Origin of the sequence: Caballeronia sp. ATUFL_F2_KS9A, assembly GCF_023630765.1 — a bacterium.
In the GTDB taxonomy this organism is placed as follows: Bacteria; Pseudomonadota; Gammaproteobacteria; order Burkholderiales; family Burkholderiaceae; genus Caballeronia; species Caballeronia zhejiangensis.
This window is the reverse complement of the sequence record NZ_JALQEK010000046.1, coordinates 56,436-114,106: the sequence shown is the minus strand read 5'-3', so window position 1 is coordinate 114,106 and position 57,671 is coordinate 56,436. Positions and strand designations below refer to the sequence as shown.

Annotated in this window: 49 protein-coding genes, 1 tRNA gene and 2 pseudogenes (2 of these 52 cut by a window edge); 39 read left to right on the top strand and 13 right to left on the bottom strand. The window is 63.4% G+C overall.

Annotated elements, in window-relative coordinates:
• The 5 genes from tssF to NCS67_RS27380 form a co-directional block, all read left to right on the top strand.
• A protein-coding gene (gene tssF, locus NCS67_RS27400; RefSeq protein ID WP_250437449.1) for a type VI secretion system baseplate subunit TssF crosses the window boundary here: on the top strand, positions 1-1,754 show its 3' portion. The gene continues 106 nt to the left of window position 1, outside the view; 1,754 of the gene's 1,860 nt are visible here — the last part of the coding sequence; the start codon falls outside the window, past its left edge; its stop codon occupies positions 1,752-1,754.
• 99 nt (positions 1,755-1,853) lie between these two features.
• Positions 1,854-2,774 carry a LysR family transcriptional regulator gene (locus tag NCS67_RS27395; protein WP_008347062.1) on the top strand — a complete coding sequence of 307 codons (921 nt, stop codon included), beginning with the start codon at positions 1,854-1,856 and terminating at the stop codon, positions 2,772-2,774.
• A gap of 112 nt (positions 2,775-2,886) precedes the next feature.
• Complete coding sequence (locus tag NCS67_RS27390) at positions 2,887-3,990, top strand: tartrate dehydrogenase (RefSeq protein ID WP_008347060.1); 1,104 nt, start codon at positions 2,887-2,889, stop codon at positions 3,988-3,990.
• Positions 3,991-3,992: 2 nt separating this feature from the next.
• Entirely contained in the window at positions 3,993-5,441 is a 1,449-nt protein-coding gene (locus NCS67_RS27385) for an aldehyde dehydrogenase family protein (RefSeq protein ID WP_250437448.1), read from the top strand.
• Between the two features lie 23 nt (positions 5,442-5,464).
• Positions 5,465-6,331, top strand: a complete 867-nt coding sequence (locus tag NCS67_RS27380; RefSeq protein ID WP_250437447.1) for a Rossmann-like and DUF2520 domain-containing protein — start codon at positions 5,465-5,467, stop codon at positions 6,329-6,331.
• Here the strand turns inward: NCS67_RS27380 and NCS67_RS27375 are convergent.
• Positions 6,302-6,457: pseudogene (locus NCS67_RS27375) on the bottom strand (short-chain dehydrogenase/reductase); the annotation flags it as partial. The gene NCS67_RS27380 and the pseudogene NCS67_RS27375 overlap by 30 nt on opposite strands.
• Before the next feature lie 70 nt (positions 6,458-6,527).
• Here NCS67_RS27375 and NCS67_RS27370 point away from each other — a divergent pair.
• From NCS67_RS27370 to NCS67_RS27360, 3 genes are all read left to right on the top strand, one after another.
• Entirely contained in the window at positions 6,528-6,827 is a 300-nt protein-coding gene (locus tag NCS67_RS27370; RefSeq protein WP_250437446.1) for a type 2 periplasmic-binding domain-containing protein, read from the top strand.
• Positions 6,828-6,919: 92 nt separating this feature from the next.
• Complete coding sequence (locus tag NCS67_RS27365) at positions 6,920-7,285, top strand: BON domain-containing protein (protein WP_250437445.1); 366 nt, start codon at positions 6,920-6,922, stop codon at positions 7,283-7,285.
• Between the two features lie 33 nt (positions 7,286-7,318).
• On the top strand, positions 7,319-8,917 hold the full coding sequence (locus NCS67_RS27360) for an MFS transporter (protein WP_008347047.1): 1,599 nt from the start codon (positions 7,319-7,321) through the stop codon (positions 8,915-8,917).
• A 61-nt stretch (positions 8,918-8,978) separates the two neighbouring features.
• Here NCS67_RS27360 and NCS67_RS27355 read toward each other — a convergent pair whose 3' ends face one another.
• Positions 8,979-9,341: an NUDIX hydrolase gene (locus NCS67_RS27355; RefSeq protein WP_175981399.1), complete on the bottom strand. Its 363-nt coding sequence runs from the start codon at positions 9,339-9,341 to the stop codon at positions 8,979-8,981.
• A gap of 188 nt (positions 9,342-9,529) precedes the next feature.
• Between NCS67_RS27355 and NCS67_RS27350 the strand changes: the two genes are divergently transcribed.
• From NCS67_RS27350 to NCS67_RS27335, 4 genes are all read left to right on the top strand, one after another.
• Complete coding sequence (locus NCS67_RS27350; RefSeq protein ID WP_008347044.1) at positions 9,530-10,342, top strand: CHAD domain-containing protein; 813 nt, start codon at positions 9,530-9,532, stop codon at positions 10,340-10,342.
• A gap of 40 nt (positions 10,343-10,382) precedes the next feature.
• Entirely contained in the window at positions 10,383-11,132 is a 750-nt protein-coding gene (locus tag NCS67_RS27345) for a DUF2278 family protein (protein WP_250437444.1), read from the top strand.
• 141 nt (positions 11,133-11,273) lie between these two features.
• Positions 11,274-12,512: a multidrug effflux MFS transporter gene (locus NCS67_RS27340; protein WP_175981403.1), complete on the top strand. Its 1,239-nt coding sequence runs from the start codon at positions 11,274-11,276 to the stop codon at positions 12,510-12,512.
• Positions 12,513-12,616: 104 nt separating this feature from the next.
• Positions 12,617-12,826: a hypothetical protein gene (locus tag NCS67_RS27335; protein WP_008347038.1), complete on the top strand. Its 210-nt coding sequence runs from the start codon at positions 12,617-12,619 to the stop codon at positions 12,824-12,826.
• Positions 12,827-12,842: 16 nt separating this feature from the next.
• Here NCS67_RS27335 and NCS67_RS27330 read toward each other — a convergent pair whose 3' ends face one another.
• Positions 12,843-15,029, bottom strand: coding sequence for a hybrid sensor histidine kinase/response regulator family protein (locus tag NCS67_RS27330; RefSeq protein WP_250437443.1), 2,187 nt, complete (start codon positions 15,027-15,029; stop codon positions 12,843-12,845).
• A gap of 171 nt (positions 15,030-15,200) precedes the next feature.
• On the opposite strand from NCS67_RS27330, the gene NCS67_RS27325 reads away from it, so the two are divergent.
• Positions 15,201-15,467 carry a YlcI/YnfO family protein gene (locus NCS67_RS27325; RefSeq protein ID WP_033536447.1) on the top strand — a complete coding sequence of 89 codons (267 nt, stop codon included), beginning with the start codon at positions 15,201-15,203 and terminating at the stop codon, positions 15,465-15,467.
• 6 nt (positions 15,468-15,473) lie between these two features.
• On the top strand, positions 15,474-16,457 hold the full coding sequence (locus NCS67_RS27320) for an FkbO/Hyg5 family chorismatase (protein ID WP_175981693.1): 984 nt from the start codon (positions 15,474-15,476) through the stop codon (positions 16,455-16,457).
• On the opposite strand, the gene NCS67_RS27315 is transcribed toward NCS67_RS27320, so the two are convergent.
• Positions 16,449-17,318, bottom strand: a complete 870-nt coding sequence (locus tag NCS67_RS27315; RefSeq protein WP_008347029.1) for a LysR family transcriptional regulator — start codon at positions 17,316-17,318, stop codon at positions 16,449-16,451. The two genes, NCS67_RS27320 and NCS67_RS27315, sit on opposite strands and share 9 nt — an antisense overlap.
• Positions 17,319-17,474: 156 nt before the next feature.
• On the opposite strand from NCS67_RS27315, the gene NCS67_RS27310 reads away from it, so the two are divergent.
• The gene (locus NCS67_RS27310) at positions 17,475-18,323 is read left to right on the top strand and encodes a DMT family transporter (RefSeq protein ID WP_250437441.1); all 849 of its coding nucleotides are present in this window, start codon (positions 17,475-17,477) and stop codon (positions 18,321-18,323) included.
• 10 nt (positions 18,324-18,333) lie between these two features.
• Here the strand turns inward: NCS67_RS27310 and NCS67_RS27305 are convergent, their stop codons facing one another.
• A complete protein-coding gene (locus NCS67_RS27305; RefSeq protein ID WP_175981409.1) occupies positions 18,334-19,239 on the bottom strand; it encodes a LysR family transcriptional regulator in 906 nt (301 codons plus the stop codon).
• Positions 19,240-19,364: 125 nt separating this feature from the next.
• On the opposite strand from NCS67_RS27305, the gene NCS67_RS27300 reads away from it, so the two are divergent.
• The 5 genes from NCS67_RS27300 (at position 19,365) to NCS67_RS27280 (ending at position 27,296) form a co-directional block, all read left to right on the top strand.
• Positions 19,365-21,494 (top strand): 3-hydroxyacyl-CoA dehydrogenase NAD-binding domain-containing protein, encoded by a 2,130-nt coding sequence (locus NCS67_RS27300; protein ID WP_250437440.1) that lies wholly within the window; start codon positions 19,365-19,367, stop codon positions 21,492-21,494.
• Positions 21,495-21,529: 35 nt separating this feature from the next.
• Entirely contained in the window at positions 21,530-22,720 is a 1,191-nt protein-coding gene (locus NCS67_RS27295; RefSeq protein WP_250437439.1) for an acyl-CoA dehydrogenase family protein, read from the top strand.
• A 12-nt stretch (positions 22,721-22,732) separates the two neighbouring features.
• Positions 22,733-23,872 (top strand): acyl-CoA dehydrogenase family protein, encoded by a 1,140-nt coding sequence (locus tag NCS67_RS27290; RefSeq protein WP_250437437.1) that lies wholly within the window; start codon positions 22,733-22,735, stop codon positions 23,870-23,872.
• A gap of 120 nt (positions 23,873-23,992) precedes the next feature.
• The gene (locus NCS67_RS27285) at positions 23,993-25,516 is read left to right on the top strand and encodes a sensor domain-containing diguanylate cyclase (protein WP_250437435.1); all 1,524 of its coding nucleotides are present in this window, start codon (positions 23,993-23,995) and stop codon (positions 25,514-25,516) included.
• Positions 25,517-25,643: 127 nt separating this feature from the next.
• Positions 25,644-27,296, top strand: coding sequence for an ATP-binding protein (locus NCS67_RS27280; RefSeq protein WP_008347018.1), 1,653 nt, complete (start codon positions 25,644-25,646; stop codon positions 27,294-27,296).
• Positions 27,297-27,309: 13 nt separating this feature from the next.
• Here the strand turns inward: NCS67_RS27280 and NCS67_RS27275 are convergent, their stop codons facing one another.
• From NCS67_RS27275 to NCS67_RS27265, 3 genes are all read right to left on the bottom strand, one after another.
• Complete coding sequence (locus NCS67_RS27275) at positions 27,310-28,257, bottom strand: amino acid ABC transporter substrate-binding protein (RefSeq protein ID WP_008347016.1); 948 nt, start codon at positions 28,255-28,257, stop codon at positions 27,310-27,312.
• Positions 28,258-28,269: 12 nt separating this feature from the next.
• On the bottom strand, positions 28,270-29,574 hold the full coding sequence (locus NCS67_RS27270; RefSeq protein ID WP_250437433.1) for a dicarboxylate/amino acid:cation symporter: 1,305 nt from the start codon (positions 29,572-29,574) through the stop codon (positions 28,270-28,272).
• A 164-nt stretch (positions 29,575-29,738) separates the two neighbouring features.
• Positions 29,739-31,271: a complex I subunit 4 family protein gene (locus NCS67_RS27265; protein ID WP_033536446.1), complete on the bottom strand. Its 1,533-nt coding sequence runs from the start codon at positions 31,269-31,271 to the stop codon at positions 29,739-29,741.
• A gap of 349 nt (positions 31,272-31,620) precedes the next feature.
• On the opposite strand from NCS67_RS27265, the gene NCS67_RS27260 reads away from it, so the two are divergent.
• Positions 31,621-31,869, top strand: coding sequence for an adhesin (locus tag NCS67_RS27260; protein ID WP_175981421.1), 249 nt, complete (start codon positions 31,621-31,623; stop codon positions 31,867-31,869).
• A gap of 7 nt (positions 31,870-31,876) precedes the next feature.
• Here the strand turns inward: NCS67_RS27260 and NCS67_RS27255 are convergent, their stop codons facing one another.
• Complete coding sequence (locus NCS67_RS27255) at positions 31,877-33,229, bottom strand: NAD(P)/FAD-dependent oxidoreductase (RefSeq protein WP_250437431.1); 1,353 nt, start codon at positions 33,227-33,229, stop codon at positions 31,877-31,879.
• Positions 33,230-33,341: 112 nt separating this feature from the next.
• Here NCS67_RS27255 and NCS67_RS27250 point away from each other — a divergent pair.
• Positions 33,342-34,271 (top strand): annotated as a pseudogene (locus NCS67_RS27250) (LysR family transcriptional regulator); the annotation flags it as partial.
• A 50-nt stretch (positions 34,272-34,321) separates the two neighbouring features.
• Here NCS67_RS27250 and NCS67_RS27245 read toward each other — a convergent pair.
• Positions 34,322-34,406: transfer RNA gene (locus tag NCS67_RS27245), tRNA-Leu, on the bottom strand.
• Between the two features lie 152 nt (positions 34,407-34,558).
• On the opposite strand from NCS67_RS27245, the gene NCS67_RS27240 reads away from it, so the two are divergent.
• Positions 34,559-35,767, top strand: a complete 1,209-nt coding sequence (locus NCS67_RS27240) for a mechanosensitive ion channel family protein (RefSeq protein WP_250437429.1) — start codon at positions 34,559-34,561, stop codon at positions 35,765-35,767.
• On the opposite strand, the gene NCS67_RS27235 is transcribed toward NCS67_RS27240, so the two are convergent.
• Positions 35,756-36,730 carry a LysR family transcriptional regulator gene (locus NCS67_RS27235; protein WP_250437427.1) on the bottom strand — a complete coding sequence of 325 codons (975 nt, stop codon included), beginning with the start codon at positions 36,728-36,730 and terminating at the stop codon, positions 35,756-35,758. The genes NCS67_RS27240 and NCS67_RS27235 overlap by 12 nt on opposite strands.
• A gap of 96 nt (positions 36,731-36,826) precedes the next feature.
• Between NCS67_RS27235 and NCS67_RS27230 the strand changes: the two genes are divergently transcribed.
• Positions 36,827-38,854: an oxidoreductase gene (locus NCS67_RS27230; RefSeq protein WP_502801605.1), complete on the top strand. Its 2,028-nt coding sequence runs from the start codon at positions 36,827-36,829 to the stop codon at positions 38,852-38,854.
• A 51-nt stretch (positions 38,855-38,905) separates the two neighbouring features.
• Positions 38,906-40,483, top strand: coding sequence for an ABC transporter substrate-binding protein (locus NCS67_RS27225; protein WP_250437424.1), 1,578 nt, complete (start codon positions 38,906-38,908; stop codon positions 40,481-40,483).
• Positions 40,484-40,490: 7 nt separating this feature from the next.
• Here NCS67_RS27225 and NCS67_RS27220 read toward each other — a convergent pair whose 3' ends face one another.
• Complete coding sequence (locus NCS67_RS27220; RefSeq protein WP_250437423.1) at positions 40,491-41,363, bottom strand: GNAT family N-acetyltransferase; 873 nt, start codon at positions 41,361-41,363, stop codon at positions 40,491-40,493.
• Between the two features lie 244 nt (positions 41,364-41,607).
• Between NCS67_RS27220 and NCS67_RS27215 the strand changes: the two genes are divergently transcribed.
• The 11 genes from NCS67_RS27215 to NCS67_RS27165 all read left to right on the top strand — a co-directional run bounded on the left by NCS67_RS27215 (position 41,608) and on the right by NCS67_RS27165 (position 54,010).
• The gene (locus NCS67_RS27215) at positions 41,608-43,086 is read left to right on the top strand and encodes an aldehyde dehydrogenase family protein (RefSeq protein WP_250437421.1); all 1,479 of its coding nucleotides are present in this window, start codon (positions 41,608-41,610) and stop codon (positions 43,084-43,086) included.
• A gap of 176 nt (positions 43,087-43,262) precedes the next feature.
• A complete protein-coding gene (locus tag NCS67_RS27210; protein WP_008346995.1) occupies positions 43,263-43,931 on the top strand; it encodes a haloacid dehalogenase type II in 669 nt (222 codons plus the stop codon).
• Positions 43,932-43,959: 28 nt separating this feature from the next.
• Positions 43,960-45,234 (top strand): NAD(P)/FAD-dependent oxidoreductase, encoded by a 1,275-nt coding sequence (locus NCS67_RS27205; protein WP_250437420.1) that lies wholly within the window; start codon positions 43,960-43,962, stop codon positions 45,232-45,234.
• Positions 45,235-45,314: 80 nt separating this feature from the next.
• Entirely contained in the window at positions 45,315-46,937 is a 1,623-nt protein-coding gene (locus NCS67_RS27200) for an ABC transporter substrate-binding protein (protein ID WP_250437419.1), read from the top strand.
• Between the two features lie 80 nt (positions 46,938-47,017).
• Positions 47,018-47,974 carry an ABC transporter permease gene (locus NCS67_RS27195; RefSeq protein ID WP_250437417.1) on the top strand — a complete coding sequence of 319 codons (957 nt, stop codon included), beginning with the start codon at positions 47,018-47,020 and terminating at the stop codon, positions 47,972-47,974.
• Positions 47,971-48,903, top strand: a complete 933-nt coding sequence (locus NCS67_RS27190) for an ABC transporter permease (RefSeq protein WP_250437416.1) — start codon at positions 47,971-47,973, stop codon at positions 48,901-48,903. Before NCS67_RS27195 ends, NCS67_RS27190 begins: the two co-directional genes overlap by 4 nt.
• The gene (locus NCS67_RS27185; RefSeq protein WP_175981440.1) at positions 48,900-50,747 is read left to right on the top strand and encodes an ABC transporter ATP-binding protein; all 1,848 of its coding nucleotides are present in this window, start codon (positions 48,900-48,902) and stop codon (positions 50,745-50,747) included. Before NCS67_RS27190 ends, NCS67_RS27185 begins: the two co-directional genes overlap by 4 nt.
• The gene (locus tag NCS67_RS27180; RefSeq protein WP_008346985.1) at positions 50,744-51,058 is read left to right on the top strand and encodes a (2Fe-2S)-binding protein; all 315 of its coding nucleotides are present in this window, start codon (positions 50,744-50,746) and stop codon (positions 51,056-51,058) included. Before NCS67_RS27185 ends, NCS67_RS27180 begins: the two co-directional genes overlap by 4 nt.
• Positions 51,043-52,431, top strand: a complete 1,389-nt coding sequence (locus NCS67_RS27175) for an FAD/NAD(P)-dependent oxidoreductase (RefSeq protein ID WP_250437415.1) — start codon at positions 51,043-51,045, stop codon at positions 52,429-52,431. The genes NCS67_RS27180 and NCS67_RS27175 overlap by 16 nt, the downstream gene beginning before the upstream one ends.
• Positions 52,428-53,597, top strand: coding sequence for an NAD(P)/FAD-dependent oxidoreductase (locus tag NCS67_RS27170; protein ID WP_250437411.1), 1,170 nt, complete (start codon positions 52,428-52,430; stop codon positions 53,595-53,597). The genes NCS67_RS27175 and NCS67_RS27170 overlap by 4 nt, the downstream gene beginning before the upstream one ends.
• Complete coding sequence (locus NCS67_RS27165) at positions 53,594-54,010, top strand: helix-turn-helix domain-containing protein (protein WP_175981448.1); 417 nt, start codon at positions 53,594-53,596, stop codon at positions 54,008-54,010. Before NCS67_RS27170 ends, NCS67_RS27165 begins: the two co-directional genes overlap by 4 nt.
• On the opposite strand, the gene NCS67_RS27160 is transcribed toward NCS67_RS27165, so the two are convergent.
• Complete coding sequence (locus NCS67_RS27160) at positions 53,924-54,895, bottom strand: LysR family transcriptional regulator (RefSeq protein ID WP_008346980.1); 972 nt, start codon at positions 54,893-54,895, stop codon at positions 53,924-53,926. The genes NCS67_RS27165 and NCS67_RS27160 overlap by 87 nt on opposite strands.
• Before the next feature lie 100 nt (positions 54,896-54,995).
• Between NCS67_RS27160 and NCS67_RS27155 the strand changes: the two genes are divergently transcribed.
• From NCS67_RS27155 to NCS67_RS27145, 3 genes are all read left to right on the top strand, one after another.
• Positions 54,996-56,072 carry an ABC transporter ATP-binding protein gene (locus tag NCS67_RS27155; RefSeq protein ID WP_008346979.1) on the top strand — a complete coding sequence of 359 codons (1,077 nt, stop codon included), beginning with the start codon at positions 54,996-54,998 and terminating at the stop codon, positions 56,070-56,072.
• Between the two features lie 72 nt (positions 56,073-56,144).
• Entirely contained in the window at positions 56,145-56,858 is a 714-nt protein-coding gene (locus NCS67_RS27150; protein WP_175981452.1) for an HAD-IA family hydrolase, read from the top strand.
• A 2-nt stretch (positions 56,859-56,860) separates the two neighbouring features.
• A protein-coding gene (locus NCS67_RS27145) for an NAD(P)/FAD-dependent oxidoreductase (protein WP_250437409.1) crosses the window boundary here: on the top strand, positions 56,861-57,671 show its 5' portion. It continues 503 nt past the right edge of the window; only the first 811 of its 1,314 coding nucleotides appear in the window; it begins with the start codon at positions 56,861-56,863; the stop codon falls past the right edge of the window.

Here is a 57,671-nt window from a genome sequence, read left to right as displayed (position 1 = left end):
AAGCACATCCCGACGCCGCGCGTCGCCTGGACATGCGTTATGGCGACGTGGGCGACAGCGCGCGCGCGACCTTCGAAGGCTTTGCGCTGCTCGCGGCGCGTCTACGTATGAAGCTCGATGACGGCGCTCCGGAATTCACGGAAACGCTGATCGACAACCTGTACGAACATGCGGCGCGCGCGATTCCATCGCTGTCGATCATCGAATGCACGCCGATTGGTCGCGGAGTTGCTTCGGCAACGCAGATTCCCGCGGGGGCCGCCGTGCGGTCGACGCCTGTCGGTCCGGATCAGGTCAAGTGTCTCTATCGGACGACGCAGACGGTGAAGTTGTTGCCACTTTCGGTCGAAGATGCAGAGATCGCGGTCCGCGATGGCGGACGCACCGTGATTCGCCTTACGTTCCGGTTGTGGCTTGGCGAGCAACGCGAGGCGGTTGATTTGTCGCGCATCCGTCTTTACTTGCACGGCGACCGGCCTGCCGCCTCCGCGCTGTACGCGGCGCTGACGCGCCAAGTCGAATCGATCAGCCTGCGCCTGCCTACAGTGCGCGATGGCGAGTTGCAACCGCTCGAAGACGTGCGCTTCGAAGCGGCAGGCTTTGGTCCGTCCGCGCGGCTGTGGCCGGTCACGGAGCCCGAGCGTGACCGCGGGCTGGATCGCGAACACACGCTGTTGGAATACTTCGTGTTCCCGCAGAAATTCAACTTCGTCGATCTATGCGGCTTCGATGCGTCGATGCTGCCGATGGGTGAATCGCAAATGACCTTCGAGATCGAACTGAACGCTCGCGTGCCTGGCGACTATCCGGTCAGTCGCGACAGCTTTCGTCTCTTCTGCACGCCCGTGATCAATCTGTTCGAAGTGGACGCGTTGCCGCTGCGGCCGACAGACCGGCATGACCGCGAGCATCGCGTACGTCTGCAGCAGGATGTGGCGGGGCACGTCGAGCCGTATCACGTGCTCGCGGTGACGGCGGCCGATCCGGAAGACAGCGCGCGCCACGCCTACGGCGCATTCACGAGCTTCCGCCATCACGGCTGGACGCTGCGCTACGAGAAGCCCGAGCGGTATTTCCATACCTCGATGCGCTTTGGCGTAACCGGCCGCGAACTCTGGGTGACGCTTTCCGGTTCGCTCTGGGAGCGCTTCCATGCGGATGCCCGACACGATGAGAATCGTCCAAAGCCGGACGGCTACCTGACGGTTCGCGCGCTCGCGAACAACGGACGCCTGCCGCGCATGGCGCTGTCCGAGGCGACGATCAACGAGACCGTGTCGGGTTTTACCGGCATCGCTTCCGTGCGCAATCTGACAGCGCCGACTTTGCCGCTCTATCCTCCGCGCTATCACCCGGAGTACGACTGGCGCGTGCTCGGGCACTACACGGCAGGCGGCGCGAATGAGTTGAACATGATCGGGATGGGCGGCGTGGTGGTGCTCCGTGAGGCGCTGGAGCTCTACGACTGGTCACACGACGAAAGCATCGCGCGACGCATCGATGCGATTCGAGACGTGCGGCTGTCCGAGCATGAAAGCGTGGGAAAGGGGCATATGCGCTTCGAGATTCGCGTTCACGTTCGGCTCGATGCGAGTGCGTTTGACGGACCCGGCGATGCGACGCTCTTCGGCGATGTGCTGAGCCGCTTCGTTGGCCGCTATGCAAGCTTCCATCACGCGACGCGGCTCGTGCTGAATATCGACGGCAAGGACACGCTTTTTCCGCTCATGGAATTCGAGGGTGCGCCTTTCTAATAGCCGCATCGCTCAGGGTTTTCCTGTATCCCTCCACGCCACAGCAACCCCAACCCAATGCCATACTCCCCGGAATAAACTTCCACGGAGCATCCGGTTTTGTTCGATCTCACGTCGCTGGCTCTCTTTCTGCGCGCCGTCGAAATGGGCAGCCTGTCCAAGGCGGCGCAGCAATCGCATATGTCGCTATCGACGGCGAGCCGGCGCATCGCGCTGCTCGAACATCACTTTCGCGTGGGGCTTCTGAATCGCACGTCGGCGGGTGTCGAGCCCACGCCGGCCGGCGAAGCGCTCGCGCGTCACGCCACGGAACTGCTGCTCAGGACCGACGCGATCTATAGCGAGCTATCCGATTACACGAAAGGCTCCGTCGGCCGCGTGCGCGTGTTCGCCAATATCTCCGCGATCAGCCAGGACTTGCCCGATCATCTGCGTGCGTTCTCCCAGCGCTATCAGGACATCAAGCTGCATATCAGCGAATTGCGCAGCATGGACATTCTTCAGGCGCTGCGCGAAGGGCGCGCGGATGTCGGCGTGGTGACGTCGCAGAGCGGCATGGAAGGCATTCGCCTCGCGCCATATTGCACGGATCGCATCAGCGTCGTCGTGCCCGAAGATCACGTTCTGCAAGGCGATCAGATCGATTTCGCCGCGCTGCTCGAGCACGATATCGTCGGTCTGGACGATAAGGCCGAAGTCACGCGCATGCTCGTCAAGGAAGCCGCGCTCGCGGGCCGCGCGATCCGCTTTCGCGTACAGGTGCAAAGCTTCGAAGGCATGTGCAGGCTGATCGCGGCGGGGCAGGGCATCGGCGTGTTGCCCGAAGGCGCGGTGCGGCTCTTTCGCGAACCCATGCGTCTGCGCTTCATTCGCCTGACGAATCCGTGGGCCGAGCGCGTGATGTCGGTCGGCATACGCGTGGGCGCGGCGCCTTTGCCCGCGCGCAGGCTCTTCGATTATCTGAGCGGACTCGCGCCCGCATCGCTCGTCGCGCCCGGCGGGGAACGCGCCGCAAGCTGAGCCCTTGCGGATATTCGAAGACTCCCGTTTCCGGATTCGCACTTCCGCAGCAACAACGCCTCCGCTAGATTTCCCCTCAGATCAAACGTCGAAAACGAGGAGACAGAGCGCAATGGCAACGACACATCACATCGCCGTCATTCCGGGCGATGGCATCGGCAAGGAAGTCATGGTCGAAGGGCTGCGCGTGCTGAAGGCCGCCGCCGCGCGCTACGACATCGCGCTCGATTTCGACGAGTTCGCATCATGGTGCACCGAGCATTACGTCCAGCACGGCACGATGATGCCCGCCGACTGGGACAAGCAGATCGGCAAGCACGACGCGATCTTCTTCGGCGCGGTCGGCACGCCCGACATCGTGCCGGACCATACGGCGGTGTGGGAATCGATCATCAGGATTCGCCGCGAGTTCGATCAATACGTGAACCTGCGTCCCGTGCGGCTGATGCCCGGCGTGCCTTCGCCGCTCGCCAATCGCAAGCCCGGCGACATCGACTTTCTGGTCGTGCGCGAGAACACCGAAGGCGAGTATTCGTCGGTCGGCGGACGCATGTTCGAAGGCACCGAGCGCGAGTTCGCGACGCAGCAGGCGGTCTTCACGCGCACGGGCGTCGATCGCATTCTCGACTTCGCGTTCAAGCTCGCGCAGAGCCGTCCGAAGAAGCAGCTCACCGCCGCGACCAAATCGAACGGCATTTCCATCACGATGCCGTACTGGGACGAGCGCCTTGCCGAAGCGGCGAAGCGCTATCCGGACATCGCGACGAACAAGTTTCACATCGACATTCTGTGCGCCCATTTCGTGCAGCATCCTGACCGTTTCGATGTCGTGGTCGCGTCGAATCTCTTCGGCGACATTCTTTCCGATCTCGGTCCCGCATGCACGGGCACCATCGGCATCGCGCCTTCGGCGAACCTGAATCCCGAGCGGCGCTTTCCATCGCTCTTCGAGCCGGTACATGGATCGGCACCCGATATCGCGGGCAAGGGCATCGCCAATCCGATCGGGCAGATCTGGTCGGCCGCGCTGATGCTCCAGCATCTCGGACGCGGCGACGCGCGCTACGAAGCGGCGGCGAAGACCATCCTGTCGGCCATCGAAAGCGTGCTCGAAAACGGCCCGCGCACGCCCGACATGGGCGGCACGGCGAACACCATCGAAGTCGGCAAGGCGATCGCCGAAGCCGTCACCGAACATGCACTGATCACGGAGTAAGCATGGATTACCGTCACTTCATCGGCAACGCGTGGAAAGCGGGCGACAACGGCGAATCGCTCGATGTCATCGATCCGAGCACCGGCGAGCCGTTCGCGGCGATTGCACGCGGCAACGCCGCCGATATCGCCACGGCTGTCCACGCAGCGCGCAGCGCAATGGGCGATGCGCTCGACGGTCCGTGGGCGAAGCTCTCGCCTGTCGAGCGCTCGAACCTGCTGTTCGCCTATGCGAACGCCGTTCTCGAACACGCCGACGAACTCGCGCAACTCGAAGCGCGCGACACCGGCAAGGCGCTCAAGACCGCGCGCACCGATGCGGCCGTGCTCGCGCGCTATCTGCAGTATTACGCGGGTTGCGTCGACAAGCTGCACGGCGAAACGCTGCCCTATACGACCGGCTTTACCGTGCTGACGGTACGCGAGCCGATCGGCGTGACGGGCCACATCATTCCGTGGAATTACCCGATGCAGATCTACGGCCGCAGCGTCGGCGCGTCGCTCGCGGCGGGCAATGCGTGCGTCGTGAAGCCCGCGGAGGACGCGAGTCTGTCGATCCTGCGGCTCGCAGAAATCGCCGCCGACGTCGGCTTTCCGGCTGGCGCGATCAACGTCGTCACCGGACTCGGCAGCGAGGCGGGCGCGGCGCTGTCGGCGAACGAAGGCATCGGTCATGTCTCGTTCACCGGCTCGACCGCGACGGGCGCGCTCGTCGGACGCACGGCGGCGGAACGTCATTGCCCGAGCGTGCTCGAACTCGGCGGCAAGTCACCGCAACTCGTTTTCGACGATGCCGATCTCGACGAAGCCTTGCCCGTGATCCAGAACGCGATCGTGCAGAACGCCGGACAAACGTGTTCGGCGGGCAGCCGTCTGCTGGTTCAGCGCGGCATCTACGAAACCGTGATCGAACGTCTCGCGCAGCGTTTCGAAGCGCTGCGTTCCGGGCCGCCCGCGATGGACCTCGACATGGGCCCGCTCGTCAACGCGAAGCAACATGCGCGTGTGCGCAGCATCGTCGAGCAGGCGGAAGGCGAAGGCATACGCGTCGCGGCGCGCGGCAAGATCGTCGTGGAAGCGTCGCGCAATGGCTTCTTCCAGGAAGCGGTGCTGTTTCGCGACGTGCCGCCGCAAAGCCGGCTCGCGCAGGAGGAAGTCTTCGGCCCGGTGCTCGCGGTAATGCCCTTCGACGACGAAGCCGAAGCCGTGAAGCTCGCCAATGGCACGAACTACGGTCTCGTCGCGGGCGTGTGGACGCGCGACGGTTCGCGCGGCCTGCGACTCGCGCGCAAGCTGCAGGCGGGTCAGGTGTTCATCAACAACTATGGCGCGGGCGGCGGCGTCGAGTTGCCGTTCGGCGGCGTGAAGGCGAGCGGGCATGGACGCGAGAAGGGCTTCGAAGCGCTGTACGGCTTCACGAGCCTGAAGACCATCGCGATCAGGCACGGCTGAGTCTCGCGCGGGTTCACATCATCATGGCGACTCTCAACATCATCGGCGCGGGGCGGGTCGGCGCGACGCTCGGCAATCTGATCGTCGCGAACCGCGTGCTCGATATCGGCGATGTATGCGACAGCGATCTCGCGCATGCGCATGAAGCGGTCGATTTCATCGGCGCGGGCCGCGCGCTCGACGACATCGCCGCGATGCATCCCGCGGATATCTGGCTGCTCTCGGTGCCCGATGCACGCATCGCGGACGTGGCGCAAGCGCTTGCGGCGCATCGCAAGCATGATGCGCCGACGATTGCCGTGCATTGCAGCGGCGCGCTCGACGCCGACACGCTCGCGCCCTTGCGCGCGCTCGGCTGGAGCGTGGCGAGCGCGCATCCGATGCTGAGCTTCGCGAAGCCCGGCACGGCCGTGTTCCAGTTCGAAGGCACGCCATGCGGACTCGAAGGCGATCGCGCCGCCCGCGATGCATGGAGCGAGATTCTCGCGGCCATCGGCGCGCGCTGCTTCGATATCGAGCCGGGCAGCAAGGCGCTTTATCACGCGGCGGCGGTCGTCGCATCGAACTTTCTGCCGATACTCGCGGCGATGTCCGTCGAGATGTGGCAGGCGGCCGGCATTCCGCAAGCGCTCATCGAAGACATGATGCACACGCTCACGCGCAATGCCGCCACCAACGTCGTTTCGCTCGGGCCGAAGGATGCGTTGACCGGTCCGGCGGCGCGCGGCGATCGCGCGGTCGTGGAAGTGCAATCGCAGGCGATCGGCGCGTGGGACACGGTATCGCGCGATGCCTACGACGCGCTCTCGACGCTCGCCACGCGCCTCGCGCTGACGGGCAAGGTGCGAGGGTTGGCGCGATCAAACAGCGAAATCCGTCGAACTCGATGACTCACGCCACGCGTCCGTTTCGGCTTCGACATGCGCGTTCTTCTCCGCGATGGCCTTCAGCGTGTCGGTGACGAGCGCGAGGCGCAGCGGCGGCGTTTGCGCATCGGCGAGCGTGATGAGCGGCGTGCGGTCATTGATCAGGGGATATCGCCGCAAGCCACAGCGCCTGTTGCAGAGCGTCGAACCGGCGCTTGCGATGCTCACGTCTGCCATCGCGGATGCGAAGAATGCGAAGGAAGAGATCGCCGGGCCGTTGCGCATCAGCGCGCCGAAAGCGCTCGGTAGTTTTTTCGCCGTCGCGCATATCCGCGAAGGACGTCTCGTACCCTTGCTCACGCGTCAAATGACGCAGCGCGAATCGATCTACATCTACTATCGGCATCGAACGGAGCGGCCGCTTCGCGTGCGAACGTTCATTGACTTCATGATCGCAACGCTCGCGGAAAACGCCGAGTTATCCCTTACGCCGACGCGATTGCGCGCGCTAGCGAAATGAGCGGCCCGATTCCCTGCGATATCGCGAAGCGCCGATTAGAATCCATCTTGCCTTTGCATCCTCCATTTCACGCAAGCTACCGGAGCCACGCAATGAAGATGATCAATGCGCTCAGATTTGCCGCCGTTGCATCAGCGATAGCCTTTTCCGTCAACGTATGGTCGCAGACCAGCGATGCGGGATCGACCCAGTCCGCGACGCCTTCGGCGAGCGCGGGAAGCTCCAAATCGACGGCGCGCAAAGCCAACCGCGCGCTCAGCAAGAAGGTGTCTCAGGCATTGCAAAAAGGCGGTATCGACACGAACGGCATGAATGTGATCGCCAAGAACGGCGCGATCACGCTCGCCGGTCACGCAGCCGATGGCGAGCAGATCGACCAGGCGGCGTCGATCGCGAAAGGCGTGGACGGCGTGAAGTCGGTGAAGAATGTTCTGACGATTCAGGAAGGCGGGCAGTAACGCACTGCTTCTGAGCGCGCGCTCGCGCATGTCATGAACTCGTTCCTGGATGTCGGCGATCGCGAACGGCAACGCCTGCCGTTTCGCGAATCGCTGCTCGCGATGCTCGGCATCGCGTTCGTCACGATGCTCGTCGCGCTCGATCAGACCATCGTCGGGACCGCGATGCCGCGCATCGTCGCCGAACTCAAGGGCTTCGATCTGTACGCGTGGGTCGCGACGTCGTACATGCTCGCGTCCGTCATCACGATTCCGATCTTCGGGCGGCTCGGCGACCTTTACGGACGAAAGCCGTTTCTGCTCGCGGCGATCGTGCTGTTCACGCTGGCGTCGGTGCTGTGCGGATTCGCCGACAGCATGCTGTTCCTGGTAATTGCGCGCGGCGTGCAGGGCATCGGCGGCGGCATTCTGCTCGGCACGGTGTTCGCCGCCGTCGCCGATCTCTTTCCCGATCCGAAGCTGCGTCTGCGCTGGCTCGTGCTCGTCACGTCGACGTTCGGCGTCGCCAACGTGATCGGCCCGACGCTCGGCGGCATGCTCACGCAGATGCGCGGCTGGCGGCTCGTGTTTTTCGTCAACGTGCCAATCGGCATCGTCTCGCTAATGTTCGTGCTGATGTTCGTGCCGAACCTGCATCATGCGAAGACGCGTGGACGGATTCAGCTCGACTGGCTCGGCGCGTGCGTCGTCGCGGTGACGCTCGGCGCATTGCAACTGCTGATCGAACTGCTGCCGAAAGAAGGCGTCTCGCGCACGACGATCGTGCTTGCGCTCGTCACGCTCCTGTTCGGCGCGACACTGTACTTCTGGGAAAAGCGCATGGGCTATCCCGTCGTGCCCGTCGACGTGCTGATGGACCGCAAGCTCGCCGCGCTTTTCGCGATCTCCGTGCTCGGCGGCTTCGCGCTCTTCTCGATGGCCTTCTACATTCCGCTGCTGTTTCAGGGCGGCTATGGCATGTCGCCGCACGATTCGGGCATGCTCATCACGCCGCTGCTGCTCGGCACGACCGTCGGCAGCATGATCAACAACCGCATCGTCACGCGCATCCCGCGTGCGAACGTGCTGATGTATGCGGGCTTCGCGCTTTCCGTGGCCGGCTGTCTCGCGCTCGTCTCGCTCGATGGTCACGAACCGCATGCCGTCTGGATGGCGTGCATGGGCGCGAGCGGACTCGGCCTCGGGCTCGTCGCGACGAATCTCACCATCTGCTCGCAACAGATCGTCGCGCGCGAGCAGATCGGCGCGGTCACGGCGTTGCTGCAATCGCTGCGCATTTTCGGCGGCATGCTGGGCACCGCGATCACCGGCGCGCTGCTCGGGCATCTCTATGCGCAAAACGTGCATCGTCCGCTCGATTCGTATCAGGCGACGCAGTGGCTCAAATCGTTCGCGAGCCCGGACCTGCTGATCGACCGTGCGGAACAGTCTGCGCTGATCGAACGCCTCGTCGCGGCGGGCCAAGCGGCCGATGCGATGACGATGATGCACTCGGCGCGCATGGCGCTCGTCGCGTCGATTCACGTCGGGCTCGTGGTCGCCGCGATGGCGGCGTTCGTCGGCCTCTGTCTCGCGTGGTTCGTGCCTGCGGTGCGCGTCGATTATGGCGATGCGAAAGGACAAAGCGCGTGACGTTTGCCGAACGACCATGCGAGAGTCCGATTATGACAAGAGGATGTCGGGCCAAACGGTGTCAGCGTTTGCCGCCGAGCGCCTTCACAATGTGTCTCGTCGGCTCGCTGGTCGCGAGTCGTGAAATTTCCGACATATGAACCCAGCGGCAGCGAGAGATTTCATTGCTCGCGCGCGGCTTTGCGTTCTTCGGCACATCGCAGAAGAAGACGTGATGATGCTTCTGCCTTCCACGATGCTGAAACAGGAATTTCGCCGACTTGCCCGCGAGACGCGTTTCTTCCTTGAGTTCGCGAAGCGCGGCGTCCGAAAGATGCTCGCCTCGCTTGAGCATGCCGCCGGGCAGCGCCCACTTGGTGCGACGTCGCGCCACCAGAAGTATCCGGTTGCCCTTCCGACAAATGACGGTGGCTCGCTTCCTCAAACCGACTCCGTTATCTATAAGCTATGTCCTGTCAACGGACTCAGTGTACCCAACCGCTTTTTTTATTGTGGAGCATCCGATGACAGCGGCATTTTCCGTATTGCGCATGAAGCAAGACATGTTCCGCTGGCCCCGCGCAGCGGGTATGCATGTTGCGTAACCGGGTCATTCGGTAACAGGGAGCGATCATGGACGATCGAACGCGCATCACGGCCGAAGCCAGATTCGGCGATCTCGCGTCGCCGCTGATCGACGAGGCGATGCAGCACGCTGCCACGCTCGACGGAAACACGGACCCGGAAGTGCTTCACAAGCTGCGTGTTGCGTTGCGCAGGCTGCGCACTTTGTTCTGGGCATACCGGCCTTTGCTGGACGAAGAATTCGATACGCGTCAGCGCGCGCTGTTCAGGTATCTCGCGACATCGGCGGGCAGCGCGCGGGACTGGGACATTCTGATCGAATTGCTGCATGAACTCGATGTCGAAGGATTCGACGAAACGGTGAAGGCGCATCGGGCTAACGTGCTCGCGACGAGCATCGAAAATCTCGCCAACGCGGACATGAAGCATGTGCTGCTGAGCGGATTGAAGGAAGCGAATCATCAGCTCAACACGGGACCGCAACGCGTGCCGGTCGAACGGTTCGCGAAGAAGCGCATCGGCGCGGCGCGCAGTCAGCTGAAGAAGCGCATCAAGCGGGCGTTGCGCGCGAAACAGTCGGACTATGCTGCGTATCACGAAGTGCGCAAGGCGGGAAAGAAGGTGCGTTATCTGATCGAGTTTTTCGAGCCGGATATCCCGGCGAAACTGCGCGCCGAGGTGAAGAGCCTCAAGCGGCTTCAAAAGCGCTTCGGCGCGTTGAACGATGTCGTTGCGAGCCGCGATTTGCTTTCGAATTCACGAGGCGAATTCGCCGACGATGCCAGCGAAAAGCACGCGTTACGTGCGCTGAAGGCGGAGCAGAAACATCGCTTCAAAGCTGCGAGAAAAGCGATTCGTTGATATCGTCGTGATCGCATATCGGCGAAAGGATGTTGTCATCATGGCGCGCAACGAATACGTTGTCTTCAAGGGCACGGTCAAGCTCGGCGTCCCCTTTCTTCAGGGCTATAAGGGCGATCCGCATTACGTGATCGTCAGCGAGGACGCGAACGGCAAGCCATTCGACATCGTCACCAACGTGAAATCCGATAGCTCGCTGACGGGGCCAGCGGGTTATCTCGTGCTGTATGTCTGGAATCGATACTTCGATCATCCGATGACGGCCGATCTCGACAAGCTGTCGGCGGGTGTGTCGACAGCGAACTTCCCGAAGCTCGATTACGTGCACGATTCGCGACTCGTCGATCTCGACGCGATGCGCCCGATCCCGCTCGACACCAAGGACGAGAAGAACGATATCAATGCGCTTCTCAACGAGATGCTGCAACTGGACATGTCGGCGAACGGCGTCGATTACGTCTATGAAACGCCGAGCTATAGCGACGATCGCCTCGGATGGAATCCGACGAAAGACGTGACCGTCTATGGCTTTGGCTTCCTGTTCGAGCCGGGGAAGGACGGGCTGCACGAGACGCATATGAATCAGGGCAACCCGAAGCCGGGCAAGGGCACGCATGTCAAGGACCACTCGAACGAGAACGGCGTGTTTCAGGACGGCGCGGTCATGATCGAATTGGACGGCAAGTTTCAGGCGCTGTTCGTCGCGTTCCAGACGCAGCTCGTGCCGACCGACAGCCGTGGCCGCCCGATACCGGGCCAGTCGCATCCCATTCTGCATGGCAAGACGTGATCGATCGCGCGGGAAACGCGCAGGTTGACGTACGCGCGACGAGGGCTTTGAGCCGATTCGCGCGATGACAGGCACAATACGATGAATCCCCATCCGGATTGGCCCGCAGAGGCCGCCGGCCTTCGCTCATTCGTCGTTGTCATGAACCACGCTCATCCTTCGAAGAATTCCCCGCAATTCCTGCTGTTTCTGGTTTGCCTGTTCGCGTCGGCGGGGCAGCTCGCCATCGATATCTACGTGCCCGCGTTGCCCGCGATGGCGCGTTACTTCGCCACGTCGCCCCAGGCGATCCAGTCGAGCGTCTCCGGCTACATGGCGGCGTATGCGATCGGTCAACTGGTCTTCGGCCCCATCGCCGATGCGTACGGGCGCAAAAAAGTGCTGGCGTTCGGGCTCGTCGTCTTCACGCTCGGCTGCTTACTGTCGCTCGCGGCGACGAACCTCGAAACCTTCCTGCTCGCGCGGTGCCTGCAAGGCTTCGGCATCGCGGCGACCAACCTGCTCGCGAAGGCGATCATCACCGATTCGTTCAAGGGCCTGGCGCTGCTGCACGCGTTCACCTACATGTCGATCGCGTGGGGGCTCGCGCCGATCGTGGCGCCCGTGATCGGCGCGCACTTGCAGGAATGGTTCGGCTGGAAGTCGTGCCTCGTCTTTCTGCTCATCTATTCGATCGTGATGTGGACGCTCATATGGCGCTATCGCGAGACCTTGCAGAAGCCGGTGCATCTCGCGCCGCGCACGCTGTTCACGAATGCGGGCAAGGTGTTGTCGAGCCGCGTTTTCCAGAGCTGTTTTCTCGCGCAAGGGCTGTGCTACAGCATCCTGCTCGTATTCAACATCGTCGGCCCCTTCATGGTGCAGAACACGCTGCACAAGCCGCCGACGTACTTCGGCTATCTCGCGCTCGCCATCGGCATGATGTATTTCCTCGGCGGGCTGTCGAACCGCGTGCATGGCGCGCGTCTGCCGAGCGCGGAGCAACGGCTGCGCATCGGCGCGCGCGTGATGGCGGGCGCATCGGTCGTCATGCTGCTGCTCTCGCTGACGGTCGGCCTCACCGTATGGACGTTGTCCGCGCCGGTGCTCGTGATGGGCTTCTGCGCCGGCGCGATGTACCCGACGCTGATGGCAAAGGGCAATTCGCTCTTTCCGCATATCGCGGGCCTTACCGCGGCGATTCTCGGCTGCTCGCTCTTGCTCGTGTCGTCGGTGATGATGGGTCTCGCGGGCTTCGTGTCGGTGCAGATTCTCACGCCCCTCGCGGCGTTCTTCGTGATTCTCGCGTTCACCGTCGTCGCGATGGTGACGTTGCTGCTGCGCCATCTGGAGCAGTCGCAGGCCACGGGTACCGTGCGGGAAGGCGTCGACGCAGCCTGATGCGCCAAAGCGGTGCGGCCTGCAATGCATTGCAGAAAAGCTTGTTTGTCCAAGTCTTTTTGAAGGCTTAGATTCGAGCTGTTCATGCATCGAGGAGGCGAGCCATGCCGCACTTCCTGACTCACTACTGGCAGGCGCTTTCGGGCCCTTCGCAGCGTGCGCGTGAGCGTTCGGCCAACGACGCGCACGCCGCGAGCGAAACCACGCGCGCCGAGCAGCTCGAGCACATTTCCGTCTACGCGCGCGCGGGATATTTCAACATGGGCTATACCGTGGATGCGTTTCAGTTGCCCGGAGAATCGCCGCTGCACTGAAGCGCACGAACGAGACTCACCGCGCGGCGCGCATCGACAGGCCGTTCAGCAGCCGTTGCAACTCGTCGATATTGAAAGGCTTCGCGAGTATGGTGAAGCCGGTGCGGCGCGCCTCGTCGAGCTGATCGGCGTAACCCGTCATCAGCGTGACCGGCTGATTCGGGCGCGTCGACTTGATCCATTCCGCGAGCTTGATGCCGTCGTAACTACCGGGCATCTGGATGTCGGAAAGCACGAGATCGAATTCATCGCCGGCTTCGAGCATCTGTCTCGCGGCATCGCCTGACGATGCGTGGCGCGCTTGCCAGCCGAGCACGTCGATCACGGCGCACAGGCCCGCCGCGACTTCCTCGTTGTCTTCGACGATCAGCACGGTGGACGATGGCGCTTCGCGATCGACGGTCTCCACAGGCGGCGCATCCGCAGGCGCATCGACTTCGCCGGTCCAGTGCGGCAGATAGATGTCGACTGTCGTGCCGAAGCCCCATGCAGAATTCACGCGCGCCGTGCCGCCCGCCTGCTCGGACATCGCGAGCACTTGCGCGAGTCCGAGCCCAGTCCCGGCGCCCGCGCCCTTGGTGGTGAAAAGCGGTTCGAACGCTTGTTTTGCGACGTCGGTGCGCATGCCGACGCCGCTGTCCTTGCACGAGATCACGACGTATTCGCCGGCGCCGAGACCTTCATGCGTCGACGTATAACGCACGTTGTTGCACTCGATGCGAAAGTCGCCGCCGTGAGGCATCGCGTCCTTCGCATTCACGGCGATGTTGATGAGCGCCGAGGTCAGCTCCGTCGCATCGACGCGCACGGTCCACGTCGATGGCGGCACGCGCGAGCCGAACGTGACCTTGTCGCCCACCGACGCGCGCACGAGCGGCTCGGAGTCCATCATCCAGCGATCGAGGCGGATGACCTGCATCTGAAGCGGCTGACGTCGCGCGACGCTCAGCAGGCGGCGTGCGAGCGATTGCGCATTCTTCGATGCGCGCTCCACCGCCGCGACTTCCTTTTCGAGGCCGTTGAAGCCCTTGCGCCGTGCCAGTTCCATGTTCGACGTGACGACCATCAGCAGGTTATTGAAGTCGTGCGCGACGCTCGCGACGAGATTGCCGAGCGCGCCCATGCGTTGAAGCCGCCGCGTGGCCGCGACGGCCGAGCGGCGCAGCGCAAGTTCGCCGCGCCAGTTGTGCCATGCCGCTTCTTCCGCTTTGAGGCGTCGCAGCGAGAAGCCGATCAGCACCCACAGCGCGATGCACGGAATCAGTGCGATCGACGCGATCGATACATCGCGCCGCCACCATGCGAGGCGCACGTCATGAATCGAAAAGCCCGCCGCCGCGTAGACGGGATAGTCGCCGACACGCCGCCACGCCGCGAGCTTTTCATCGTTGTCGAGCGGCGATATGTAACGCATCAGACCCGTGGGCTTGCCTTGCGCGAATGCGCTCGCCAGCACCGAATGGCGATCGGGCGCATTGGGCGCGGACGCCGGCGGAAAACGCGCGAGCACGACGCCGTCGTCGCGATGTAGCGCGAGCGTGAGCGCGGGATCGCTCACGATGAGTTCGCGATAGAAATCGAACAGATAGTCGCGCCGCACGGCAATCGCGATTTCGCCGAGAAAGCGGCCGTCTTTCGCATAGCGTGCGCCCAGCGTGTTGACGATGTCCGTGTTCTTCACGCGCCCGCGCTCGGGCATGGAAACATGAAAGCTCGAATGCGTATCGCGCGTCGCGATGAAATCCGCACGATCGCTGACGGACACATCGGGCGCGGGAAAAAAGCGGCTGCTGAGCACGAGCCTGCCGCGACTGTCGAGCACGGAGAGCGCCGCGATCTGTTCATGAGCCGCGGCGAGACGCGCGAGCTTGTCGTGCAGCTCCGACTGGCTGCGCGCGATGAAATCCGCGTCGCCGCTGCCGAGCATCTCGTCGATGCGCGAGATCAGTTCGCGGTTGATGCTGAAAACGGTGTTGGCCTTTTCGTCGACGATACGCACGAGCCGTTCGAGCGACTCGCCGGTTTCGGCGAATGTGCGTCCGTAAGTGTAGTAACCGTACAGGCAGAAAAATGCGAAGGGAATGACGATCGACGCAACGAGTGCAGCGAAGAGCCGTCTGCGCGCCGCGCGAAAGTCGAGCGGTGGCAGAGAGGGCAGGGTCTCTGCGGTGCCTGAAGCGGAGTGTTCTTCAGATTCATTCATGGCGCGTTGCAAGGCGTGCGCGAGCGCCGAAACGCTCGTTTCGATGGTAGCACGCAGGTCTGTCATCGCCATGCATGAGTGCGCATCGGTCGTCGCGCAATCAGGCTGTGGTATAAGCACCGCATGCGCGCGCCCGCTCGCGGCGCGCAACGAACGTAACAGGAGCATGCAGTGAGAAGGACCGCCGAAAACAAGCTAAAGGTGGTCGCAGTGCGGGTCGATCCACAATTCGAACAACGGCTGCGACTTCTGGCGGAAGTGACGGGGCGCAAGCAATCGTTCTTCCTCCAGCAGATGATCGAGAACGGCATCGGCGCAATGGAAGAAACCTGGCTGCCGCCGGACGTGCTCGAACAAGTGAGGAGCGGTGCGTTGCCGCCGTTGCAGCAGGATCGCGTCTCGACCGCGGACCTCTTCGGCGATCAGGCCGATGAATGATCGATGATGGCGACGCCCCGATCGCGCTTCATCGCGCATGACGCGACATGCGAAGACGATGTGCTCGCGCGCATCGTCTTCGGTGCGGCGAGCGGCGGGCCGTGCATCGAAAGCGGTGTGCCGACGCTGCGCCTCGCGATGTGCGACGACTCTCACGACGGCTTCGCCGAAATCTGGACAGGCAACGGGCCGATCCGCAGCGGACGCTTCAACGATCTCGTCTTCGCGCACGACGACGAGTTTCTCTTTTGCGCGGGCTTCATCGCGTCGTCCGGCCGCTATACCGAAGCCACGCGACAAGCGTATGGCGATGCGTTCGCGCTCGTCGGCGAGCTGGACTTCCCGAAGATTTTCCGCATGTGGAACTTCATCCCGCACATCAACGGGGCGAATCGGGAGGGGCTCGAGGTGTATCGCGATTTCTGCCGTGGACGCGCCATCGCGTTCGAGCAGGATTACACGGGCGCATCGGGTATGCCGGCGGCGACCGGCATCGGCACGTCGGGCGATGGCGTCGGCTTCTATTTTCTGGCGTGCCGCGCAAATTCGCCGCGGCATATCGAGAACTCGCGACAGACGCCCGCGTATGAATATCCGCAGCGATACGGTCCGAAGTCGCCGAGCTTCGCGCGCGGCACCTTGTTGGACGATACGTTGTACGTCTCGGGCACGGCGAGCATTCTCGGACACGAGACCGTGCACGAAGGCGATCTCGACAAGCAATGGCATGTCGCGATCGGCAATATCGCGCATCTGATCGGCATCGAGAATCTCGAAGCGCAGAACGTGAGCGGCGGCTATACGCTGCGCGACCTCGATCAGATCAAGGTGTATTACCGTCATGCGGCGGACTTGCCGCGCGTGATGGAACTCGCGCAGACCGCGTTTCATGCGGATGCGAACATCCGCTATGTCAAGGCCGATATCTGCCGCGCCGATCTGCTCGTCGAGATCGAGGGCATTGCTTCATATCGTCGTCGATCAGACTGACGCCGATTGCCTGAGCGTCTTCACGAGGAGGCTATACAGGCCGTCCACCGCTTTGGAGCCGCGCGAATCGCGACTGCGATAGACAGCGACTTCCATCGGTTCGAGCGGACCCAGGCCTTCATCGTTGCCCAGAATGCGGAGATGGTCCGGCGCGCTGCATTGCGTCAGCACCGCGACCGCGAGACCGCTTTCGACGGCGGCAATCTGCCCGGCCAGACTCGAACTGTTGTAGACCACCTTGTAGCGGCGGCCTTGCTGCGCGAGCGAATGAATCGCGCTGCGCCGCGCGAGGCTCGCGCTTTCATAGACGGCGATCGGCAACGGATCGCGTCTCCATAATTCGAATTGCGCCGCGCCGACCCAGACCATCGGCTCATGGAACAGCAGCGTGCCGCGCCGGCCGTGATCGCGCGATACGAGTGCGATATCGAGCTCGCTATTCGCGATGCGCGGAATCAGCGATGTCGATTGCTCGCAGATCAACTCGATCTCGACGCCGCTGTGCCGCGGCGCAAAGCGCTTCAGCACGGGTGTCAGATATTTGGCCGCGTAGTCGTCGGGCACGCCGAGGCGCACGCGGCCGGTGAGTTGCTCGCCCTGAAGCGCGACCTGCGCCTCGGCATGCAGATCGAGAATGCGCCGTGCATAGCCGAGCAGCGTTTGCCCGTCGTGAGTCAGTTCGAGCGCGCGCGAGCCGCGTTCGATGAGCCGCAATCCGAGCGCGCTTTCGAGCTTCTTCAATTGCATGCTCACCGCCGATTGCGAACGATGCACTTCGCCCGCCGCGCTCGACAGCGAACCCGCATCGACGACGGCGACGAAGCACTTGAGCCAGTCCATCTGCAAATCGTGTTGTTTCATGGGTCTGATCGGCGATTTCGAAAATCGAATGGATGATCTTCGAATTATGCGCTTTTCGTTCTATCGATCGCGGCACACACTTGGGGCATGAACACGAACGCGTCATCCTCTTCCCGTACAACCGCGCGCAGTGAAGCACGATCTGCGGCAGGCGCGTTGCCCTTTATCGTCGGCTGCGCGCTGCTCGGCACGATCGGTGTTTTCCTGCACGAAGCGAATGCCGATCCGCTGACCGCGACATGGTTTCGCTGCGCTTTCGGGCTTCTGGGCATGAGCGCGTGGCTCATCTCGCGCGGACAGACCCGCTTTCTGCGCCTCACGCGCAGCAACGTTCTTTGGGTGCTCGCGGCGAGCCTGCTGATGGTGTCGAGCTGGGCGCTCTTCTTCAGCGCGGTCGAGCGCATATCGGCGGGCGTCGCCATCGTTCTGTTTCATGTGCAGCCGATGTGGGTGCTGCTATTCGCATCGTTGTGGCTCAAAGAGACGATCGGCGGGCAGCGCGTCATGGCCGTGGCAGTCGCGATGTGCGGACTCGTGCTCGCGACGGGCATCGCCGGACACGCGTCGGACGGCTCTTTGCAGCCCGCGTACTGGACGGGCGTGGCCGCATGTCTGGCCGGTTCGCTGTGCATGGCGGGCGTGACGATCACCGCGCGACGGCTGCGCGATCTGCCTGCGGGCGTGCTCGCGTGGTGGCAGTGCGCCATCGGCACCCTGTTGTTATGGATCTGGCCGATGCAGCACGGGTGGCCCGCATGGGGCATGTCGTGGGCGTGGCTCGCGGGCCTCGGGCTGATTCACACGGGCTTTGCGTACACACTGATGTATGTCGGCATGGCGCGGCTCGACACCGCGCGCGTCGCCGTGCTTCAGTTCATCTATCCGGCGGTGGCCATCGTCATCGACTGGCTGGTTTTCGATCAGCGTTTGAGCGGCGCGCAGATGACGGGCATTGCGTTGATGTCGGTGGCGATAGGCTTTGCGGAGCGCGTCCGCAAGGCGTGACGCAGATGCTTCAATGACGCCCGCGCCCCGCCATTCGCGCGCGGTCGAGCATGAACTCGATGAACGCCAGCGTCGCGCGCGTGTGATGCCGGTTCGGCATGTAGAGCATGTACATGTGCGTGCCGAAGATGCTGAGCCGCCATTCGTCGAGCGCGGTGACGATCGCGCCGCGCCGCATGTCTTCCGACACGACGTAATCCGGCACGATGCCGACGCCGAGACCCGCGAGGATCGCATCGCGCAAAAACAGGAAGTTCTCGGAGATGAGGCTCGGTTCGAGGAGCACTTCGTGACGTTCATCGTCGAGATAGGCGGCGACGCGCGTCTGCTTGCCGACGACCGTCGCGGTGATCACCGGCACGACGCCCAGTTGCTCGAGCCGCGTGGGCATGCCGTGCGTTTCGGCATACGCGGACGATGCACACGCGACGTACCGCACCGGCCCCATGTCGCGCGCAACGAGACTCGGCGGCGGCTCGGGCATCACGCGCACGGCGATATCGACTTCGTCGCGCAGCAGGTCTTCGACGCGGTTTTCGAACATCACGTCGAGCACGATATCCGGGTACTCGCGCTTGAACGCGATCAGCCATTCCGACATCACGAGCTGTCCATAACCGCTCGGCACCGATAACCTCACGCGCCCCTGCAATCCTTGCCCGAGCGTCGATACCGATTCCTGCGCCGCGAAAAGCGCGTTGCGGATCGAACGGCCGTGCTCATAGAGCTTGAGGCCGAGCTCGGTCGGCTCGACGCGTCGCGTGGTTCGCCGCACGAGCTGCAGGCCGACGGACTTTTCGAGCTGATTCAGGTGATAGCTGACATTCGCGCGCGTCATCTTGAGGCGGCGCGCCGCTTCGCTCAGATTGCCCGCATCGAGGATTTCGACCAGCAGCGTCAGTTCGTTGACGTCCACGGTATGGTTCGATTGTCAAAAGAGATTTGACAGTCTGTCAATCGAGCCTGTGATTGTCAAGGATGCCTGTCCCCGCGAGAATGCTTCCACGTAAAACAGGAACATCGACTCAGGAGACTTCATCCATGACGCTTTCGAGCGCGCCCGAAACCGCATCCGCGGTTCAACACGAATTACGCGGCAGCGTCCTTGTCGTGACGATCGATCATGCGCCCGTCAACGCACTCAACGCTGCCGTGCGGCGCGGTCTCATCGATGCAATCGAAGCCGCCGATGCAGATGCCTCCGTGCGCGCGGTGCTGATCGTCGGCGCGGGCCGGAACTTCATCGCGGGCGCGGACATTCGCGAGTTCGGCAAGCCCGCCGTGCCGCCGTCGTTGCCGGAGGTGTGCAACCGCATCGAGCGTTGCGAGAAGCCCGTCGTCGCGGCGATACACGGCGCGGCGCTTGGCGGCGGACTCGAAGTCGCGCTGGCGTCGCATTACCGGATCGCGGTCGCCGGCGCGAAGCTCGGCCTGCCCGAAGTGCAACTGGGACTCTTGCCGGGCGCGGGCGGCACGCAGCGCTCGGCGCGTCTGATCGGCGCACAGGCCGCGTTGTCGATGATGTTGAGTGGCCGTCACATCGGCGCGGAGGAAGCGCTGCGTCTGGGTCTCGTCGACCGCGTCGGCCAGAGCGACGACGTGTTCGCCGAAGGCCTTGCTTTCGCGCACGAACTCATCGCGACGAAGGCCGCGCCGCGCCGCACGAAGAACGCGCGCGGACTCGCGGACAAGGAAGCGAGCGTGGCAGCGATCGCCGCCGCGCGCGCCGAGACGCAGAAGAAGTCGCGCGGATTGCTGTCGCCGCTGAAGATCGTCGATTGCGTGGAAGCGGCGTTGAATCTGCCCTTCGACGAAGGCTTGCGCTTCGAACGCGAGCAATTCCTCGAATGCCGCGAGAGCCCGCAACGCGCGGGTCTCGTGCATGCGTTCTTCGTCGAACGCGAAACTCAGAAGTCGCCCGAAACGCGCGACGCACAGCCGCGCGCGCTCGATCGCATCGGTGTGATTGGCGGCGGCACGATGGGTGCGGGCATCGCCGTCGCGCTGCTCGACGCGGGTCTCGCGGTGACGATGATCGAGCGCGACGAAGCCTCGCTCGAACGCGGAAGCGCGCATGTCGAGAAGGTGTACGACGCGCTGATCGCGAAGGGCCGCCTGACACACGAATCGAAAACGCGCGCGCTGCAACGCTTTCACGGCGACACGAAATACGACGCGCTCGCCGATGCCGATCTCGTCATCGAAGCCGTGTTCGAGGACATGGCCGCGAAGAAGGCCGTGTTCGCGCAACTCGATCGCGTGTGCAAGCCGGGCGCGGTGCTCGCGACGAACACGTCGTATCTCGACATCGACGAGATCGCGGCGAGCATCTCGCGTCCGCAGGACGTGCTCGGGCTGCACTTCTTTTCGCCCGCGAACATCATGAAGCTGCTCGAAGTGGTCGTGCCCGCGCGCGTGAGCGCCGATGTCGTTGCGACCGGTTTCGAACTCGCGAAGAAGCTGAAGAAGGTGGCGGTGCGTGCGGGCGTGTGCGATGGATTCATCGGCAATCGCATGCTCGCGGTGTATCGCGCGGCGGCGGATCATCTGATGGAAGACGGCGCGTCGCCGTATCAGATCGATCGGGCCGTGCGCGACTTCGGCTTTCCGATGGGACCGTATCAGGTCATCGATCTGGCTGGCGGCGATATCGGCTGGGCCGCGAGAAAGCGCCGCGCCGCGACGCGCGATTCGAACGCGCGTTACGTGCGTATCGGCGATGAACTGTGCGAGCGCGGCTGGTTCGGCCAGAAAACGGGACGCGGTTTCTATCGTTACGAAGACGGTGCGCGCACGGGCACGCCGGATGCGGAAGTCGAGTCGATCATCGATGCCGAGCGCGAGCGTGCGGGCGTCAAGCCGCGACCATTCACCGATGAGCAGATCGTGCGCCGCTACCTGGCCGCGATGATCAACGAGGGCGCGAATATCGTGCACGAAGGCATTGCGCAACGTCCGCTCGATGTCGATGCCACGTTGATGCACGGCTTCGGTTTCCCGCGCTATCGCGGTGGCCCGATGCATTATGCCGATACCGTGGGTCTCGACAACGTGCTCGCAGATATCCGCGCATTCGCGCAGGAAGATCCGCTCTTCTGGCGCGCGTCGCCGTTGATCGTCGATCTCGTGGCGCGCGGGAGGAATTTCGCGAGCCTGAATCAGACGGCCTGACGCGTGGCCTTTCAATCACTCATGGAATCGCAGTCATGGACCTGACATTCAACGCAGACGAAGAAGCCTTTCGCGCCGAAGTCCTAGCGTTTCTGCGCACATCGCTGCCAGAGCATGTTGCGCAGAAGGCGCGCACGGGCGAGCGCCTGACGCGCGACGACATGGCGCAATGGCACGCCACGCTCAACGCAAAAGGCTGGCTCGCGAATCACTGGCCGAAGGAGTATGGCGGCCCGGGCTGGACCGCGGTGCAGAAGTTCATCTTCGAGAACGAATGTGCGATTGCGGGCGCGCCGCGCATCGTGCCTTTCGGTGTGAACATGCTCGGGCCGGTGCTCATCAAATACGGGAGCGAGGCGCAGAAGCGTCACTGGCTGCCGCGTATTCTCGATGGCTCGGACTGGTGGTGTCAGGGCTATTCGGAGCCGGGCGCGGGTTCCGATCTCGCATCGGTGCGTACGACAGCCGTTCGCACGATGGAGAACGGCAGCGAGTATTACATCGTCAACGGACAAAAGACGTGGACCACGCTCGCGCACTTCGCGAACATGATCTTCTGTCTCGTACGGACGTCGCAGGATGCGCGCAAGCAGGAAGGCATCAGCTTTCTGCTCATCGACATGAATACGCCGGGCGTCGACGTGCGTCCGATCATCACGCTCGACGGCGAGCACGAAGTCAACGAAGTGTTCTTCACGGACGTGCGCGTGCCCGTTGCGCATCTCGTCGGAGAGGAGAACAAGGGCTGGACGTATGCGAAGTATCTGCTGACCTACGAGCGCACGAACATCGCGGGCGTGGGCTTTTCAGTGGCCGCGCTGAACCGGCTGAAGGCTGTTGCGGGCAAGGTGCAATGCAACGGCCGCGCGCTCATCGACGATCCTTTGTTCGCCGCGCGTCTCGCGCGTGTCGAGATCGATCTGGAGAACATGAAGACGACGAATCTGCGCGTGATCGCGGCGGTCGCGGGCGGCGGCGCGCCAGGCGCGGAAAGCTCGATGCTGAAGATTCGCGGAACGGAGATTCGCCAGGAAATCTCTTCGCTGATGCGTCGCGCGATGGGTCCGTACGCGCAGCCGTTGATAGACGAAGCATTCGAAGATGACAAGGATGCCGAAACATTGGATGCGGCGTCGGAGTACTTCAACAATCGCAAGCTGTCGATCTTCGGCGGCTCAAACGAAATACAGAAGAACATCATCTCGAAGATGATCCTCGGTCTTTAAAGGACGCGCACGATGAATTTCCAGCACACGGAAGACCGGCGTATGCTCGCGGATTCGCTGAACCGCTTCATCGCCGAGCAATATGGCTTCGATGTGCGCGACAGGATCGCGCGTTCGCAAGAGGGCTTCAGCCGCGATATGTGGCGACGGTTTTGCGAGCTTGGCATCGTCGGCGCGTTCTTCGATGAATCGATCGGCGGCTTCGGCGGCGACGGGTTCGATGTGTCCGTCGTGTTCGAAGCGCTCGGTCGCGGGCTCGTCGTCGAACCGTTTCTCGATACGTTGATCGTCGGGCGCGCACTTGCCTTCGCGGGCGATGAGCGGCAGCGCGAGATCGTTGCGAGCATGATCGACGGGACGGCGATCGCAGCATTCGCGCATGACGAACCCGGCTCGCACTACGAGCTTGCACGCGCGAACACGCGCGCGACCCGGCATGGCGATGGATGGATGCTCAACGGCGCGAAGGGCGTCGTGCAGCAGGGCGAACATGCGGACGTGCTGCTCGTGTCGGCGCGCACGTCGGGCAACGAGTACGACGAAGCGGGCATTTCGCTCTTTATCGTGCCGCGCGATGTGCAGGGCGTGAAGATGCGCGGCTATCGCAAGATCGATGGCGGACGCGTGGCGGAAGTATCGCTCGAAAACGTGACGCTCGATGCCAATGCGCTCGTCGGCAATGAAGGCGATGCCTACGCGACGCTCGCGCATGCGATCGGATATGGTCTCGTCGCGCTCGTGTCGGAAGCGGTCGGCGCGATGGATGTCGCGAAGGAGCACACGCGCGAATATTTGCGCACGCGTAGGCAGTTCGGCGTGCCGATCGGCGCGTTTCAGGCGTTGCAGCATCGCATGGCCGATGTGCTGCTCGAGATCGAGCAGGCGCGTTCCGCTGCGATCAATGCGGCGGCGGCGGTCGGCGCATCGGGTGTTGCGCGCGAGCGAGCGTTGTCGGCGGCGAAGCATTCGGTCGGGCGCATCGGCACGCTCGTCGCGGAAGAGTCCATTCAGATGCATGGCGGCATCGGCATGACGTGGGAGCTGCCGCTTGCTCATTACGCGAAGCGGCTCGTGATGATCGATCATCAATTGGGCGATGAGGATCATCATCTCGCGCGGTATATCGCGCTCGGGCGGGGGGCGCTTCGCTGAAGCTTCACTACTTCAAGCCGGGATCATGCAAATAGGAGACAATGACGCCCTAGCTCGCAACCCAAGGACCATGCAGAGCAACAGATAAACTCGCGAGCCAGGTTCCCGGACCTCCAGACAGTGGCAACCGAAGATATCTACAACCCGCGTCTCAACGCACCCGCCCCGGCACGCGCGCGAAGCTCGACGCCGAACGTCATCGTGCTGTGCGGCACGCTCATCGCGCTTCTCATGGTGGCGCTTTGCGCGCTGGTCCTGTATCAGGGCCGGGTCGATGCGCTCGATCGCGCGCGCGACACGTCCCGCAATCTCGCGTTGCTCGCCGAGCGCGACATCGAGCGCAATTTCGAACTCTACGAACTGTCGCTGCAAGCGGTCGTCGAAGGCGTCGAACGCGACGACGTAATGAGCCTTCCGCCCCGCCTGCGCAACGACGTGCTGTTCGACCGGGCGGCCACAGCGCGCGATCTCGGGTCGATCCTCGTGCTCGACGAGAACGGCAAGATCATCATCGATTCGGGCAGCCTCGTGCCCCGGCCGGGCGATTTCGCGGATCGCGGCTATTTCACGGTCCAACGCGACCGGCCAGACGCCGGGCTTTACATCAGCGGCCCGTATGCGTCGCGATTGCGCGGCGGCGCGCCCAGCATCGCGTTGAGCCGCAGACTCTCGCGTCCCGACGGGTCCTTCGCGGGCGTCGCGATGCTCGCCATCAACCTCGAATACTTCCGCAATCTTTTCGCGGGGCTTTCGCTCGGGCCGCACGGCGCGGTGTCGCTCATCAATCACGACGGCCTGATGATCATGCGTCAGCCGTTCGATCCGCGCGTGATCGGCCGCGACATCAGCCAGGCCGATACCTTCAAGAAATTTCGGGCGGCGGAGCAGGGCAGCTTCAGCGAAACATCGTCGATCGACGGGAGGCGCCGCCTCTACTACTTCCGCAACTTCCCGAATCTGCCGCTCATCATCATGGTGGCCGAAGGAGAAGAGGACATCTACGCGGCATGGCGGCGGCGCGCGATCATCATCGGCTCGTCGATGGGCGTGCTCGCTATCGGCTTCATCGCGTTGTCGTTCGTGCTCGCCGCGCAATTCAGGCGGCGCATGCGCGCGGAGTCGGAGCTACAGTTGCTCGCGCGCACCGATGGACTCACCGGGCTGCACAATCGCCGCACGCTGGGCGAGATTCTCGATCAGGAATGGCGCAGGGCGCGCCGCACGCGCAGTCTCTTTTCGCTGCTGTTCGTCGATATCGACCGCTTCAAGGCCTTCAACGATGCCTACGGCCATCAGGCCGGCGACGACGCGCTCGCGGCCGTCGCACGCTGCATCGGCGACAACATACGGCGGCCCGTCGATACCGCCGCGCGCTACGGCGGCGAGGAGTTCGTCGTCGTATTGCCCGACACGCCCGCCGACGGCGCCGCGAAAATCGCCGAGAAGATTCGCGCGGCCATCAGCGATCTGTCGATCGAGCACGCGGGCAGCGAGTTCGGCCGCGTCACGGCGAGCATCGGTCTCGCGAGCTGGCGGCCGGAACGCGACGACGACGTAAGCGCGCTCATTCGCGCGGCCGACGAGGCGCTCTACGATGCCAAAGCGCGCGGGCGCAACCGCGTCATGCAGGCAAGTTTCGTCTGAGACGGTGGACGAAAGTTCGTCGCGCAACGGCCGGGCATGTGCATGCACGCAAAATGCTTGTTTTGCCGTAAGCTCTCGACGCCGCGCGGGCCGCCCGCCCACGACGCGACCGACCCGAACCCTTCCGATGACCCAAACGCCCGATCCCGAAGCCCGCCGCCTCGCCACGCTGGCGCGCTACCACACGCTCTTCAACGCGATCGATGACGGCTTTTGCATCATCGAATTCATCGATGGCCCGCACGGACCGCTCAGCGATTATCTGCACGTCGAAGCCAATCCGGGATACGAGCGGCACTCGGGCATTCGCGACATCGTCGGCAAGACCTTGCGCGAGATCGATCCGACCGATGCCGACGGCTGGGTCGAAATCTACGGCGACGTTCTGCGCACCGGCGCGACCGCGCGTTTCGAGCGCTACTTTCTGTCGGCGGGGCGGCATATCGAGGTGTCGGCGTCGCGCGTCGAACCGCCCAGCCTGCGGCAAGTGTCGATCCTCTTTCGCGACATCTCCGCGCGCAAGAAAGCGGAGGAAGAACGCGATCGCGCGATCGCGTCGCTGCGCGCGTTCAACGAAACGCTGGAGCAGCGCGTCGCCGAGCGCACGGCGGAATTGATGCGCGCGGAAGAACAACTCCGTCAGGCGCAGAAGATGGAAGCGGTCGGTCAGTTGACGGGCGGCCTCGCGCACGACTTCAACAATCTGCTGGCGGGCGTGTCGGGCTCGCTGCAGTTGCTCGGCATTCGGCTGAGCCAAGGACGGATCGCGGAGGTCGACAAATACGTCGTCGCGGCGCAAGGCGCGGTGCGGCGCGCGGCGGCGCTGACGCATCGGCTGCTGGCGTTTTCGCGGCGGCAAACGCTCGATCCGCGTCCCACGGACGTCAACGCGCTCGTCAACGGCATGACCGAACTGATCCAGCGCACGGTCGGCCCGGGCATCAAGGTGGAGTCTGTCGGCGCGACGGGCCTGTGGCCCGCGCTCGTCGATTCGGGACAACTGGAAAACGCGCTGCTCAACCTGTGCATCAATGCACGAGACGCGATGCCCGATGGCGGGCGCATCACCATCGAAACGGCCAACAAGTGGATCGACCACCGCGCGGCCCAAAGCCACGACATGCCCGAAGGCCAGTTCCTGTCGCTGTGCGTGACGGATACCGGCACCGGCATGACGCCCGATGTCATCGCGAATGCGTTCGATCCGTTCTTCACGACCAAGCCGATCGGCATGGGCACGGGCCTCGGTCTATCGATGATCTACGGCTTCGCGAAGCAATCGGGCGGCCAGGTTCGGATCTATTCCGAAGTCGGGCAGGGCACGACGGTCTGCATCTATCTGCCGCGCTTCTATGGCGGTGTCGATGACGATGCCGCCGATCAATCCGCATCGCCGATCTCCGGCGCGGAGTCGGGCGAAACCGTGCTCGTCGTCGACGATGAACCGAGCGTTCGCATGCTTATCGTCGATGTGCTGGAAGAGGCCGGCTACGCGGTGATCGAAGCCGCCGACAGCATCGCGGGCCTCAAGCTGTTGCAGTCGAATGTGCGGATCGATCTGCTCATCAGCGATGTCGGCTTGCCCGGCGGCATGAACGGACGCCAGATGGCCGATGCGGCGCGCGAGGCGCGTCCCGATCTGAAAGTGCTCTTCATCACCGGCTATGCGGAGAATTCGGTGATCGGCAATGGACGCCTGGAGCCCGGCATGCAAGTGCTGACCAAGCCGTTCGCGATCGAAACGCTGGCCGCGCGCGTGCGCCAGCTCGTCGACGAGTAAGGACGCCCGCGCGCTACTGCGCCTCGCCGCCCGCCATCGACTCGATGATGCTCTCGAGTTGCGCGCTCATCGGCATGTCGAGGCTTTTTCCCGACGGCAGACGTTGCAGGAACCAGCGCTTGTATTGACGCTCGATTTCGCCATCGGCGGCGAGGTTCTGGAACGTATCCTTCACGACTTGCGCAAGCTGGGGATCGTCCCTGCGATACATGATGCCGTACGGGTCATACGACAGATAATCGCCGATCACCTGATACGCGCCGCCCTTCGCCGCGTTCTCCGCGATGAGGCCGTAGAGCAGCACGTCGTCGGTGGCGAAGGCATCGGCCTCGCCGTTCGCGACGCGCGCGAAGCCTTCCGCGTGATCCGGCACGATCTGCAACTGCAGGCCGAGCGCGAACTTCCGGTCGAGATCGCGCAGCGCCTTCTCGTTCGTCGTGCCTGCCGTCACCGCGACCTTCTTGCCCGCGAGATCGCGAAACGAGCGGATCGGCGACCCTTTCCTGACCATCACCTTGGTGCCGGCCACGAAGAAGATCGGCGAAAAGGCCACGCGTTTCTGCCGCTCGACGTTGCTCGTGGTCGAGCCGCATTCGAGATCGACACGGCCATCGACGACCGCTTCGATGCGATTCTCCGGCGTCACGGGCACCCACCGGATGTTCAGGTTCTTGTGCACCGCATTGCCGATCGCGGCGACGATCGACTTGCAGAGTTCGATCGAATAGCCGATCGGCTCCTTGCGCGCGTTCAGATACGAGAACGGCACTGAGGCATCGCGATAGCCGATCGCGATCGTGCCCGTGTCGCGCGCCTTGGCGAGCGTGCCGGTCAGCGTCGCGGGCGCGTAGGCGTCGTTGTCGGGCGGCGGTGTCTGCACGTCGTCGGCCGCGCGCGCGTTCGGAGCGATCGCGATCAGGCTGGCCGCAGCCAGCGCCGACCAGAAGCGCTGCGTCTTCATGGCTCGTCTCCGTCAGACCTGCGCGGGATGCGCGAGCGACGCGTCCTGTTCGGCCTCGATGCGCGCCGCATTCTTCGCCGCCTCCGATTCCGTCAGCAGCTCGCCTTCCCACTTCGCGACGACCGCGCTCGCGATCGAATTGCCGACGGCGTTGGTCGCCGAGCGCCCCATGTCGAGGAAGGTATCGACGCCGAGAATCAGCAGCAGTCCCGCCTCGGGAATGTTGAAGTGATTGAGCGTGGCCGCGATCACGACCAGCGACGCGCGCGGCACGCCGGCCATGCCTTTCGATGTCAGCATGAGGATCAGCAGCATCGTGATCTGCGTGCTGATCGGCAGATGAATGCCGTACGCCTGCGCGATGAAGAGCGTCGCGAACGTGCAATACATCATCGAGCCGTCGAGGTTGAAGGAGTAGCCCATCGGCATCACGAAGCTGGAGATCTTGCGCTTCACGCCGAAACGATCGAGCGCGTCGAGGATCTTCGGATACGCGGCCTCCGAGCTCGCGGTCGCGAACGAAAGCATGAACGCTTCCTTGATGAGCGACAGCAGCTTGAACACGCGCCGCCGCAGAAACAGGAAGCCCGCGAGCACGAGCAGGCCCCACAGCAGAAAGAGGCTGATATAGAAGTCGGCCATGAAGACCGCGAACTTCAGAAGGATCGTCAGCCCGTTGACCGCGACGGTCGCGGCCATCGCGGCGAGCACGGCGAGCGGCGCGAGCTTCATCACGTAGCCGGTGATCTTGAGCATGACGTGCGACAGCTGATCGATCGCGGCGAGCAGGATCTTGCCGCGTTCGCCGAGCGCGGCGAGCGCGACGCCGAAGAACATCGAGAACACGACGATCTGCAGGATCTCGTTGTTGGTCATCGCTTCGGCAAACGAGCGCGGCACCATGTGACTGACGAAGTCTTTCAGCGTGAACTTCGATGTCGCGAGATTCGCCGATGCGCCGATGTCGGGAAGCGGCAAGCCGAGGTTATCGCCGGGCTTGAGCAAGTTCGACATCACGAGGCCGAGCAGCAGCGAAATGAGCGACGCGGTGAGGAACCAGCCGAGCGCCTTGGCGAACACGCGTCCGACCGAGGCGGCGTCGCCCATGTGCGCGATGCCGACGACCAGTGTGGAGAACACGAGCGGCCCGATCAGCATCTTGATGAGGCGCAGGAACACGTCGGACCCGAGGGAGATGTAGCCGGCGATCTCCGTGGCGGTCTTCTTGTCGGGAAAGCTCGTGAAGATCATGTAGCCAACCACTATGCCGATGACCATCGCGCCGAGAATCCAGATGGCTGCGGAGTTCTTCTTCATGTCCAGGCCTCCATTGACTGCATATCGAACGAATGCAATGGCGAATTTCGGATGGATCAGGCGATGCAAAAACGAACGCGGCGCCGCTCAGTATAGAGCGGCGCCGCGGCGTGTGTCCGCGAACACTCGAAATGTTAGCGGCGTAGTTCCATCTTTGCCGGAACTCAGCCCGGCGTGCGCTCCGAAACCGCTTCGCGGCGCGCGTTGTAGGACGGCGCGCTGCCGTCGTCGGGCAGCGTCGAGCTTTGCGCCGCCGCGAGCAGTCTTTCGACGGACGGGCCCATCGCGTCCGTGAAGGTCTTCGGATGCACGCCGATACCCAGCACCAGCACGGCCATCGCGCCGAACAGCACGAGTTCGCGCTTGCCGAGATCGCGCAGACCGGCGACGCGCTCGTTCTTCACCGCGCCGAAAATCACACGCTTGACCATCCACAGCGTATAGGCCGCGCTCAGGATCAGCGACGTGGCCGCAGCCGCGCCGATCCAGAAGTTGAGGCGGATCGCGCCCATCAACACTAGAAACTCGCCGACGAAACCCGAGGTGCCCGGCAGGCCGACATTGGCCATCGCGAACAGCATCGCGCAGACCGCGAAGCGGGGCATCGTGTTGGCGACGCCGCCGTAGGCATCGATCGAGCCATTTTTCGTGCGCTCGACGAGCACGCCGGTGCACAGCAGCATCGCGCCGGACACGATGCCGTACGACAGCATCTGCACGACCGCGCCTTCGGTGCCGAGGCGGTCGAAGGTGAAGAGGCCGAGCGTCACGAGACCCATGTGCGCGACTGCCGAGTAGGCAAGCAGCTTGCGCATGTCCGTCTGCGCGAGCGCGACGAGGCTGCCGTAGATCACCGCGACGAGCGACAGCGCGATCATCGCCGGGGCGAAGAAGTGCGATGCGTCGGGCACGATCGGCAACACGTAGCGCAACATGCCGTAGCCGCCGATCTTCAGCATGCCGAGCAGCACCGCCGCGCCCGTCGGACCTTCCGAGTTCACGTCGGGCAGCCAGGTGTGGACCGGCCACATCGGCACCTTGACCGAAAACGCCGCGAGGAAGCAGACGAAGACGACGATCTGCGGCGTGAAGCCGAGCTTCAGGTTGCGCCATGCGTCGATATCGAAGGTATGCGCCTGCGTCCACAGATAAACGAGCGCGGCCAGCATTGCAAGCGAGCCGAGCAGCGAGAAAAAGAAGAAGCGAATCGCCGCGTACACGCGCCGCTCGCCGCCCCACGTGCCGATCAGCAGATACAGCGGAATCAGCGAAGCCTCGAAGAACACGAAGAACAGCATGCCATCCAGCGACGCGAACACGCCCTGCATGCAGCCCGACAGCACGAGGAACGCGCCGTAGTATTGCGCGACCTGCTTCGTGACCGAGCGCCACGACGCGACGAAGATGATGAGCGTGGTGACGGCCGTCAGCACCGTGAACCACAGCGAAATGCCGTCGACGCCCAGATGGTACGAAATGCCGAACTGCGGCAGCCACTCGACGCGCTCGACGAACTGCATCGCGCTGGACGACGCGTCGAAGCGGGAGAGCAGCGGCACGACGGGCAACAGGCTGAGAATCGCGCCGAACAGGGCGACGGCGCGCGAGAGCGTCGCGGATGCGCTGAACGTCAGCACGAAGATGCCCGACACCACTGGAATCCAGATAAGAAAACTGAGAACTGACGGCAGATGCATAGCTCGGTCGAAATCGGGCGCAAAGCACGGCCAGCACGCGAAGAAACGTGCTCGCTGGGAAGGCGCTGACAGTGGAATGTAAGGCAGGACGAGTGCGCGGAGGCTTGAATCCGGCGCGCAGCCCGAATGACTTAGGCGTATTCCTAAGGGTTAACGAGGATAACTCAAAAGAATAGTTTTTTGTGCATTGCGGCGTATCAAATTCATTGCGCCGAACGACCTTGACTTTTTTACCGATTCCGGCTCGGCGGCACGTCGACGTGAATGAATCGTTCGTTCGCTTCGGGCTTGCCCTGATTTGCCGGAAGCCGCGTGGCCCTTAGCCTAGAACGCAAGGAAGGAGACAAGCATGAAGAAAACATTCAAGGCCGTCGTCTTTGCGCTCGTCGCGTATCTCGTCGCCGATCGCGCCATGCTCCACGCGCAGGGACGCGACCTGGCCGCGTCGTCGTGCGCGCAGAGCGCGGCGCAGATCGAATTCGACGCCCTGAGCAAGGGCTTCAGCCACGCCGCCGCGAGCAGCCAGCGCGACGCGTTCCGGTCCCAATGCCTCGTGTCGGGCCGCGCCGAGTCCGGCACGGCTGTCGCAATGCGCTGAAACGGCGTCAGTTCAGCTTCACGGTAGGCCGCACGCGCTCGCGCAGCCATTGGCTCGCGGCGTACATCAGCGCCCGCTTGACGCCCGTCAGCCCCATGATGTGCCGGCGATACAGATGCCGGTAGCACGACGCCGCGAACCATCCGTCGATGAACAGCGGCCGGCGCAGCAACTCGCTCATCAGCGCGCCCGCCGCGCCTGCGCGTCCGAAGGAGACGAGCGTGCCCTGATCGCGGTACGCGAAGAGCGGCACGGCGCGTTCGTCGAGGCGGCGCGCGAGGGCATCGGCGAGATAGACGGCCTGCTGAAACGCGGCCTGCGCGCGCGGCGGCACGAGCGCGTCGCCTTTCGCTGCGGCGCACGCGGCGCAGTCGCCCATCGCGTAGATGCCTGAGCCGGGTTCGACCTGCAAGGTTGCATCGACGATCACCTGTCCCAGCCGGTTCAGCGGCAATCCTTCCAGCGTGCGCAACACCGGCGCGCCTTCCACGCCCGCGGCCCAGATCGTGATGTCGCTTGTGAGCGTTTCGCCATCCGCGGTCGATACGGCCTGCTCGTCCACCGAACGCACGCGGCAACCCAGCCGCACTTCCACGCCGAGCTTGGCGAGCACGTCCTGAGCGCGCGTCGAAATGCGTTCGGGCAGCGCGGGCAGCACGCGCGGCGCGCCTTCCAGCAGACGAATGCGGATGTCGCTGGCCGGGTCGATCGACGCGAGGTGATACTCGCGCAGCATTTCCGCCGATCCGCGCAGCGCGGCGGCCAGTTCGACGCCCGTCGCGCCGCCGCCGATCACCGTCACCGAAACCGGCGTGCGCGCCGCGCCGGGCGTCGCCTGCCGCGCATGACTCGAACGCAGAAGGCTCGACAACAGACGCCGCCGGAACGTTTCCGCCTGCTCCACCGTTTCGAGCGTCAGCGCATGCTGCGCCGCGCCGGGAATCGAGAAGAAGTTCGTCACGCTGCCGAGCGCGAGCACGAGCGAATCGAAGGCGAGCGTTCGCTTCGGCAGGAGCGGACGTCCGTCGATATCGGTCGTCTCGTCGATGACGATCTCGCGGCGTCCACGATCGATGTTCGCGAGCGCGCCCTGCTCGAAGCGAAAGTGATTCCACTTCGCGTGCGCGGCGTAATCGATCTGATGACTCGATGCATCGATCTGTCCCGACGCGACTTCATGCAGAAGCGGCTTCCAGAAGTGCGTCGGAAAGCGGTCGATGAGGATCACCTCGGCGCGCCGCCGCTTGCCGACGCTATTGCCCAGACGCGTCGCGAGTTCCAGCCCGGCGGCGCCGCCGCCGACGATCACGATGCGATGAGGCGAATCGACCTGCCGTTGCGCGTAAGGATTCAACATCATGGCTCTCCCGGAAGTGCTGTGTGGATGCTTGACGACCTCGTTGGGAAAAATATAAGGTCCCGAAAACATATGCGCTATTTAGTATTTATCGCCGACTCATAAGTTTTCACTAATGTTAAAGACCACGACCTTCCGTCAGTTGCGCACGCTGCAGACCGTCGCGCGCGTGGGCAGCATCTCGGGCGCCGCCGATGAACTGCATCTCACGCAGCCGGCGGTCTCGTTGCAAATCTCGTTGCTCGGCGAAGCCGCGGGCACGCCGCTTTTGCGCCGCGTCGGCCGCGAAGTGCAGCTCACGGCTGCGGGCGAAGTAATGGCGCGTTACGCGAACGAAATCCTGAGCCTTTGGAACGAAGCGGGCGAAGAAGTGGCGGCGTTGCGCGGCGAACTGGGCGGCACGTTGCGCATCGGTGCGATCACGACGGCGGAATATCTCGTGCCGCCGCTGCTCGTGCGCTTCACGAAGGAGCGGCCCGGCGTGAAGCTGCAGTTTCGCATCGGCAATCGCGATGACATCGTCCGCATGCTCGCGACGAATGAAATCGATCTCGCGATCATGGGACGGCAGCCGCGCGAACTGCGCACGAGCGCCGCCGCATTCGCGAAGCATCCGATGGCGTTCGTCGCCGCGCCTTCGCATCCGCTGATGCGCGCGAAGCGCCTGCGTCTGACCGATCTCGAATCGGCGAATCTGCTTGTCAGAGAGCGCGGCTCGGGCACGCGCGTCGCGATCGAAGGGCTGTTCAAGGAAGCGGGTCTGAAGCTGCATGCCGCGTCCGAGTTATCGAGCAATGAAGCGATCAAGCAGCTCGTCGAAGCGGGACTCGGCGTGGCGTTTCTTTCGCTGCACGCGTGCGCGCTCGAAATGCAGGCGGGCTTGCTCTCGACGCTTCCCGTGCCTTCGACGCCGATCGAGCGCGCTTGGCATGTCGTGCATATGTCGGAGCGACGCCTGCCTCAGGTCGCCAATGCGTTCAGGGAATTCTTGATTCAGTCGGGAGCGGCCGTCGCGGGCCTGACTGCGCCGCCGGAAACGCACAAGCTGCGTTCGACGCGCAGAGAGAAGAAAACAGAAGTCGTTGCGGATGCAACTGGTGCCCAGGTCGGGACTCGAACCCGAACGCCTCGCGGCGCTACCCCCTCAAGATAGTGCGTCTACCAATTCCGCCACCTGGGCAAGGGGACCGAATTGTAGCGGGAAAATCGGGAAATGCGAAGGGCTTCGATCATCGCGTGCATCGTCGCGACGCTACTACAATATTCGGCAAAGCAACGGTCTCGTCGGATTCGCCTGAATAATCACATCGGTTCGCCCATACGGGAGCGTCCATGTTCGGCAACAGCTTGCGTTTCGAAGTGGGACCCGACTGGCAAGTCAACGTCGCCACCGATAGCTGGCTCATCGCGACGCTTCTCGTGATCGCCATGCTGCTGGCGATTTTCCTCGCGAGCGTCATCTGCTACTACCTGACGCGCTGGTTCATGCTCGTGATCGTCAACCGGCTCGCACGCAAGGAAGGGCGCAAGTGGCTGATCGCGGCGGAGCGACATCGCGTGTTTCATCGGCTTGCGCCGCTCGTGCCTGCCGCTATCGTCTATGCCGCGGCGCCGTTGCTCACGGGGCTCACGTTTCCGGTGATCCCGGCGCTCGGCAAGCCGCTCGCCATACTCGCGGCCTGCTACATGGTCTACACGATGGTGCGCGCGGCGCTTGCATTGCGCGACAGCATCGACGAGCGCTATAGCCACTTTCCTTCGGCGAGCGAGCGGCCCATCAAGAGCTTTCTGCAGATCGCCACGATCGTCGTGTATCTCGTCGCGCTGATCGCGGTCGTTTCGCTGCTGCTCGAGCGTTCGCCCGTTTATCTGCTCACCGGTCTCTCCGCGATCACGGCGCTGCTCATCATCATCTTTCGCGACTCGCTGCTCGGCTTCGTCGCCAGCATCCAGCTCGCCGCGTACGACATGCTGCGCGTGGGCGACTGGATCGAAGTGCCCGGATATGTCGCCGATGGCATCGTCATCGATATTGCCTTGAACACGATCAAGGTGCGCAACTTCGACAACACCGTCGTCATGTTGCCGAGCCAACTGCTGCTGACGAACAGCGTGAAGAACTGGCGCGGCATGGTCGCGTCGGGCGCGCGACGCTTGCGGCATGCGATTCACTTCGACGTGGACACGATCCGCTATCCCGACGACGCGTTGCTCGCGCAATTGCACGCAGCGATAGAACAGCCGCTCGTGACCGTCGAAGGCGAGCGCCGCACGAACCTCGGTTTGTATCGGCACTATCTCAGCGGATATTTGCGCGCGCACCCGGCCGTGCGTCGCGACATGCCGCTCGTGATTCGCCACGTCCAGTCCACGACGGCGGTCGTGGCACTGGAGATCTGCGTGTTCATCGACGAGATTCGCTGGGAGCGCTACGAGGCGTTGCTATCGGACATGCTCGATCACGCTTATGGCGTCGTGCCGTTTTTCGGCCTGCGCTGCTGGCAGCGCGAGCGTTCGGTGTCCGCGCCCTCAGGAAGGTGATCGAGCCATGCTTGCGTGATCGGCGCGGTGCTTGGGCACCGTTTTCAGCGGCGCGAGCACGCGACGAGCATCCTCGAGTTCCTTCCTCATTTCGTCGATGAGCCATTGCGCCACCGCGCGCGTGCTTTCCGACGGATTCGACGAGCGATGTTCGAGCACGTAATTGCAGCCCGTTTCGATGTATCGGTCCCACGCGGGAATGACCTTGCCCTCGTTCAACGGCGCCGCGATCGCGAGCAGCCAGCCGAGCACGACGCCTTGTCCGAGCATCGCGCATTGCACGGCGAGTCCGGGATCGGTGTGATGCACCGCTTCGCCGATGCCCTTGTCGGACAGCCCCGTCGCACGATGAAAATCCGCCCAGGAAAGCGTGGTCACGTCGAGATGAATATAGGCGTGACCTTCGATGCTCGCCGGCGTATCGAGCGGGCCGAATTCGGCGCGATAGTTCGGACTACAGACAGGGACGATGATCTCCGGACAAAGAAGAAGCGGTTCCTTCTCCGAACCCGGACCATGCAGCCGGATGCCGAGGTCCGCATCTTCGAGCGGTCCGTAGAGCCGCCCGGCCATCACTTGCAAGCGCAGATTGATGGAAGGAAACGCGCGGCGAAACCCCGCATAACGCGGCAAGAGCCACAAGGCGGCGAAGCCGCTCGCGAGCGACAGCGTGACGATTTCGCCTTGCGCATGATCGCGCTTGAGTTCATCGATGGTATCGCCGATCTGCCCGAAACCCGATGCAACGGCGCGCTGCAATGTTGCGCCGCGATCGGTCAGGGTAAGCCCTAGCTTCGTGCGATCGAAGAGCCTGAAGCCGAGCGCGTCTTCGAGACGCGCCACCATGCGGCTCACGGCGACGGGCGTCACGTTGAGTTCGCCGGCCGCCTTGGTGAAGCTCAAGAGCCGCGCGGATGTTTCGAAGACGAGCAGTGCCTGAAGGGACGGAAGTCGCAGACTCATACAACACCATGTTAAGGGGCGTGCATCCATTTGTAATTTGACGGCGCATATTGACCTCCTTACCTTGAGTCCGACGCTTACTTCTTCTCGCAGGCCATGACCACTGCTTCGTCGGACCCGTTGCTTCAGCCCTTTGCCCTCAGGCATCTCGTACTCAGAAACCGTGTGATGAGCACGAGTCACGCGAGCCGTCTCACGCGTGATGAATTCCCTCAGGAGGTTTATCAACGGTATCACGAGGAAAAGGCGAAAGGGGGTATCGCGCTGACGATGTTCGGCGGCTCGTCGAACGTCAGCCTCGACAGTCCCAATACGTTCCAGCAGATCAACGTCTCGACCGATGCCGTGGTGCCGCATCTGCGGCGCTTTTCCGATCGCGTCCATACGCACGGCGCAGCGCTCATGTGCCAGATCACACATCTCGGGCGGCGCGGCGATGCATACACGGAACCGTGGCTGCCGATGATCGCGCCATCGGCCGTGCGCGAAACGCTGCATCGGGCGATGCCGCAGGCTATCCACGATGCCGACATCAAACGCGTGATCCGCGACTTCGGCCTTGCGGCGAAGCGCTGCCGCGATGGCGGTCTGGACGGCATCGAAACGCATGCGGGCGGGCATCTCATCGGCCAGTTCATGGACCCGACCGTGAACCTGCGCACCGATAAATACGGCGGTTCGACGGCGAATCGCGTGCGCTTCGCAATCGAGGTTCACGAAGAAATACGCAAGCAGGTGGGCGACGATTTCATCGTCGGCTTTCGCTTCGCGCTCGAAGACGGATGCAGCTTCGAGGAAGGGCTGGAGATGTCGCGCATCCTGCAGAGCACGGGTCTGTTCGATTTCTTCAACGTCACGTTCGGGCGCATGGACACGAAGATGTCGCTCGCGGTCAACTCGATGCCGGGCATGTTCGTGCCGTCTGCACCGTGGCTGCCCAAAGCGGCCGCGTTCAAGCGCGCGGTCGATCTGCCCGTCTTCCACGCAGCGAAGATCGCCGATCTCGCCACGGCGCGTTATGCGATACGCGAAGGTCTGCTCGACATGGTCGGCATGACGCGCGCGCATATCGCGGAGCCGCATCTCGTGAAGCTCGTCGAAGCAGGCAAGGAGGATGAAGCGAGGCCGTGCGTCGGCGCATCGTTCTGCCGCAACTTTCGCGCGACGTGCATTCATAACCCGGCGACGTCGCGCGAGACGTATCTCACGCATGACATACCGGAGGCCGCGCAGAAGAAGCGCGTGCTCGTCGTCGGCGCGGGACCTGCGGGCCTCGAAGCCGCGCGCATCTGCGCGACGCGCGGCCATGACGTCACCGTGCTCGAGGCGAACTCGGAGGCGGGCGGACAGATGTTGCTCGCGGCGACGGGAAGCTGGCGGCGCGATCTTATCGGCATCGTCGACTGGCGCGTGGCGCAACTCGACAAGCTCGCTGTCGATGTGCGCTACAACCACTACGCCGAGTTGAGCGACGTGCTCGATCATGGCGCGGATGTGGTCATCGTCGCGACGGGCGGCCTGCCGAATCTGGATGCGTTGCCGGGCGGCGAGCTCTGCAAGTCCGTCTTCGATGCGCTCACCGAAACGCCGCCGCGCGAAGGCAGCGTGCTCGTTTACGACGGCACGGGCCGGCATAACGCGTATCTCTGCGCCGAGCGTTATGTCGATGCGGGCCTTGCTGTATCGCTCGCGCTCATCGACAGCGTGCCCGCGCAGGAAACCGGCGGACGCGGCGACGATCAGGTCTGGATGCGCAATATCGCGCGCTGGGATGTGCCGGTCCGCACGAACATCGAATTGATCGAAGTGAGCGCGACCGATGGCGGCAAGCGCCGCGCCGTGTTCCGTCATCATCTGACGAACGAGCTCGTCGAGATGGAAGCGGATCATGTCGTGGTCGAGCGCGGCATGCTCGCGGTCGAGGATCTCTTCGAAGCGGCGCGCATGTATTCGGCCAATGACGGCTACACCGATCTCGAAGCATTCGCGACAGGCAAGCCGCAACCCGAAGCGAAGGAACGCGAGGAAGGACAGTTCCACTTGTACCGCATCGGCGATGCCAGCGCGTCGCGCGATATCCATACGGCCATCTATGACGCCTATCGGCTTTGCATGGCGCTGTGAAGGCAGGTTGCATCTCATCCGTTGAAACGACAATGAACGAGCGAGGCTCACATGACATTGCCGAAGGACTTCGTAGTTGCCGATCCGAGCCGCCGCAAGGCGATCAAAACGCTTGCCGCGGCGGGTGCGGCGACGCTGATCTTGCCGGGCGCATCGTCGCTTGCATTCGCCGCGAACGAGCCCGCGCCGCAACGCGGCGGACGCATCCGCGTGGCGCTCGCGAATCAGTCGCTGATGGACTCGCTCGATCCCGCGAAGGGAACGCATACCGGCGATTACGCTCGTGCGTACATGTTCTATAGCGGCCTCACCGAACTGGACGCCGACTTCAAGACGCAGAACGCGCTCGCGGAGAAGCTCGAATCCGACGACTTCACGACATGGACCGTCACACTGCGGCCCAACGTGCATTTCCACGACGGCAAGCCGCTGACATCCGACGATGTCGTGTTCTCGTTGATGCGCCACAAGGACCCGGCGACCGGCTCGAAAGCGAAATCGATAGCGGATGGCATCAGCTCGGTGAAGGCGGCGGGACCGTTGAAAGTCGAGATCACGCTGACCGAGCCGAACGTCGATCTTCCCGCGCTGCTCGCGATTCCGCATCTCGTGATTGTCGCCGCGAACACGACCGATTTTTCGAAGGGCAACGGCACGGGACCGTTCACATGCAAAGAGTTCACGCCGGCGCAACGCTGCATCGGCGCGCGCAATGCGAACTTCTGGAAGCCGGGGCGTCCGTATCTGGATGAAGTGGAGATCATCGGCATCGGCGATGATGCAGCGCGCACCAATGCGCTGCTCGCGGGCGATGTGCAGCTCATCTCGCCACTGCCCGCGCGCGATGTCGACCGCGTGAAGCAGACCGGCAAGGTGACCGTGCTCGAAAGTCCGTCGCAACTCTATTCCGATCTCGCGCAGCGGCAGGACATGCTGCCGACAAAGAGCGCGGACTTCAACGAAGGCATCAAGTATCTGCATGATCGCCAGCGCATCGTGAACGTGATGTTGCGCGGACACGGCACGCTCGCGAACGATCATCCGGTGCCCGAGTGGCATCCATACTTCATGAAGGGATTGCCTCAGCGCACGTTCGATCCGGACAAGGCGCAGTTCCACTTCAAGAAGGCCGGCACGCCGGGCGCGCGTGCGGAGATCATCGCGCCGCCATCTGTCGAGACCGCGCTCGATTCCGCGATGCTGATCCAGCAGGCGGCGAAACAGGCGGGCGTCGACATCAACGTGCGCCGCGTGCCCGCCGATGGTTACTGGACGACCTACTGGATGAAGTATCCGATGACCTACGGCTCGATCCTGCCGCGCCCGACGCTCGATCTGCTGTACACGCAGTTCTTTCGCTCGAACGCGAACTGGAACGAGTCCGGCTGGAAGAACGAGCAGTTCGATCAACTGTTGATACAGGCGCGCCGCGAACGCGACGAAGCGAAGCGCAAGCAGATGTACGGCGACATGCAGACCATCGTCTACCAGAAGAACAGTCTCGTGATTCCGGCCTTCATCAACTTCATCGACGCGCAAAGCTCGAACTTGCGCGGCTTGAAGGGGACGCCGTCAGGACGCGTGATGGGCTATTGGTTCGCGGAGTTCGCGTGGCTCGCGAAGGCGTGACGATCGATTACCACACGGCCTGGCTCGTCAGCGCAAATTGCGTGAACGTCGCATCGGTGGATGGCTTGCCGTTGAGCGCCATCTGCTCGATGGTATCGACGAGCGGCAGGCCGAGTCCTTCCAGCCACGAGGAAAGGCCGTAACGCAAGGGCGTATCGATGCGCACGAACATGCCCGCGTTCAGCGCGAGCCAATAGCTGATCAGCGCTTTGGCGCGGTTCTGGTCCGCCGACTCGGGCGCGACGACCGGGCCGATCACGTGACCATCGCCGAAACGTCGGAAGAGTGCGAAGCCGATCAGTTCGCCATCGCGATCGAGTGCGATGCCGCTCGCGACATCGAGCAATTGCGGCATGAGTTCCGTGCGATCCAGCCCGCTTGCCCGCGATGCCAGCGCGGCAAGACGCGGCGTATCCTTCGCACCGATCGGACGGAGCCGTTCGCCCGGCGGCAGCGAAACGAGCGGCGGCTGAAAGGCCGCGCCCTGATGTTGATGAATGGTGTCGATGGTTTCGAAGCCGCGTTCCACGCAAAGCGGCTTGCCTTCGTTCGATGCGTGGATCAGCAGCATGCGCGGACCGAGCTTCGCACGCAGGCGGTCGAGCAGTCCGCGCCCGATGCCGCGCCGCTGATGTTCCGGCGACACGATGAACATGCCGAGCGTCGCCGCATCCGCGCCGAACTGAAACGCGAGCGCCGTACCGACGAGCGCACCGTTCTGATCGACCGCCGCGAAGCCGCTGCCGATACGCGCCGCGAAACGCCAATCGTCCGCGCGATGCCGCCATTTCACGGACGCGGACAACGCGTGCGCTGCAGGAAGGTCGTCGAGCGTGAAAGCCCGGTATTCGACCACTTCGTTATTGTTCGAGTCAGGCACGCGGCCTCCTCAGTTTGAAGACATTTACCGTGACTTTGACACCGCGCAGCGCGCATGGCTAGGACGATCTTCCTGTCCCGCACGGCGCGAGATTCCGCCGCGTGGTGCAACGCAAAACCGCAGGTTATCGCGGCAAGAACGCGCGCGCTGTGCTGAATCGGCAATTTTGTCGGCGAAATATGCCGGCGCGCTGGCCCTACGATGGAGTCATGTCAACGCAACATGCCGAGGAGGACTCACGCATATGGACCGGTTCGATCCTGCCAGCATCGTCATCAGAAGCGGGCACTTCATCGGCGGCGAACTGATCGATGCGGGCGCGTCGCGAATCGAGGTAACGCGTCCGTCGGATGGCGTCGCGTATGCCTCGGTGCCCGTCGCCGATGACGCGATGATCGACTACGCGGTGCAGAACGCCTACAGCGCGTTCAAAAAGAGCGACTGGGCCCGCCGCGCGCCACGCGAGCGCGCACGCGTGCTGCGCAAGTTCGCCGATCTCGTCGCTGCCGACGCTGCGAATCTCGCGCCGCTCGAAGCGATCGGCTCGACGCGGCCGGTGCGCGACGCATACAACTGGGACGTGCCGTTCACCGCCGAGAGCATCCGCTTCTATGCGGAGCTTGCCGACAAGATCGGCGGCGATGTTGCGGCAACGGATCATCGACATCTCGGCATGACGATCGCGGAGCCGTATGGCGTGATCGGCGCGATTGCTCCGTGGAACTTTCCGCTCGTGATGGGCATATGGAAGACCGCGCCCGCGCTCGCGGCGGGCAACGCGGTCGTGCTGAAGCCTTCGGAGATGACGCCGTTCAGCGCGTTGCGTCTCGCCGAGCTCGCGCTCGAAGCGGGCGTGCCGCCGGGCATCTTCAACGTCGTTCAGGGCGATGGCCGCACCACCGGCGATGCGCTCGTGCGTCATCCCCGCATCGGCAAAGTGACGTTCACCGGATCGACGCACACCGGCGCCGCGATCATGGCCGCATGCGCGCAAAGCGGCACGAAGCCGGTCACGCTGGAACTGGGCGGCAAGAGCCCGCAGATCGTGTTCGCCGACGCACCGCGCATCGATGAGGTTGCACGTCGCATCGCGGGCGCCATCACGGGGAATGCGGGGCAAGTGTGCGTCGCGGGATCGAGGCTGCTCGTGCAGCGCGGCATCGCCGAAGAACTGACGGATCGCATCGCGCAAGCATTCGGCGAACTGAAAGCGGGCGCGACCTGGGCTGCGGGCACGACCTTGCCGCCGATCATTTCGGAGCCGCAGGCGCAGCGCATCGATGCGATCGTTCAGCGCAGCATCGCGAACGGCGCGACCGTGCGTTGCGGCGGAATGCGTGCCGATGCCGCGACGCCCGGCGCGTTCTATTCGCCAACGTTGCTGTGCGACGTCACGCAGGAGAGCGACGCCGTGCGCAATGAAATCTTCGGCCCGGTGCTCACCGTGCAGTCGTTCGACACCGAAGAAGAAGCGTTGGAACTCGCAGCGCATCCGGACTACGGCCTTGCTGCGGGCGTGCATACCGCGGACATCGGTCGCGCGTTGCGCATGGTACGCGGCATCGAAGCGGGCACGGTATGGGTGAATCGCTATGGACGTACCAGCGATTTCGTGATTCCGACGGGCGGCTACAAGCGCTCTGGCATTGGCAAGGATCTCGGACGGCAGGCTTACGAAGCGAATCTGCGCTTCAAGAGCGTGCTCATCGATACGGAAGGCTGAAGCGCACGATCGTTCCAAACGTGCGCCGCATTTTCTGCTGTGGCGACGCCTCAAAACGCATGACTTATATCGTCGCGAGGCACGCATTCAACGCCATCAGTCATTTTTGCCTTGTTTAAATTTTCTCGACACTTCGCTGTTTCTTGTTTCAACCAACACACGACAGGACTGACATCATGATCGATTTCGAGCCGAAGTACATCACGTTCGACTGCTACGGCACGCTGACGAAATTCCGCATGGCCGACATGACCCGCGAGATGTACGCAGACCGCCTGCAGGGCGACGACCTCGAACAATTCGTCAAGTTCTTCGCGGGCTATCGCCGCGACGAAGTGCTCGGCGCGTGGAAGCCGTATCGCGACGTGATCGTCAATTCGGTGCGCCGCGCGTGCGAGCGCATGAACGTCGAATTCAACGAAGCCGAAGCCGAAAAATACTACCTCGCCGTGCCGACGTGGGGCCCGCATCCGGATGTGCCGGAAGGTCTCTCGCGTCTCGCGAAGAAGTACAAGCTCGTGATTCTGTCGAACGCATCGGACGATCAGATTCAGAGCAACGTCGACAAGCTCGGCGCGCCGTTTCATCGCGTGTTCACGGCGCAGCAGGCGCAGTCGTACAAGCCGCGCATGCAGGGCTTCGAGTACATGTTCGATCAATTGAACTGCAATCCGGAAGACGTGCTGCATGTGTCGTCGAGCCTGCGCTACGACCTGATGACCGCGCACGACATGGGCATCAAGCACAAGGCGTTCGTGAAGCGCGGCCACGAGCCGGGCACGCCGTACTACGAGTATTACGAAGTGGACACCATCGGCGATCTCGCCGGTCAACTCGGTCTGTAATCGAAGCCACTTCACGCGAGCAATGCCGATGAAACTCGACTCCTACTGGCTCGATACCGCGCCTTCGATCATCTCGACGTGCGAAGGCCCGGCGGATGGCCAGGCCGATGTCGCCGTGATCGGCGGCGGGTTCACGGGTTTGTCGGCGGCGCTCGCGTTGGCGAAGCGCGGCGCGTCGGTCGTCGTGCTCGATGCCGGGCGCATGGGCGGCGGCGCGTCGGGACGCAACGGCGGTCAATGCAATACGGGCGTCGCGCAGGATTATGCGGCGCTGCGCTCGCAACTCGGCGTGGAGCGCGCGCAAGGCTGTTATCGCGCGTATGCGGCGGCGGTGAGCACGGTCGAACGTTTGATCCGCGAAGAAAACATCGATTGCGACTATCTCGCGTCGGGCAAGCTGAAGCTCGCTGCGAAGCCGCATCATCTCGAACATATCGCGACGACCGCCGAGTTGATCCGGCGCGAAGTCGATCCGGATATCGATGTGCTCGATCGCGAGCAGGTCCGCAATGAAGTGCAGTCCGATGCCTTTCACGGCGGGCTGTTGCAACGTCACGGCGGACAGATGCATATGGGCAAGTTCGCCGTCGGCCTCGCGAATGCAGCGGCGAGGCAAGGCGCGCGTCTCTATGAGCACGCTGAAGTCACGGCGATCGCGAAGGAAGGCGGCGCCTATCGAATCGATTCGAAGCGCGGCACGTTGCGCGCAAGGCAAGTGCTGATCGCGACAGGGCCTTCGAAGCATGGACCGTTCGCGTGGTATCGGCGCAGGCTTGCACCGGTCGGCTCGTTCATCATCGTGACGGAGCCGCTGCCAGCGGAACAACTGAAGCAACTGTTGCCGCAGCGCCGCTCGTACACGACGAGCCGCCTGATGCACAACTATTTTCGCGTGACGCCCGATTCACGTTTGCTGCTCGGCGGACGCGCGCGCTTCACCGCGTCGGAACGTCCATCGGACGCTAAGAGCGGACGCATTCTGCAGGCGAATCTCGCAGCGATTTTCCCGAGTCTCGCCAGTGCGCGCATCGACTATTGCTGGGGCGGTCTCGTCGATATCACCGCGGATCGCCTGCCACGCGCGGGCCAGCACGATGGCATCTATTTCTCGATGGGCTACAGCGGCCACGGCACGCAGATGTCGACGCACATGGGCCAGATCATGGCCGACGTGATGAACGGCAACGCCGATGCAAACCCGTGGCGCGATTTCGACTGGCCCGCGATTCCGGGCCATACGGGCAAGCCGTGGTTCCTGCCGCTCGTCGGTGCGTATTACTCGATCAAAGACGTTTTCTATTGAAGCATCGAAAGCAAAGACAGACGGCCTTCATCCAATAACCAAGCCGTCGAACATTCACAGTCCCTATCGCGGAGAAGTTCATGAGCATCGACAAATCGCCTGAAGCACTCGTTCACGCCGATGCCGGCAAACGCCTGGAAGAACTGACGCGCCGTGGCGCGTCCCGGCGCAATGTCCTTCGCGCGATGGCCGCGGGCGGACTCATGTCAATGACGGGCGCGGGTCTGCTCACCGCGAGCGGCGCGGCTTTCGCGCAGGACAAGCCGAAGCAGGGCGGACGCATTCGCGTGGCGACGCAGTCGTCGTCAGCCGCCGATACGCTCGATCCGGCGAAGGGCGCGCTCGGCACGGACTACGCGCGCGGCTTCATGTTCTACAGCGGCCTGACCGAACTCGACAATCATCTCGGCGCGAAGATGGCGCTCGCCGAATCGCTCGAAACGAAAGACGCGACCGTGTGGGTCGTGAAGCTGCGCAGCGGCGTGCAGTTCCACGATGGCAAATCGCTCGCGCCGCAGGACGTCATCTATTCGCTGATGCGCCATAAGGATCCGGCGGTCGGCTCGAAGGCGAAGACGCTCGCCGATCAGTTCAAGGAAATCAAGGCGACCGGCCCGAACGAGCTCACGATCACGCTGACGGGCGCGAACGCGGACCTGCCCGTGATTCTCGCGGACTCGCACTTCCTCATCATCAAGGACGGCACGACGGACTTCAAGACGGCGGTCGGCACGGGCCCGTTCAAGCTGAAGGAGTTCTCGCCGGGCGTGCGTACCGTCGGCGTGCGCAACGAGAAGTACTGGAAGCCGGGCATGCCGCATCTGGACGAAGTGGAGCTGATCGGCATCGCGGACGAACCCGCGCGCGTGAACGCGCTGATGTCCGGCGACGTGCAGCTCATCAATGCAGTGAGCGCGCGCTCGACCGAGCGGATCAAGGGCACGCCGGGCTTCGCGGTGCTGGAAACGAAGACGGGCCAGTACACCGATCTCATCATGCGCGACGATGGCGGCATCACCGGCAATGCGGATTTCCGCCGCGGCATGATGTACCTGATGGATCGCGAGCAGATGCGCAAGACGATCTTCCGCGGCTATGGCGCGATCGGCAACGATCAGCCTATCGATCCGAGCAACAAGTACTACATGTCGGGTCTGCCGCAACGCGGCTTCGATCCGGACAAGGCGAAGTTCCACTTCCAGAAGGCGAAGCTCGGCAGCACGCCGATTCAACTGTACGCATCGCCGGCGGCGGAAGGTTCCGTGGAGATGGCCGTGCTGATGCAGCAGGTCGCGCCGCAAGCGGGCATCAATCTGCAAGTGACGCGCGTGCCGTCGGATGGTTACTGGTCGAATCACTGGATGAAGCATCCGCTCGGCTTCGGCAACATCAACGCGCGCCCGAGTGCGGACGTGATCTTCACGCAGTTCTTCAAATCCGATGCGCCATGGAACGAAGCGAACTGGAAGAGCCCGCAGTTCGACCAGATGCTCGTCGCCGCGCGTGGCGAACCGGACGATGCGAAGCGCAAGAAGATTTACGGCGACATGCAGGAGCTCGTGCATACGGACGGCGGCATCGGCATTCCGATGTTCCAGAGTTCGCTCGACGCGCATACGACGAAGCTGAAGGGCTTGGGCGGCATTCCGCTCGCGGGCCTGATGGGCTGGATGTTCGCGGAGAACGTGTGGCTCGAGGCATGAGCATGCTTTGAAGCGGGATGTGCGCCATCTTCCGATGGCGCGCGCAGTCAAACCTTCAACGAGAGAGAGGCGTTTATCCGATGAAAGCTCATGCGCAACGACTCGTCGCCGCGCGCCTCGGCCTCGCGCTGCTCACGCTGCTGATCGTGTCGATGGTGGTGTTCGGCATCACCGGTCTCTTGCCGGGCGATGCCGCGCAACAGGCGCTCGGTCAGGCGGCGACGCCCGAACAGGTGGCCGCGCTGCGGCATCAGTTCGGCCTCGATCAGCCTGCCGTCACGCGTTATCTGCAATGGCTTCTGCATGTGGTGACGGGCAACTTCGGCACGTCGCTGTCGAACAATCTGCCGGTCAGTGAACTCATCTCGACGCGTCTGCCGAATTCGCTCGTGCTCGCGGGATTGACCGCGATGGTGTCGGTGCCGATCGCGTTGTTCATCGGCATTCTCTCGGCGATGTATCGCGGCTCGCTCGTTGATCGCGTGCTCAACGTGCTCACGCTTTCGACGGTGGCGGTGCCGGAGTTTCTCGTCGCGACCATCGCGGTGCTGATCTTCGCGGTGAAGCTGCGCTGGCTGCCGGCGTTGTCGTATCTGTCGGATGTATCGTCGTTCGGCGCGCTCGTGCGGACCTATGCGATGCCAGTGATGACGCTCTGCTGCGTGATCGTCGCGCAGATGGCGCGGATGACGCGCGCGGCGGTGCTCGATCAGCTCAACGCTTCGTATGTGGAGATGGCGGTCCTGAAAGGCGCCTCGCCCATGCGCGTCGTGTTGCGGCATGTATTGCCGAACACCATCGGGCCGATTGCAAATGCGGTTGCGCTCTCGCTTTCGTATCTGTTCGGCGGCGTGGTGATCGTCGAATCGATCTTCAACTATCCCGGTCTCGCGAGCCTCATGGTCGACGCCGTCACCAATCGCGACATGCCGCTCGTGCAGGGCTGCGTGATGGTGTTCTGCGCGGCTTATCTCGCGCTCGTGCTCATCGCTGATCTGGCTCAGATCGTCTCCAACCCGAGGCTGCGTCAACGATGAATCGGAACGTCACTTCTCACGCCACGACCGTGCTATACGATCAGCCGCCCGCCGATGCCCCGCAGGAGCAAGCGCCCGTCGTCGTCAGGCCCGGCCTCATGAGCCGCCTCGTCAACCGCTTTTCGGTGCTGGGTCTCATCGGTCTGTTCATCGTCGTCTTCTGGCTCGTGGTCGCGTTCGTCGGGCCGGTTGTCGCGCCTTATAAAGGCGGCGCGTTCACATCGACGGAAGTGTTCGGCTCGTATAGCGCGGCACATCTGCTCGGCACCGACTACCTCGGCCGCGACATGCTGAGCCGCATTCTTTACGGCACGCAGTACACGGTCGGCCTCGCGCTCGCCGCGACGGTGGCCGCGAGCGTCATCGGCACGTTCTTCGGTCTCGTGGCCGCCGTGTCGGGACGCTGGGTCGATGAAGTGCTGAGCCGCCTGTTCGATGCGCTCATTTCGATCCCGAGCAAGATTCTCGCGCTCGTCGTGATTGCCGCATTCGGCTCGTCCATTCCGATGCTGATGATGGTCGCCGCACTCGCCTATATCCCCGGTGCCTTCCGCATCTCGCGCTCCCTCGCGGTGAACATCATGACGCTCGAATACGTGCAGGTCGCGAAGGCGCGCGGCGAGAAGCTCTTCTATATCGCACGCGTCGAAGTGCTGCCCAACATGATTCACCCGATGCTCGCGGACTTCGGCCTGCGCTTCGTGTTCATCGTGCTGCTGCTTTCGGGCCTGAGCTTTCTCGGTCTCGGCGTGCAGCCGCCGAACGCGGACTGGGGCTCGCTCGTGCGCGAGAACATCGGCGGGCTGGCGGAAGGCGCGCCCGCGGTGCTGATGCCGGCAGTCGCGATCGCGACGCTGACTGTAGGCGTGAATCTGCTCATCGACAGTTTGCGTCGTCATGGCGCGCGTTCGCATGGAGGCGGCCAATGACATCGAACACAGGCACGAACATGATCGAAGTGAAAGGCTTGCGCGTCGTTGCTGGCGCGGCGCCGGATCCCGTCGTCGAGATCGTGAAGGGCGTCGACTTCGCGGTGAAGAAGGGAGAAGTGCTCGCGCTGATCGGCGAGTCGGGATCGGGCAAGACGACCATCGCGCTCGCGCTGCTCGGTCATGCGCGCGGCGGTTGTTCTATCGCGGGCGGCTCGGTGAAGATCGGCGATACCGATGTGTTGTCGCTCGACGCGAAGGGCCGTCGCGCATTGCGTTCGCGCACCGTCGCGTATGTCGCGCAGAGCGCATCGGCGGGCTTCAATCCGGCGCGCACGATCATGGATCAAGTCACGGAACCCGCGCTGCTGCACAAACTCATGACGCCCGCTGTCGCGCGTGAGAAAGCGATCAGCCTGTTTCGTTCGCTCGCGTTGCCGAATCCCGAGACCATCGGCGATCGTTATCCGCATCAGGTGTCTGGCGGCCAGTTGCAGCGCTTGATGGCGGCAATGGCGCTGATCACCGATCCCGCCGTCGTCGTGTTCGATGAACCGACCACCGCGCTCGACGTGACCACGCAGATCGAAGTGCTCGCCGCATTCAAGGGCGTGGTGCGCGAGCTGGGCACGACGGCCGTGTATGTCTCGCACGATCTCGCGGTCGTCGCGCAGATGGCGGATCGCATCGTCGTGTTGAACGGTGGACGCGTGCGCGAGAACGGCGCGACCGCGCAAGTGCTCGACGCGCCGGCCGACGAGTACACGCGCCAGTTGCTCGCGGCAACGCGCCGTCCCGAAGTGGAACGCGCAACGCCCGACGATGCGCGCAAAGTCCCGCTGCTCGAAATCCGCAATCTGAGCGCGGGCTATGGACGCATCGATGCGAACGGCGTGCCCGCCGTGCGTGTGCTCGATGATGTGAGCCTGAAGATCGCGCGCGGCAGCACGCTTGGCGTGATCGGCGAATCGGGCTCGGGAAAGACGACGCTCGCGCGCGTGATCGCGGGTCTCGTCGATCGCGCGCACGGCGACGTGCTGCTCGACGGCAAGTCGTTGCCAGCGAAACTATCGGAACGCACGCTGGATCAATATCGTCGCGTACAGATCGTGTTTCAGAACGCCGATACCGCGTTGAACCCGAGCCGCACCATTGCCGATATTCTCGCGCGGCCCATGAACTTTTATCACGGTCTGCGTGGCGCGGCCGCGCAAAAGCGCATGCTGGAGCTGCTCGATCTCGTGAAGCTGCCTGCATCGATCGCGAAGCGTCAGCCGGGCGGCCTGTCGGGAGGGCAGAAGCAGCGTGTGAATCTTGCGCGCGCGCTCGCGGCGAATCCCGAGCTCATTCTCTGCGATGAAGTGACGTCCGCGCTCGATACGGTCGTCGGCGCGGCGATTCTCGATCTGCTCGCCGAGCTGCGTCGCGAACTGAATGTGTCGTACATGTTCATCAGCCACGACATCTCGACCGTGCGCGCCATCTGCGATGAAGTCATCGTGCTGTATGCGGGCCAGTGCGTCGAAGCGGGCCAGCGCGATGCGCTTTCGCATCCGCCGTATCACCCTTATACGGGCTTGCTCGTCGATTCGGTTCCTGCGTTGCGTCCCGGCTGGCTCGATTCGCGTCGTGCGATGGCGCTCGGCGCATTGCCCGCGCTCGGTCCGGAAAGCGATGCGCCCGAGTTGTGCAGCTTCCGTTCGCGCTGTGCGGCGCGCATCGACGGCAAGTGCAACGTGACGCCGCCCGCGAAGAAGACTTTGCCTTCGGGCGCGCACATCCTGTGTCATCACAGCGCCGACGATCTCGCCCGCATGCAGTCGATGGAAACGGTGACGGCATGAGCGGACGCTTCGTGAGAGTCGCCGAGAAAGGACGCAGGACGTTCGAGATCGTCATCGACGGCAAGCGTGCGCTCGCAGCCGAAGGCGACACGCTGATGGTCGCGCTGCTCACGTCGCAGGAAGCATTGCGCGACTCCGAGTTCGGCGATGGCCGCCGCGCGGGCTTCTGCGTGATGGGCGCATGCCAGGACTGCTGGGTGTGGACCGCTAACGGCGAGCGCGTGCGCGCGTGCACGACGCAGGCGGCCGAAGGCATGTCGATCGTCACGCGTCTTGCAGAAGCGCAGGAGGGCGTATGGCCGCGACTGTGATCGTGATCGGCGCAGGACCGGCGGGCGTGCGTGCGGCGCAGGCGCTCGTCGAAGCGGGCTTGCGTCCCGTCGTTATCGATGAAGGCAGACGCGACGGCGGGCAGATCTATCGTCGTCAGCCGGAAGGATTCAAGCGCACGTACGAGACCTTGTACGGTACGGAAGCAACGCGCGCGCGTGCATTGCACGATGCGTTCGATGCGTTGCGCCCGAAGATCGACTACGTGCCCGATACGCTCGTCTGGAACATCGAGCCGAATGCACTGCACACGGTGAGCGGCACGCGTCATCGCAAGCTCGCGTTCGATGCGCTCATCATTTGCAGCGGCGCGACCGATAGGCTGATGCCCGTTCCCGGCTGGCATCACGCGGGCGCGTATAGCCTCGGCGGCGCGCAGGTCGCGCTCAAATCGCAGGGCTGCGCGATCGGTTCGCGCGTCGTGATGATGGGCACCGGTCCGTTGCTCTATCTCGTCGCCGCGCAATACGTGAAGGCGGGCGCGACAGTAAGTGCGGTGCTCGATACATCGACGTTCGCGCAGCGTCTGCGCGCGTTGCCGCAACTGCTCGCGATTCCATCGGCGTTAAGGAAGGGCGTCGCGTTGATGCGCGTGCTGAAAGATGCGCGCGTGCCGGTTCATCGCGGCATCACGCCGGTCGAGATTCGAGGCACGCCCGAGCATGGCGTGCAAGGCGTGCGCGTCAGGCAAGCCGATGGCGCGATGCTGCAAGTCGGATGCGATGCCGTCGCGCTCGGCTATCACTTGCGCCCTGAAACACAGCTAGCCGATCTCGCGGGCTGCGAGTTCCGCTTCGATCAGGCGTTGCAACAGTGGCTTCCCATCGCCGATGTGGATGGCCGCAGCAACGTGAAAGGCATCTATCTTGCCGGCGATGGCGCGCGCGTGCGCGGCGCGGATGCCGCCGAGCGCGCGGGACGTCTTGCGGCGCTCGCGGCGTTGAAGGACATCGGCATGACGTGCAGCGAAGACGAAGCCAACAAGTTGCGCTTGCAACTAAATCGCTTCACGCGTTTTGCTTCCGGCTTGCGCACCGCGTTTCCGTGGCCCGCGCGCTTTGCCGCCGCCTTGCCGGATGAAACCATCGTGTGCCGATGTGAAGCGATAACGGCAGGCGACCTGAGGCGCGTCGTGAACGACATGGGCGCAAAGGAAGCGAATCGCGCGAAGGCTTTTTCGCGCGTCGGCATGGGCCGGTGCCAAGGCCGCTTCTGCGCACATGCGGGCGCGGAAGTCATTGCAGCCGAAGCACGCGTGCCGCTGGAAGCGGTCGGCCGCTTGCGCGGGCAGGCACCGGTGAAACCTCTGCCCATGGCGCTCGCGCCGCACAAGGATCTGGAGACCAGCGAATGAACGAGCGCGCCGATGTGATCGTGATCGGCGGGGGCATCGTCGGCACGACGACCGCCTTCTTTTTGCGCCGTCGCAAGCGTTCCGTGATCCTGCTCGAACGCGGCTTGACCGGACAACAGGCGAGCGGCGTGAACTTCGGCGGCGTGCGTCGCCAAGGCCGCGCGCTGGAGCAACTCGCAATGTCGAATCGCGCGCTGCAAACGTGGCGGCGTTCCCGCGAACTGCTCGGCGAAGATGTCGAGTTCTTGCCATCGGGGCATACGCGCGTGTGCTATCACGCGCATGACGCGGAATACTTTCATCGCTATGCCGCCGATGCGCGCGCTTACGACCTCGATCTCGAAGTGCTCGAAGGCGCGGCCATGTTCAAGCGCTTTCCTTTTCTGGGCCGCGACGTGATCGCCGCATCCATCTCGCCGCTCGACGGCCACGCGAATCCGCGTCTTGCCGCGCCCGCGTTCGGGCGTGCTGCCGCGCGGCTCGGCGCGCGCGTCGTCGAGAACACGGAAGTGGTGCGCGTAGAAAAGGAAGCGGGCGGCTTTCGCGTGGAAAGCGCGGCGGGCGATGTGTATCGCGCGGAGCAAGTGCTGATTTGCGCGGGCGCGTGGGCCAATACGCTATCGACGCAATTCGGCGAACCCGTGCCGCTCGTCGCGCGCGGCCCGCAAATGGCGGTGACCGAACCCGTGCCTTACGTGTTCAAGGCTTCGATGGGCGTGTACACGTCGATCAAGGAAGAGAGCGTTTATTTCCGGCAAGTGGAGCGGGGCAATATCGTGCTCGGGGGCGGACCGCCCGGACCCGCGGACGCAGACACGCGACGCGCTTCCGTCCTGCCCGAGAACACCGTCGCGCAACTGGCGCAGTTCCGCCGCATGGTGCCCGCGATGCGCCCGCTGCATGTGATTCGCGTGTGGAGCGGCGTGGAAAGCTATCTGCCGGATTCGGAGCCGGTGATCGGTCCGAGTTCGAAAGCCGATGGCCTGTTCTACGCGTTCGGCTTCAGCGGATCGGGCTTTCAGATCGGACCGGGCGTGGGCGAGACGCTTGCCGAATTGCTCGATGCGGGCAGCACGCCGATCGATCTCTCATCGTTTTCCATCAGACGATTTCAGCGCGCTTCGTCGACGCACGCGCAATCGCTTACCTCCGAGACTTCGCCATGAGCCAAGCCAATCTGGTCGACGCGCTCGCCTACATCGAAGCCAATTTCGACAAGACCGTGAGCCTCGCGCAACTCGCGGATCTTTCGGCGCTGAGCGTGTCGCGCTTCGCGACCGTGTTTCGCGAGCAATTCGGACTTTCGCCGTACAAGTACCTGTGCGAGTTGCGCGTGCGGCGCGCGCAGACGTTATTGCTCGCGGGCGTGCCAGGATCGGTCGTCGCGACGGAAGTGGGCTTCTTCGATCAGAGTCATCTGGCGCGGCATTTCAAGCGCCTGTGCGGCATGACGCCGAGCGCGTTCGTCGAGCGCGCGCGCAGAAAAGCGCGCTCAGCCGAGCTCGATGCCGGTCTGGGCAAGCGCGTCACGCAAGCCCAGCCGCGGGTATTTGCTTTCGACGGAGCGCATGTCGCTTAGCGCTTCCTGGATGATCCATTCGCGCACGCTGGCGACGATGGGCCGCATCGACTTGTTCGGCGGCGTGAGCAGACAGCAACGCCGGCTCGTGACCACCAGTTCTTCTTCGGCAGGCACGAGCGCGCCTTGCGCGAGCCAGTGCGACGTCACGTTGAGCCATCCGAGCGCGATGCCTTGTCCGAGCAACGCCGCCTGCACGACGATCGCGTAATCGTTGAAACGCAACATGCCCGCTGCATGGCGCTCCTTTGAAGCGAACGCATGAAAACGCTCGTGCCAGCCGCGTTCTTCATCGTCCATCACGATGACGGTATCGCCATGCGCGCGCGCCGCATCGGTCTCTGCGAGTTCGTGATAACGCGGATTGCAAAGCGGCAAGAGCATCTCGGGCATCACGAGCACCGCGTGCTCGTCGATCTCTTCGTCGTGAACAAAGCGCATGCCGAGATCGACATCGACGAGCGGCCCGCCGATGCGCCCCGATATCAATTGAAACCGCAGATCGACCGATGGAAACGCCTGATTCAGACGGCTCATGCGCGGCATGAGCCAATGCGTGGTGAAGCCGGTCGATACGGAAAGCGTGACGGTCTCGATGCCTGTCGCGCGCGCCTCGATTTCGCGGATCGCACTTTCGATGCCGCTGAAGCCTTCGGAAATCTTGCGATAAAGAATCTCGCCGCTCTCCGTGAGTTCGATGCCGCCGCGCACGCGCTCGAAAAGCCGCACGCCGATATGGTCCTCCATGCGCGCGAGCATGCGGCTCACCGCGGGCTGACTCACATAAAGCTCCTGCGCGGCGCGCGTGAAATTACCGCAGCGCGCGGCCGCTTCGAATACGAAAAGCGCATTGGCGCTCGGCAGTTTCTTGCGAAGGTTTGGCATGACTTCATGTTATGCCCGATCCAACAATTTTGGAATTGCCGTCAAAAACATCGCGACTTAGTATTTTCCCAACCCCTCTATTTTCGACGAGACGAACGACATGGACGCACGCGCTAAAACGGGAGTGTCGATCAGGTCCGCGACGAAGCGCTATGGCGCGGTGACGGCGCTCGATGACGTATCGCTCGATATCGCGCCGGGCGAATTCGTCTCGCTGCTCGGGCCTTCTGGCTCGGGCAAGACGACGCTGCTCGGCATTCTCGGCGGCTTCGTGCAGCCGAGCTCGGGCAGCGTGTGGGTCGGCGAGCGTGACATTACATTTGCGCCGCCGCACAAGCGCGATATCGGCATCGTGTTTCAGAACTACGCGCTCTTTCCGCACATGACGGTAGGCGAGAACGTCGCGTTCTCGCTGCGTGCGCGGCGCGAGCCGAAATCGACATGGGCGAAGCGCGTCGCCGAAGCACTCGCCATGGTCGAACTCAAAGGTTATGAAAGCCGCAGCATCCATCAGCTTTCGGGCGGACAGAAGCAACGCGTGGCGCTTGCCCGCGCAATGGTGTTTCAACCGCAACTCATTCTGATGGACGAGCCGTTGTCCGCGCTCGACAAGCAACTGCGCGAGACCATGCAAATCGAATTGCGCAGGCTGCATCGGCAGCTCGGGGCGACCATCGTCAACGTGACGCACGACCAGCGCGAAGCACTCACGATGAGCGATCGCGTCGCCGTGTTGAAGGACGGCAGGCTCGTGCAGATCGACACACCCGAGCGCCTGTACGACCGTCCTTGCGATGCGTTCGTCGCGAGCTTCATCGGCGAAGCGACGATGCTCGATGTCACGCGCGCCGGCGACGATGCCGTGCGTCTCGGCGATACGATTCTGCGCACCGCGCATCCATTGCCGCGCGGCGAGAAGCTATTGCTCGCGGTGCAAACGGAAAAGCTCGTCATCGACGGCGAGAACCGTCATGCGGATGCGAACCGTCTTTCATGCCGCGTGACCGAAGTGCTCTATCAAGGCGAGAGCCTGCGCGTGTTCGCCGCGCTCGCCGACGGCACGGCGATCAGTCTTCGGCAACCCGGCAGCCACGACGCGCGCAAGCGCATCCCCGAGCCGGGCGCATCGATGACGGTCGCGCTCGATCCGCAAGACACGATCGTCGTATCGGCCTGATTTCTTCTCACCGCCTGTGCACGGGCGATTTCGACTGCAAACGTAGATACGCAACCCGTAAAGGATGACGCAATGAATCTCACCGATTTCAAGGTCCTGACCTTCGATGTCGTCGGCACGCTGATCAACTTCGAAAAGGGCGTGCTCGATTCCGTGCGCCGGCTGGGCGGAGCGAAGGCAAAGGACCTGACCGACGATCAGATCTTCGAGCCGTACATGGAAGGGCGCGCGAAGTATCCGGGCAGATCGAGTCATGAAATGGCGAACGTGTATCTGCATCTCGCGAGCAAACTCGGCTTGTCCGACGATGCGCAATCCGCCGCGGCATTCCAGCGCGATGTGCTCGAATGGCCCGCATTCGAAGACTCGGTCGCGGCATTGAAGCGTCTGCGCAAGCACTTTCGTCTTGTCGCGATGACCAACGCGGATCGCGTTGCGTTGTCGGCCTATGCTCACACGCTCGGCAATCCGTTCGACGATACGGTCTGCTGCGATGAGACCGGCGTCGCCAAACCCGATCCGCAATTCTTTGCCTATAACCGTGGACGTCAGGCGGCGTTCGGCTATAAGTTCGAAGAGATCCTGCATACGGCGCAGAGCCAGTATCACGACATCGGCATCGCAACGAAGCTCGGTTATTCGACATGCTGGATCGAGCGGCGCCAGGGCATGAAGGGCTTCGGCGCGACACCCGTGCCCGAGAGCGTGACGACGCCGACGTGGAAGTTCGCGACGCTCGCCGCGCTCGCGGATGCCGTCGACGACGAACTCCGCGCCGCCGCCTGACCATGCGCGCCCCGACGACACCGCTGCGCCCGCAACCGGACTCGTTGTGGCGGGCGATAGCCGCGCCGATGAGCACCGGCGCACCGCTCGCACGCGATATCGATGTCGAAGTGGCGATCATCGGCGCGGGCTATTCGGGCTTGAGCGCCGCCTATGCGCTGCAAAAGCGCGGCGTCGAATGCGCGGTGCTCGATGCGAATCCGATCGGCTGGGGCGCAAGCGGACGCAATGGCGGCGTGGTGTCGTCGAAGTTTCGTCTCTCGTTTGCGACGATCGCGAGCACGCATGGCATCGATGTCGCGAAGCGCATGCATCGGCTCGCGCACGATGGCGTGCGCACCGTCGAGGCGTTCGTCGACGAGTTCAAGCTCGAACGCGCGCGCTTCGAACATACGGGCAGCCTGCGTTGCGCGCATACGGAACGTGCGCTCGCATCGATATGCGCCGAGGCGGACTGGGTTCGCACGACGCTCAACGATACGTCCATGAGCGTGCAATCTCGTGCTGAAGTCGAACATGAGACAGGCTCGAAGGGCTTCGTCGGCGGCGTGTTGAGCGCGGACGCGGGCACGATCCTGCCGCTCGAATACGTGCGCGGCATCGCGGCCGGTCTGATCGCGCGCGGCGTGCCGATCTACGAAGCGACGCCTGTCATCGACATGTCGCGCGAACAGGACGGCCGCGTGCTGTTGACGGCGCCCGGCGGCACGGTGCGCGCGAAGCAGGTCATCGTCGCGACGAACGCCTATTCGAATCTGACCGAGGCAACCGCTTCATATCATCGCGAGCTCGTGCCGTTCAGAAGCGCGATGA

Coding starts and splice junctions, on each gene's coding strand:
- NCS67_RS27390 (WP_008347060.1), top strand. CDS start 2,887: ATGGCAACGACACATCACATCGCCGTCATTCCGGGCGATGGCATCGGC.
- NCS67_RS27385 (WP_250437448.1), top strand. CDS start 3,993: ATGGATTACCGTCACTTCATCGGCAACGCGTGGAAAGCGGGCGACAAC.
- NCS67_RS27380 (WP_250437447.1), top strand. CDS start 5,465: ATGGCGACTCTCAACATCATCGGCGCGGGGCGGGTCGGCGCGACGCTC.
- NCS67_RS27370 (WP_250437446.1), top strand. CDS start 6,528: ATGCTCACGTCTGCCATCGCGGATGCGAAGAATGCGAAGGAAGAGATC.
- NCS67_RS27365 (WP_250437445.1), top strand. CDS start 6,920: ATGAAGATGATCAATGCGCTCAGATTTGCCGCCGTTGCATCAGCGATA.
- NCS67_RS27360 (WP_008347047.1), top strand. CDS start 7,319: ATGAACTCGTTCCTGGATGTCGGCGATCGCGAACGGCAACGCCTGCCG.
- NCS67_RS27350 (WP_008347044.1), top strand. CDS start 9,530: ATGGACGATCGAACGCGCATCACGGCCGAAGCCAGATTCGGCGATCTC.
- NCS67_RS27345 (WP_250437444.1), top strand. CDS start 10,383: ATGGCGCGCAACGAATACGTTGTCTTCAAGGGCACGGTCAAGCTCGGC.
- NCS67_RS27340 (WP_175981403.1), top strand. CDS start 11,274: ATGAACCACGCTCATCCTTCGAAGAATTCCCCGCAATTCCTGCTGTTT.
- NCS67_RS27335 (WP_008347038.1), top strand. CDS start 12,617: ATGCCGCACTTCCTGACTCACTACTGGCAGGCGCTTTCGGGCCCTTCG.
- NCS67_RS27330 (WP_250437443.1), bottom strand. CDS start 15,029: ATGAATGAATCTGAAGAACACTCCGCTTCAGGCACCGCAGAGACCCTG.
- NCS67_RS27320 (WP_175981693.1), top strand. CDS start 15,474: ATGGCGACGCCCCGATCGCGCTTCATCGCGCATGACGCGACATGCGAA.
- NCS67_RS27315 (WP_008347029.1), bottom strand. CDS start 17,318: ATGAAACAACACGATTTGCAGATGGACTGGCTCAAGTGCTTCGTCGCC.
- NCS67_RS27300 (WP_250437440.1), top strand. CDS start 19,365: ATGACGCTTTCGAGCGCGCCCGAAACCGCATCCGCGGTTCAACACGAA.
- NCS67_RS27295 (WP_250437439.1), top strand. CDS start 21,530: ATGGACCTGACATTCAACGCAGACGAAGAAGCCTTTCGCGCCGAAGTC.
- NCS67_RS27290 (WP_250437437.1), top strand. CDS start 22,733: ATGAATTTCCAGCACACGGAAGACCGGCGTATGCTCGCGGATTCGCTG.
- NCS67_RS27280 (WP_008347018.1), top strand. CDS start 25,644: ATGACCCAAACGCCCGATCCCGAAGCCCGCCGCCTCGCCACGCTGGCG.
- NCS67_RS27275 (WP_008347016.1), bottom strand. CDS start 28,257: ATGAAGACGCAGCGCTTCTGGTCGGCGCTGGCTGCGGCCAGCCTGATC.
- NCS67_RS27270 (WP_250437433.1), bottom strand. CDS start 29,574: ATGAAGAAGAACTCCGCAGCCATCTGGATTCTCGGCGCGATGGTCATC.
- NCS67_RS27265 (WP_033536446.1), bottom strand. CDS start 31,271: ATGCATCTGCCGTCAGTTCTCAGTTTTCTTATCTGGATTCCAGTGGTG.
- NCS67_RS27260 (WP_175981421.1), top strand. CDS start 31,621: ATGAAGAAAACATTCAAGGCCGTCGTCTTTGCGCTCGTCGCGTATCTC.
- NCS67_RS27255 (WP_250437431.1), bottom strand. CDS start 33,229: ATGATGTTGAATCCTTACGCGCAACGGCAGGTCGATTCGCCTCATCGC.
- NCS67_RS27240 (WP_250437429.1), top strand. CDS start 34,559: ATGTTCGGCAACAGCTTGCGTTTCGAAGTGGGACCCGACTGGCAAGTC.
- NCS67_RS27235 (WP_250437427.1), bottom strand. CDS start 36,730: ATGAGTCTGCGACTTCCGTCCCTTCAGGCACTGCTCGTCTTCGAAACA.
- NCS67_RS27230 (WP_502801605.1), top strand. CDS start 36,827: ATGACCACTGCTTCGTCGGACCCGTTGCTTCAGCCCTTTGCCCTCAGG.
- NCS67_RS27225 (WP_250437424.1), top strand. CDS start 38,906: ATGACATTGCCGAAGGACTTCGTAGTTGCCGATCCGAGCCGCCGCAAG.
- NCS67_RS27215 (WP_250437421.1), top strand. CDS start 41,608: ATGGACCGGTTCGATCCTGCCAGCATCGTCATCAGAAGCGGGCACTTC.
- NCS67_RS27210 (WP_008346995.1), top strand. CDS start 43,263: ATGATCGATTTCGAGCCGAAGTACATCACGTTCGACTGCTACGGCACG.
- NCS67_RS27205 (WP_250437420.1), top strand. CDS start 43,960: ATGAAACTCGACTCCTACTGGCTCGATACCGCGCCTTCGATCATCTCG.
- NCS67_RS27200 (WP_250437419.1), top strand. CDS start 45,315: ATGAGCATCGACAAATCGCCTGAAGCACTCGTTCACGCCGATGCCGGC.
- NCS67_RS27195 (WP_250437417.1), top strand. CDS start 47,018: ATGAAAGCTCATGCGCAACGACTCGTCGCCGCGCGCCTCGGCCTCGCG.
- NCS67_RS27190 (WP_250437416.1), top strand. CDS start 47,971: ATGAATCGGAACGTCACTTCTCACGCCACGACCGTGCTATACGATCAG.
- NCS67_RS27185 (WP_175981440.1), top strand. CDS start 48,900: ATGACATCGAACACAGGCACGAACATGATCGAAGTGAAAGGCTTGCGC.
- NCS67_RS27180 (WP_008346985.1), top strand. CDS start 50,744: ATGAGCGGACGCTTCGTGAGAGTCGCCGAGAAAGGACGCAGGACGTTC.
- NCS67_RS27175 (WP_250437415.1), top strand. CDS start 51,043: ATGGCCGCGACTGTGATCGTGATCGGCGCAGGACCGGCGGGCGTGCGT.
- NCS67_RS27170 (WP_250437411.1), top strand. CDS start 52,428: ATGAACGAGCGCGCCGATGTGATCGTGATCGGCGGGGGCATCGTCGGC.
- NCS67_RS27165 (WP_175981448.1), top strand. CDS start 53,594: ATGAGCCAAGCCAATCTGGTCGACGCGCTCGCCTACATCGAAGCCAAT.
- NCS67_RS27160 (WP_008346980.1), bottom strand. CDS start 54,895: ATGCCAAACCTTCGCAAGAAACTGCCGAGCGCCAATGCGCTTTTCGTA.
- NCS67_RS27155 (WP_008346979.1), top strand. CDS start 54,996: ATGGACGCACGCGCTAAAACGGGAGTGTCGATCAGGTCCGCGACGAAG.
- NCS67_RS27150 (WP_175981452.1), top strand. CDS start 56,145: ATGAATCTCACCGATTTCAAGGTCCTGACCTTCGATGTCGTCGGCACG.